This window comes from Hymenobacter daeguensis (assembly GCF_054780555.1).
Genome location: NZ_BAAGWC010000026.1, coordinates 1 through 57,671, shown reverse-complemented (window position 1 = coordinate 57,671; position 57,671 = coordinate 1). Strand labels below are relative to the sequence as shown.

Below are 57,671 nucleotides of genomic sequence, written 5' to 3'. Positions count from 1 at the left end.
GGCCCGGGAACGCCGCAAAGCCGTAGAATGGTTTAACCCGCCTGCCCGCCGCGAGTCGGCCAGGCAGTTCTTCGGCATTTTGCAAACTTAAGCCCCTTGCATGATGCCAACATGATAACGCGCCGGCCGGCGCGGCCCGCCGCACAACGGTGGCCGGGGCGGTACTTTCGTAAAAAAAACACGCTTTCCCTTGCACCTCACCTTCCCAAAGTTTCTGTTGCTGCTGGCGCTGCTGGCGGCTCCGTTTCTTACGTCGGCCCAGCGCCGCCCGGCCGGCCCCGTCAGGCGCCCAACCATCCCCCGGGTAGAGGCGGCGCGCCGCGCCGCCGCCCAGGCGGCGGCCCGCCAGAAGGCGCTGGCTGCCAGCGCCCCGGCCTTCACCAGGTACCTGCACTCGCCCTGGGTCGACAGCCTGATGCGCCAGCTCACGCCCGACCAGCGCGCCGCGCAGCTGTTCATGGTGGCTGCGTATTCCAACCGCAAGCGCATTGATGAGGACTCGATTTCGACGCTCATTCAGCAATACGGCATCGGCGGGCTGATATTCTTCCAGGGCGGCCCGGTGCGGCAGGCCAGGCTGCTGAACCGCTACCAGAGCCAGGCCAAAGTGCCGCTACTGGTGGCCCTCGATGGCGAATGGGGCGTGGGCATGCGCCTCGACAGCGTGGTGAAATTCCCCTACCAGATGAGCCTGGGCGGCGAAACCGACACGGCGCTGCTCTACGACATGGGCCGCGAAATTGCCCGGCAGTTCAAGCGGCTGGGCATGCACGTCAACTTCGCGCCGGTGGTCGATGTCAATAACAACCCCGCCAACCCCGTCATCGGCTTCCGCAGCTGGGGCGAAAACCCGGCGGCCGTGTCGCGCGACAGCCGCCAGTACATGCGCGGCATGCAGGATGCCGGCATTCTGGCCGTGGCCAAGCACTTCCCCGGCCACGGCGACGTGGACGCCGACTCCCACCTCTCGCTGCCCACCGTGCGCGTCGACCGCCGCCGGCTCGATACGCTGGAGCTGCCGCCCTTCCGCAGCCTGATGGCCGGCGGGCTGGGCGGTGTGATGGTGGCCCACCTCAACGTGCCGGCCATGGACACGGTGCTGGGCCCGAGCACGCTTTCGCGGCCCATCATCACGGGCGTGCTGCGGCAGGAAATGGGCTTCAAAGGCCTGATTTTCACCGATGCCATGAACATGCGCGGCGTCATCAGCAAGTTTCCGCCCGGCGAGGCCGACGTGCGCGCCATCATGGCCGGCAACGATATTCTGGAGTTCAGCAAGAACATTCCGCTGGCGCTGAAGATGGTGCGCGCCGCCGTCGACAGCGGCCGGATTTCGCAGAAGGAAATCGACGAGCACTGCCGCCGCGTGCTGGCCCTCAAGCAGTGGTCGGGCCTGAACCACTACCGCCCCATCGACCTCAATAACCTCTACGAAGACCTCAACGGCCCGCACGCCCAGTACCTCAGCCACCGCCTTACTGAGCTGAGCATCACGCTGCTGCGCAACCAGAAGAGCCTGCTGCCGCTGCAGCGCCTCGACACGCTGCGCATTGCCACGCTGGTGCTCGGAGGCGCCCCGCGCGACACCACCGACTTCCAGAAAGCCGTGGCCGACTACGCGCCGGCCGCGCATTTCCACATCGCCGCCACCGCCTCGCTCGATGAGCTGACGAAGCTGCGCGCCGCCCTCAAGCCCTACAACCTGATACTGGTTTCGCTGCAAAGCCTGGGCCGGCTGCCGGCCACCAGCTTCGGCATCACGCCGGAGGATAATATGCTGCTGCGCGAGCTGGCCGACCAGAAGCAGCAGCTGGTGCTCAGCGTTTTCGGCTCGGCCTACGCCGTGGCCCGGGTGCGCGACCTGGACCGCGCTTCGGCCGTCATCATGGCCTATCAGGAAAGCCCGAATGCCCAGAACCTGGCCGCGCAGGCCATTTTCGGCGGCATCGCGGCCACCGGCAAGCTGCCCGTGACGGTGAGCGACCGGTACCCGCGCGGCTTCGGCCTGCGCACGGCCGCTGGCTTCCGCCTGCGCTACGCCAACCCCGAAGACGTGAACATGGACGGCCGCCTCGAAGCCCGCGTGGATAGCCTCGTGGGCCGGGCGCTGGCGGCGCAGGCCTTTCCGGGGGCGCAGGTGCTCATTGCCCGACGCGGCACGGTGGTGCTCCGCAAAAGCTATGGCAACCAGACGTATGCGGGCTTCGCCCGCAATGAAGAATCAGGAATGAGGAATGAGGAATTGAAAAAGCAGCAGAAATCGGCTGGTAAAAATTCCTCATTCCTCATTCCTGATTCTTCATTAAACGGAGTGTCCACGCCTCGTCCGGTAAAAGACGATGACCTCTACGACCTGGCTTCGATGACCAAGCTCATGGCGGCTACGCCCGCGCTGTTGCGTTTGGAAGCCGAACACAAATTCAGCCCCGATAGCACGCTGGGTAATTATTTCCCCTTCCTGCGCGGCACCAACAAGGCCAATCTGAAAATGCGCGACGTGCTGGCCCACCAGGCCGGCCTGCAGGCCTGGATTCCGTTCTGGAAGGAGCTGACCAGGAAAAACGGCGACCTGCGCCGCCGCTATTTCCGGCCCGATTCGTCGGCGCGCTTCCCGCTGCCGGCGGCCCAGGGCCTGTGGGCCAGCAAGGATTTGCCGGCGCGCATCTACAAGGAAATCGGCGAGTCGCCGCTGAACGCGAAGCCGGGCTACGTGTACTCCGATTTGTCGTTCATCCTGTATCCGGCGCTGGTGCAGGCCCGCACCGGAATGCCGCTGGACGCCTATTTGCAGAAGGAAGTGTACCGGCCGCTGGGCGCCACCACGCTGGGCTTCCGGCCCACCAACCGCTTCCCGCTCAGCCGCATTGTGCCCACGGAAGTCGATTCGGCCTTTCGCCGCCAGCTGCTGCACGGCACGGTGCACGATGAAGGCGCGGCCCTGCTCGGCGGCCTCTCGGGCCACGCCGGCCTCTTTGGCGATGCCAACGACGTGGCCAAGCTCGCCCAAACCTACGCCTGGGGCGGGCGCTACGGCGGCCAGCAGGTGTTCGACAAAACCGTTCTGGCCGACTGGACCAGGTGCCAGTTCTGCCCCGACAACCGCCGCGCTCTGGCCTTCGACCGGCCCGCCACCAACCCCACGGTGAACTCGGCCAAATCGGCTTCGCAGCGCAGCTACGGGCACACCGGCTTCACGGGGACGTATTTCTGGGTGGAGCCGGAAAAGGATTTGGTGGTGGTGCTGCTCACCAACCGCGTGCATCCCACGCGGCGCAACAACAAGCTCACCGAGCTGAGCGTGCGCTCGTCGCTGCTGCAGCTGGCCATTGAGGCGGCGCGGTAGCACTGCTGCGAGGCTGGGAATAATGAGTTGCGGCTTGCTACCTTACGGTCCTACACGCATTCCCGCCCGATATGTTAGGACTAATGATGGCCGAGCCACTCCGCGTGGCTACGATTATTGAGCACGCCGCCAAGTGGCATTCCACCACCGAAATTGTGAGCCGGCTGCCCGAGGGCGGCATCCACCGCTACACCTATGCCGACGCTAACCGCCGGAGCAAGCAGCTGGCCCAGGCGCTGCTGAAACTCGGCGTTGAAAACGGCGACCGGGTGGGTACGCTGGCCTGGAACACGCACCGCCATTTCGAGCTGTATTTCGGGGTGGCGGGCATCGGGGCCGTGTGCCATACCATCAACCCGCGTCTGTTTCCCGAGCAGCTGGTCTACATCATCAACCACGCCGAGGACCGGCTGCTGTTTTTTGATTTGACCTTTCTGCCCCTCGTGGAACGGCTGGCGCCCGTGTGCCCAACCGTGGAAAAATGGGTGCTCCTGGCCGGGCCTGAACACCTGCCCGCGCACTCCGAGCTGCCCGGCCTGTGCAGCTATGAAGACCTGCTGGCCGCTGAAAACGCAGATTACGAATGGCCCAGCTTCGACGAAAATACGGCCTGCTCGCTCTGCTACACCTCCGGCACCACCGACCAGCCCAAGGGAGTGCTGTACTCGCACCGGTCCACGCTGCTGCACGCGCTGGCCATCTCGCTGCCCGATTCGCTCGGCTCGTCGGCTTTGGATGTGATAATGCCCGTGGTGCCCATGTTCCACGTCAACGCCTGGGGCCTGCCCTACGCGGCCCCGCTCACGGGCGCCAAGCTGGTGCTGCCCGGCGCGGGCATGGACAGCGCCAGCCTGTATGAATTGATGGAGAGTGAGGGCGTGACGTTCTCGGCCGGGGTGCCGACTATCTGGCTGGCGCTGCTGCAGTTTATGCGCGACGGCCAGCGGCAGTTCCGCACCCTGCGGCGCACGGTGGTGGGCGGTTCCAGCTGCCCGCCCGCGCTGATGAAGGCGTTCGAAGACGAGCTGCACGTGACCATCACCCACGCCTGGGGCATGACCGAAACCAGCCCCCTCGGCACCGCCAGCCGCCTCAAAGCCAGCCAGCTGGACTTGAGCAAGGACGAAAAAGCGGCCGAGCTGGCCAAGCAGGGCCGGGCCGTGTTTGGCGTCGACATGAAAATAGTGGGCGACGACGGCCAGGAGCTGCCGCACGACGGCGTGGCCTTCGGCGACCTGTTGGTGCGCGGGCCGTGGGTGGTGCGCGAGTACTTTCGCAGTTCCACGCCCGGCGAGCTCACGGCCGACGGCTGGTTCCGCACCGGCGACGTGGCCACCATCGACCCCGAGGGCTTTATGCAAATCACCGACCGCTCGAAGGACGTCATCAAGTCGGGCGGCGAGTGGATTTCCAGCATCGACCTCGAAAACCTGGCCGTGGCCCACCCCGCCGTGGCCGAGGCCGCCGTCATTGGCGTGCCCAGCGCTAAGTGGAGCGAGCGGCCCCTGCTGGTGGTGGTGCGCCGCCCGGGCATGGACGTTTCGCGGGAAGAGATGCTGGCCTTTTTCCGGGGCAAAGTGGCGAAGTTCTGGGAGCCTGATGCCGTGGAATTTGTGGATACGCTGCCGCACACGGCTACGGGCAAGCTGCTCAAGACGCAGCTGCGCAAGGACTTCGACGGGTATTCGGTGGCGTAGTGCCACCTGTCATCCTGAGCGCAGCGAAGGACCTTCTCATGCCTGATTACGATTCAGTTACTGTTAATCGTGCATCGGTGAGAAGGTCCTTCGCTGCGCTCAGGATAACAGGCGTCGGCTACTTGCCCAGCTCCTCGGCCCGGTCCCGGGCCGCGCCCGCGCCGGCCATCAGGCCTTCGCGCACCGCGCCGGCCCCGAAGGCTTTCAGCGCAGCTTCGGTGGTGCCGCCTTTGGAGGCCACTTTGGCAATCCAGTCCTGGCAGCTCAGGCCCGATTGGGAGTACAGCTCCACCGCACCGCGAAACGTCTGGCTCACCAGCAGCTCGGCTTCGGCGGGGGAGAAGCCCATTTGCGTGGCCGCATCCATGAGGGCGCCCATGCAGTAGTACACGTAGGCGGGGCCGCTGCCCGAGATGGCCGTGCTGGCATCGATGGCGCTTTCCTGCTCCACGTACACCGTTTTGCCGGTGGTGCTCAGCAGGTTCTGCACCTGCACCAGCTCGGCGCGGGTCACCTCATCGGTGCCGGTGAAGGCCGTCATGCCCATGCCAATCTGGGCCGGCAGGTTGGGCATGGCCCGGATGACTTTGGGGGTGCCCAGCGCCTCCCGAATGGTGGCAATGCGCACGCCCGCCATGATGCTGAGCACCAGCTGCTGCGGCTGCACCAGCCCTTTAAGGTTTTCAAACAGCGCCGCCGAATCCTGTGGTTTCACCGCCAGAATCAGGATGTTGGCCCCCGGCACACACTCGGCCGGCGAGCCCCACACCGTGCCGATTTCGTGCGCCGCCAGGGCCGCCACGCGCTCCGGCGAGCGGGCCAGCAGGCGCAAATCGAGCCGCGACGTAACGTGGGTACGGGCGAAGCTGCGGGCATAGGTCAGGCCCATGTTGCCGCCGCCGATGATGAGGATTTTCATAAGGAAAAGTTGTTCTTCAAAAAACAAAGAACGTCATCCATGCTGTCATCCTGAGCGCCGCGAAGGACCTTCTCTCGTCCGAACAGCTTTCGTTCAGGCGTGAGAAGGTCCTTCGCGGCGCTCAGGATGACAGGCGAAAAGCAGGCGGTTCACACCTTCAGCACCACGCCTTTCTTATACATCCAGCTCAGAATGAAATACCAGATGACGATGAGCGTGACCGCGCCCACCAGCGAGGCATTGCGCGGGTCCTGGAAGTGCGGCGCGATGCCCCACTCGTAGAGCCATTCCTTCAGCCCGCTGGTTTTGCCGCCGGGCAGCGCCAGCCTGAACAGCCCGAATGTGCGCGACAGCAGCGCCGAAAGGCAGAACACCAGAATGGCGTTGACGCCATACACCAGCGCCGGGCGCGTCCAGGCGCGGTAGCCCTGCACGTCGCAAAGCCAGTAGAGCGCGGCCAGGCCCGCCATGGCCAGCCCGCCGCAGTAGAGCACGTAGGGGCTGCTCCACAAGGCTTTGTTGATGGGAAACCACGGCGACCAGCACAGCCCGAGAATGACGAGCATCCCGGCCGCCACGAACAGCCAGGCCACTTTGGCGGCCGGCTCCTGGTCCTGGCGGCGCAGCCATTGGGCGGTGAGGCAGCCCAGCAGGCCGGTGCCCAGGGCCGGCAGGGTGCCGAGCAGGCCTTCGGGGTCCCAGGTTTTACTTTGTTTCCAGAGGTGGGCTTCGGTGAAGAGGGTGCGGTCGAGCCAGGCGCCGAGGTTGGTGGTGGGCTCCAGGTTGGCGGGGCCGAAGCCCGGCACGGGCACCAGCTGCATCAGCACCGCGTAGCCGATGAGGAAGCCGACAATCAGCCAGACCTGCGTGCGCCAGCTGGTTTTCAAAAAGATAAAGCTGCAGCCCAGAAACACCAGCGCAATGCGCTGCAGCACGCCCATGATGCGGACCACCGAGAAGTCGAATTTGGGATAGAGCGACAGCAGCAGGCCCAGCCCAAACAGTACGCCCGCCCGTTTCACCACCCGCAGCAGTACTGCGCCCTGCGGCCCACCTTTCTGCTTCGTGCCATCCAGGGCATACACCAGGCTCACGCCCACGATGAACAGGAAGAACGGAAAGATGAGGTCGGTGGGCGTGCAGCCGTTCCATTCGGCGTGCTCCAGCGGCGGGTAGATGTGACCCCAGTCGCCGGGATTGTTCACCAGAATCATGGCCATCACGGTGAGGCCCCGAAACACGTCGAGGCTGATGAGGCGGCCGGGCTGGGAGGCGTTCATTTAGTTAGGAGTTAGGAGTTAGGAGTTGTGTGGTTGTCATCCTGAGCGCAGCGAAGGACCTTATCCTGTTTGAAAAATTTGCAGTGGCTTTAAATAAACGACTTGCCGGTGAGAAGGTCCTTCGCGGCGCTCAGGATGACAACCGCACTCAACCCTTAAGCGAAACAACTCCTAACTAAAATCTTACCCCGGAAACGACACCTTGCCCATGCCCACGGCTGGCACCCGCTGCCGCCCCGCGCCGATGGCTACCGGCTGCCCGGCCACGGCCTCATTGGCCAGCACGGCAAACAGAATGGCTTCCTTGGCATCGCCCGGCACGCCCAGCGCATCGGTGCTGGCGAAGCGGGCCGTGGGCAGGTGCCGCTGCAAGGCGGCCAGCAGGGCCGGATTGTGCGCGCCGCCGCCGCTGGTGTACACGGCCGTGGGCGCGGGCCGGCCGGCAAACGCCACCTGCACAGCCCGCGCCACGCCCACGGCGCTCAGCTCCACCAGCGTTGCCAGCAGGTCTTCCAGGCTTAAATCGGTAGTGCTGCTGCGCTGCTGCGCGGCTTCCAGATAAGTTGGACCGAAAAGCTCCGGACCCGTGGTTTTGGGCAGGGGCGCGGCAAAAAACGGGTGGTCGAGCAGGGCCGCCAGCAGGGCTTCGTGCACGCGGCCGGCCAGGGCCAGGCGGCCGTCTTCGTCGTAGGCCAGCCCGGGGCGGTGGGCGCGGATGGTGGCGTCGAGCAGGGTGTTGCCGGGGCCGGTGTCGGTGCTAAAGGCGGTGGTGGCATCGCCGCCGGCGCGGGGCAGGTAGGTGAAATTGGCAATGCCGCCGAGGTTGAGCAGGAGCCGCTCCTCGTCGGGGCTGCTCAGGAGCAGGAAGTCGCCGTAGGCGGCCAGGGGCGCCCCTTCGCCGCCGGCCGCCACGTGTTTCTGCCGGAAGTCGCTGAGCGTGATGATGCCCGTGACTACGGCCACGTGGTCGCCGTCGCCGATTTGCAGCGTGGCGTTCAGACGGAAATCGGGGCGCTGGTGCTGGTGCTGCGGAGCGTGGTACACCGTCTGGCCGTGGCTGGCAATGAGGTCGATTTCGTCGGGCGCAATCTGCCACATTTTCAGGCAGTCCAGCACCGCCTGGGCGTGCAGCTTTCCCAGCCAAGCGTTGAGCAGCGTGAGGTATTCCAGGCTCACCTGCTCGCGGGCGAAGACGGTGCGGATGCGGGCCTTGGTGTCGTCAGCATACGGCACGGTATGAAACTGCTCCAGCACCAGCTGCGTGCCCGCGCCGTGCCCGCTCAGGCGGCACAGCGCCACGTCCAGCCCATCGAGCGAAGTGCCCGACATGAGGCCGATGATGCGGCGGCCGGGCTGGCGGGCGAGGTGGCAGAGGTGGGCGAGGTGGGCGTTCATGTATTAGGGTAGGAGGGTGTGGGGGTAGGAGGGGAGGAAGTTTGAGCGAATACAAAAGAACGTCAGGCTGAGCGCAGCCGAAGCCTGACGCTCTTTTGTACCTCCTGCCCTCACACCTGCTTACCCCACGCCCTAAATCAGTGGGTCGGCCGGAGTAGAAGCGTTGTTTTCGCGCTCTACACGGGGGTAGGGATAGAAATTGCGGTTGCGCTCCGCGCCGGTGGTGCCGGGGCCGGGGCGGTTGAAGCGGCGGCTGTCATCGAGGCGGAAGCCCTGGAAAGCCAGCTCAATGCTGCGGTTGCGCAGGATGTCGGTTAGCACATCGGCCACCGTGAGGGGGCCGGCGTAGGCGGGCAGCGCCGGGCCGGGCAGCGTGAGCAGCAGGCCCGTGCCGGTGGTGGCCGCCGCCGCCGTGCTGGTGCGAACCCTGTTCAGCTCGATGACGGCGTTGGGAACGTCATTTTTGCGGGCGTAGGCTTCGGCCCGAATCAGGACCATTTCATTGGGCAGATACACCGGGATGGGGGCGCTGTTGGCCGTGTAGAAACCGGTGCCCAGGTTTTGGGTGGGCAGCGGAGCCGGGCTGATGCGCAACAGAACGGGGATGCGCCGGTCGCCCGCTTCAGGCGCGAGGGCGCCGGTCAGGCCCAGGCTGGTGTTAAAAGGCTCGAACACGTTTTTGTTGCCGAAGGCCACCTCAAAAATCGGGTTGCGGGTGTTGTCATCGAAGTTGAAAACCGAGCGGCTGGTCAGGCTGACGCGGCCGGCGGCGGCCAGGGCCTTGTCGTAGTCGCCGGCTTGCAGGCTGTAGCGCGCAATCAGGGCCTGAATGGTGTTGGCCAGGTCGATGCCGGGCACAATCTTGGCGTTGAAATCGGCCGAAACCGGATTGGCGGCCAGCTGGGTGGCGGCCGTTTCGAGCTGGGCCACGGCGTTTTGCAGCAGCTGCACGCGCGGCACGAAGGGCGCGTTTTCCTGCACGGCCAGCGGGGCCTGCTCAAAAAACTGCGCCAGCGTGCCCAGCGCCAGCGCCCGGAAAATGCTGGCGTAGGCCACAATGCCGCTGCGGGTGCCCAGGTCGGTGGCGTTGTTGGCATTGGCCAGCACCAGGTCGGCGTTGGCCTTCACCAGGTTGGCCTGCGTCCAGAGGTTGCGCACCACGCCGTTGCTGTTGGTCACGTTGCCCGCGCCCAGGCTCACGTTGTACTCCTCGATATTGCCCACGTTGAGAATGGTCAGCTCCTTGGTGCTGAGCCCGCCGGCCGCCACCGAGTTGTAGATGACGCTCAGCAGGCCGCCCGTGCTGTAGCGGGCCTGCAGGCCGTTGCAGAGCGTAATCAGGCCATCGGAAGAAGTCACGACCTGCTGCTGGCTGGCCGAGCTGGGGTTCAGGTATTCCTTGTTGCAGCTGCCGAGCGAGAGGGCCAGCAACGCCGCGAGTATGGTATATTTTTTCATGGCAAAAGCTGGGGCTAGAACGAGGCCGAAAGTTTGAGCTGATAAGTGCGCGGAATGGGCACGTTGCCGAAGTCGATGGCGCGCAGCAGGTCGTTGGAGCCGCCGGCGCTGGTTTCGGGGTCGAAGCCGTTGTAGTTGTCCCACGAAATGAGGTTGCGGCCCACCAGCGACACATTCAAATTGCTGATAAACCGGCTGAACGTGGGCAGCGTGTAGCTCAGCGCGGCCTCGCGCAGCTTCACGAAGGAGCCGTCATCGACCCGGAATTCCTGGGTGTTGTAGATGGCGAAGATGTAGCCGCGCGGCAGCGTGCCGCGCAATTCCTGCTCGGCCAGGTCGCCGAGGCCCACGCCCTGGCGGGTGCGCTTGTCGGCGTTGAACACGTTGTTGCCCTGCACGGCATCGGCCAGCAGGTGCAGGCTCAGCTTCTTGTACGTCAGGTTGGTGCTGATGGAGCCGGTCCATTTCGGGTTCGGGTCGCCGATAATCAGGTTGGCGATGGCCGTGCCGGTGGCGTAGCTGGGCTGGCCGTTGCCGTCGCGGGCGGGGGTGAAGCCCGTAGCGCCCACGGGCTGGCCAATGGCGCGCTCGTCCTGCGGAAAGCCTTGGGGCGTGAGCAGCAGCCCGCCATCGGCGGTGCGGGCGTAGCCCGAGCCGTAGAACACGCCCGCCGGCTGCCCGGCCAGCAGGTATACCGGCGCGCCGGCCGCGTTGTCGATGGAAATGGCCTGGGTGCTGCCGTTCGAGCCGGGCAGGTCGAGCACTTTGTTGCGGTTGCGGTTGTAGATGGCCGTCACGTCCCAGGTGAAGTCAGTGGTTTTCACGGGCACCACCGTCAGCTGGATTTCCACGCCCCGGTTTTCCATGCGGCCCACGTTGTTGAAGATAGTGGCCCCGCCCGACGAGGGCGCGAGGTTGCGCGAGAGCAGCAGGTCGTCGATTTTCTGGTGGTACACCGTCACGCCCAGCCCGATGCGGTCCTTCAGGAAGCCCAAATCCACGCCGCCTTCCAGCTCCGAGTTGCGCTCCGGCTTCACGTCGGGGTTGGCCAGCTGGGTGCTGGGCGTGAGGGTGTTTTTGCCCAGAAAGCCCACCGGATTAAACTGGTAGAAACGGCCGTAGGTGGGCAGCGTCACCAGGTTGCCGGCTTCGCCGTAGCTGGCCCGCAGCTTCAGCGTGTTGAACGTGTTGGCATACGCTGCATCGCGCCAGAAGCCCAAATCCGATACCACCAGCGAGCCGCTGATTTTGGGATAAACCTGGTTGGTCTGGGCCGGCGAGAACTTCGTGGCCTGGTCGCGCCGGATGGCCCCGGTCACAAACGCCAGGTTGCGGAAGCCGATGGTGGCCTGCCCGTAGTAGCCGCTCAGCGAAAACCGGTCGAGGTTGTAGGCCGAGGTCACGGTGGTGTTCGAGGCCCCGCTCACGGTGGTGATGAACGGTGCCAGGTTCTGGCCCTGGGTGGCCGTGATTTCCTGCTGGCTGTACTGGTAGCTGTAGCCGGCGCGCAGGTTCAGCTTCAGGTCTTCGGTGAAGGAAACTTCGTAGCCGGCGTTGATGTCGGAGTTCAGCTGCACGGCCACGTTGTTGGCATTGGACGCGTAGCCGAACGGGTAGCGGGCCGCCGGCAGGCCGGCCGCCGCCTGGTAGGGGTAGGGCCGGATGTAGCCCTGGCCCACCTGCGAAAACGCATCCACGCCAATGACATAATCGAGCGAAAAGCCCTTGAACGGCGTGAGGTTCACCTGCACGTCGCTGATGGTCCGGTTCACGCCCTGCGTAAACTTCATGTCCTCGATGGTCGAGAGCGGGTTCACGCGGGTGGGCTCCACGGCCAGCAGGTTGCCGCTGGCATCGCGCTGGGTGATGTCGTAGATGTTGTTGGTGATGTTCACCGAGTTAATCGGGCTGTAGAACACGTTGCCGTTGGCCTTCTCGTTCGAAAAGCTGTTGACGTAGCTCAGCCCGGCCGATACCTTGGCCCAGTCGGTCAGGCGCTGGTCTACCCGCGCCCGCAGGTTGTAGCGCGTGAAATCGGTGCCCTTGATGATGCCTTGGTTTTTGAGGTAGCCCGCCGAGATGTAGTACTGCGTGCGGTCCGAGCCGCCGGCAATCGAAACGCTGTTGTCGGTGCCGTAGCCCTTCTGGAAAATCTGGTCGAAGTAGTTGTAGCGCGGCACGTCCACCAGGTTACTGGCCAGCGGCGTGGCCACGTTGGCGCGGGTGATGCTGGTGGTGGTGGTGCCGGGGTTGGCCGCAATCTGAGCCGCCGAAATCCCGCCAATGGTGTACAAACGCAGGCCAGCAAAGCCAAACTGCTTACCATACGTATTCACCGGCACCGATTTCCGCAACTCGTTCATCGTCACGCTGGTGCTCACGCTCACACGCGGCGCGCCCGTGGCCCCGCGCTTGGTGGTGATGAGCACCACGCCGTTGGCCGCCCGCGAGCCGTAGATGGCCGCCGCCGCCGCCCCGTTGATGACGTTGAGGCTGGCAATGTCGTTGGGGTTGAGGTCGGCCAGGCGGTTCTGGCCGGCGTTGGCCTGCCCGATGTCGTTGGCCAGCGCCAGCTGCGACACGTTGGTGCTGGCGTTGCTCACTATCACGCCGTCAATCACATACAGCGGGTCGGAGCTGCCCGCCAGCGTGTGAATGCCCCGCAGGCGCACCGACAGCGAGCCCGCCGGGTCGCCCGAGTTCTGGGTAATCTGCGCGCCCGGCACCTTGCCCTGCAGCGAGTTCAGCACTCCGCCCGAGCCGCTTTGCGTCAGCTCCGCGCCCTGCACCGTGCTGATGGCGTTGCCCAGCTCGCGCCGGTTCACGGTCACCGTCGAGCCCACCACCACAATCTCATCGAGCTTCTGCTGGGCTTCGGCCAGGGCCACGTCGGTGGTCACGGTGGCCTCGGTGCCCAGCCGCAGGGGCCGCGTTTCGGTCTTGTACCCCACCAGCGACACCGTGAGCGTGTAGCTGCCCGGCACCAGCGTAGCCCCCAGGCTATAAGCCCCGTCCGCATCGGACGTCGCCCCCACGGTAGTGCCGCCCAGCAGCACCGTCGCGCCCGGCAGGCCCTGCCCGGCGGCATCGGTCACCCGGCCGCGCAGGGTGTAGCGCTGGTCCTGGGCCTGGGCCAGCAGCGGCCCCGCCCACAGCAAGAACAGCAAGAGCCCGCTCAGGTACCGGGCCAAAGGATTTCGGTAAGAATGCAGCATACAGAAGAGGGGTTAGGGTGAGCGAAAATGGTGATGGTTTGGGCCGGTTGTTATGTGTTTTGTGCGAAAAGTATCTGTCATCCTGAGCGCAACGAAGGACCTTATCACGCTTGTGCCATTTCAATCCAGGCAAGCTATTAAGTCGTAATCAGGTCCTTCGCTGCGCTCAGGATGACAGGTGGGTCAGAACTCCCAGCGCACGAAGGCCTCGATGCCCTCGTATTCCGGCAGGCCCAGCTGGTCGTAGAGCTTGGCCGTGGTGCGGTTCCGCGCCTCGGCGCGCTGCCAGAACTCGCGCTGGTCGGCCCCGGGGAACAGCGGCCGGTCCTTCTGGCTTTGGTGCTTGAAGATGGCGCGGCGCTTGCGCGTGAGCTCCTGCGGCGAAAGGGGCACGGCCATCTCAATCTGGTCGATGTCCCATTCCTGCCAGGCGCCGCGGTAGAGCCACACCCAGCAGTCGTCGAGCCAGGCCGTGCCGGAGGCTTTGAGGCGGTGGATGCTTTCAAAAATGGCCGCCAGGCACACGCGGTGCGTGCCGTGCGGGTCCGAAAGGTCGCCGGCGGCGTAAATCTGCTGGGGCCGGATGCGGTTCAGCAGCTCCATCGTGATGCGGATATCCTCGTCGCCGAGCGGTTTTTTGCGCACCCGGCCGGTTTCGTAAAACGGCAGGTTCAGGAAGTGGGCGCGCTCGTCGGGGTCGAGGCCGGCGTAGCGCAGGGCACTTTTGGCCTCGCCGCTCCGGATAAGGCCCTTTATCTGCTGCACCTCGTCGCTGTCGACCTGGCCGGGCTGTTTCTTTTTGAGGAAATCGGCCACGCGGTGGTAGAGGTTGTCGGCGGGCTCGCCGCTGGAAAAGTGAAACGCCTGGTCGTAGTCGGCCACGAAATCGGCGAAGCGAATGGCCTCGTCATCGAACACGGCAATGTTGCCCGACGTCTGGTAGGCCACGTGCACCTCGTGACCCTGGTCCACGAGCCGCAGCAGGGTGCCGCCCATCGAAATCACGTCGTCGTCGGGGTGCGGGCTGAAGATGAGCACGCGCTTCGGAAACGGTTCGGCGCGCTCGGGCCGGTAGGTGTCGTCGGCGTGGGGCTTGCCGCCGGGCCAGCCCGTGATGGTGTGCTGCAGCTCGTTGAACACCCGGATGTTGATGTCGTAGGCCGGGCCCGACTGGGCCAGCAGCTCCGAGAGGCCGTTCTCGTTGTAGTCTTCCTCGGTGAGCTTGAGAATGGGTTTCGTGACGGTGCGGGCCAGCCAGGTCACGGCCTTGCGCACCAGGGCGGCGTCGTGCCAGCTGCAGGGCAGGTTGAGCAGCCAGGGCGTTTTGCGGGGCGTGAGCTCGGCCCCGGCGGCTTCGTCGAGCACCACCTGCACGGCGGGGTGGCGCTGCAGGTACGTAGCGGGCACGGTGTCGCTCACCTCGCCTTCCACCATGCGCTTCACCACGGCGGCCTTGCCCTCGCCCCAGGCCATGAGCACAATCCGACGGGCTTCGAGAATGGTGCCCACGCCCATCGTCAGGGCGCGGCGCGGCACGTTTTCCTCCCCGTAAAAATCCGAGGCCGCGTCGGTGCGCGTGACGTGGTCCAGGGTAATCATGCGGGTGCGGGAGGCCGGGCCGGAGCCGGGCTCGTTGAAGCCGATGTGCCCGGTGCGCCCGATGCCCAGCAGCTGCAAATCGATGCCGCCGGCCTCCCGAATCTGCTCCTCGTAGCGCTGGCAAAACGCGGCCACCTGCTCCGGCGGCACGGTGCCGTCGGGGATGTGCACGTTTTCGGGCCGGATGTCAACGTGGTCGAACAAATACTCCCGCATGAAGCGCACGTAGCTCTGCAGCGAGTCGGGCGCCATGGGGTAATACTCGTCCAGGTTGAAGCTGACCACGTTCTGAAAGCTCAGGCCGTCTTCGCGGTGCAGGCGCACCAGCTCCTCATACACGCGGGTAGGCGAGGAGCCGGTGGCGAGGCCCAGCACGCAGGTGCGGCCCTCGGCGGCGCGGGCGCGAATGAGCCCGGCAATCTGGCCGGCCACGGCGGCCGAGGCCAGCTCCGAATCGGAATAGATGCTGACGGGCAGGTGCGCCCCCGGCGTAGCGGGCAGGTGCGTGAATTCAGGAGTCATAGCAGGTGGGAGTAGGGGAAGCGGAGAATTGACCGAAAAGGTGAGCAGAAAATTGGCGAAAAACGACTGGTGACCAAAATATTTGCTGCATGATAATGGAATATCAATAAATTAACATAGATATTGCCTGAAGCCCAAGTCGTTTTTTTTCCCGCAAACGTTTGGGGCAATATTACCCGAATATTTCGCACATTTGACGCCCCAACTTCATTTTGTGCTCACGCAGCGCCTGAGCGGCCGCTGTCCCATTCGCTTTCTCTCACCAAACTTCCTTTCTCATGAAAAAAACGTACTGGCTATTTCTGTTTTTGCTGGTGCTGCTGGCACCTCCCGGCTGGGCCCAGGCCCTGCGCACGGTCAGCGGCATCGTCACCTCGGGCACCGACCAAAGCCCGCTGCCGGGCGTGACGGTGCTCGTGAAGGGCACCACCTCCGGCAGCACCTCCGGCTCCGACGGCCGCTACTCGGTGCAGGCCGCGCCGGGCGCCACGCTGGTGTTCAGCTTCATCGGCTACACGTCGCAGGAGCGGAAAGTGGATGCCGACGGGGCCGTGGATGTGGCCCTGAAGGAAAGCACTGCCGCGCTGGACGAAGTGGTGGTGACGGCGTACAACATTGCCCAGGACAAGCGCACGCTCGTGACGGCCGTGCAGGAAGTGAAGAGCAAGGACCTGATTGACTCGCGCCAGACCAACGTGGTGAATGCCTTGCAGGGCAAAATCGCGGGCGTGAACATCACCTCCTCGGGCGGAGCGCCGGGCGAGGGCGCGGCCATCGTCATCCGGGGCGGCAACTCGCTCGACGGCGACAACCAGCCGCTGTTCGTCATCGACGGGATGATTATGGACAACAGCTCGTTTCAGGAAAGCGCGGCGCCCGGCGCGGGCTCGCAGTTCAACGGTCTGCTGGGCCGCTCGGTGGGCGCCGCCAACCGCGCCGGCGACCTCAACCCCGAGGACATTGCCAGCATCACGGTGCTGAAGGGGCCGGCCGCCGCCGCCCTCTACGGCCTGCGCGCCGCCAACGGCGCGGTGGTCATCACCACCAAAAAAGGCACGGCCGGCCGCACCACGCTCAACGTGCGCAGCCAGGTGTCGGTGGATGAGGTGAACCGGCTGCCCAAAATGCAGGACCAGTACGGCCAGGGCTCCAACGGCGTGTTCGACGGCACCACGCGGGTGTCGTTCGGGCCGCGCTTCACGCCGGGCCAGCCGGTGTACGACAACCTCGGCAACTTCTACCGCAAGGGCTACACCTACCAGAACTTCCTGAACATGTCGGGCGGCTCGGACAAAGCCACGTTTTTCGTGTCGGCCTCCAACCTGCAGCAGAGCGGCGTGACGCCCCAGAGCAAGTACGACAAAAGCACGGTGCGCCTCTCGGGCACGGCCGAAATCTCGCCCCGGCTCAGCGTGAGCGGCTCGGCGCAGTACCTCACTTCGGGCGGCGAGCGGCCCATTCAGGGGCCGGGCCTGTTCGGGTCGTCGGGCGGCTACCTGCTCAGCCTGCTGAACTGGCCGCGCAACGACGATGCCCGCAACTACCTCAATCCCGACGGCTCGCGCCGCCGCCTGCTGGCCCTGGGCAACGGCACCGACGCCGACGCCGACAACCCCTACTTCACCGTGGAGCGCAACCCGCAGACCGACCGCACCAACCGCTTCGTGGGCAACGTGCAGCTGAGCTTCAAGGCGGCCAAGTGGCTGACCTTGAGCCATAACATCGGGACGGACCTATACACCTCGCGCAACACCTCGGTGCGCGCCGTGGGCACCTCGCAGGTAGGCAACCAGAACGGCGGCATTGCCGAAACCGTGGACCAGTTCCGGCTGATTACGGCCTCCACGCTGGCCACGTTCACCCACGATTTCAACTCCAACTTTGGCGGCACCTTCATCCTGGGCAATACCATTGAGGAAAACAAGGACCAGGCCGTGGACTACATCGGCCTGATTTTCCAGAACCCCGGCTTTGTGGGGCTGAACAACACCGTGAACCGCAGCGCCCTGCAGCGCGATACCAAGCGCCACCTCATCGGCAACTTCGCCCGCCTGAGCATCAGCGCCTTCAACCAGGTATTCGTGGAATTGCAGGCCCGCTACGACCAGTCCTCGACCCTGCCCCGGCCCGACGAGAACAAGATTTATGGCAAGGGTTTCCTCTACGGCTCGGCCGGCCTGGGCTACGAATTCACCAAAACGCTGGGCCTGGAGCAGAACAACATCCTGAACTACGGCAAGGTCCGCGCCTCGGTGGCCGAGGTGGGCAAGGACACGCAGCCCTACCGCGTGCTGGCCGCGCTGGCCCAGAACACCTACATCGGCGGCGGCTTTCGCAACGATTTCTTCGGCTCGAACCCTAACCTCAAGCCCGAGCGCACCCGCACCTACGAGGCCGGCATCAACCTACAGTTCCTGAAAAACCGGCTGAGCCTGGATTTCAACTACTACTACTCGCGCAGCAAGGACCAGATTATTGCGCCCCGCGTGAGTCAGGCGGCCGGTTTCATCCTGCAATACATCAACGGCGGCATCGTGACCAACGAAGGGCAGGAGGTTTCCCTCACCGGCTCGCCGGTGCGCGGCAAGAATTTCAGCTGGGACATCACGGCCAACTTCTACCACAACACCAACCGCGTGGAAGAGCTGCCGTACCCGCTCACCGTGGTGTTTCAGTCCGATGCCTTCATTACGGACGTGCACGAGGGCGGCGCTTTCCCCGGGCGGCCCATCACGGGCGTGGGCGCCACGGATTTCGTGCGCGTGACCGACCCCAACAGCCCATCCTTCGGCCAGGTGCTCATCGGGGCCAACGGCTACCCCAGCGTGAACACCAGCCTGCTCTACGCCGGCGACCGTGCCCCGCGCTTCACCACCCAACTCACCAACACGTTCACGTACAAAGGCCTGTCGCTGGCCGCGCTGTTCGATTTCCGGGTGGGCGGCAAGGTGATTAACGGCAACGACTGGTACCAGACCGGCGTGGGCACTTCGCAGCGCACCGCCGACCGCTACAACACGGTGACCTTCGACGGCGTGGTGGCCGTGAAAAACCCCGACGGCAGCACCAGCTACGTGGCCAACACCCGCGCCGTGGAGCTGACCCAGACCTACTACACCAGCATTCTGGGCCGGGTGGGCACGGCCTTTATCGAAGATGGCTCGTGGGCCCGCCTGCGCTACGCCACGCTCAGCTACGCGCTGCCCGCCAGCCTGCTGAGCCCCACCAAATTCATCAAGGGCGTGGAGCTGAGCGTGACCGGCCGCAACCTGGTGCTGCTCACTAACTACACCGGCGCCGACCCCGAAACCTCGGCGGCCGGCGCGGGCGTGCGCGGCGGCGGCTCCAACGGCTTCGACTTTGGCAACGTGCCCGCCACGCGGGGCGTGGACATGGCCGTGCGGGTCAATTTCTAACCCTGTCTTTCCAGCTGTATTATGAACCTGAAACGATATATCCTGAGCCTGGGCCTGCTCACTACGGCGGCGGCGCTCACCGCGTGCGAGAAGTTTCTCGACGTGAACGACAACCCCAACAACCCGGTGGTTTCGACGCCCAACTTCCTGCTGCCGGGCATCATTTCCAACGGCATTCAGACGCAGATGTTCACGGCGCTGCGCACGCCCTACATCACGCAGTACGTGGTGAGCCGCACGGCCAACAGCGGCGGCAACGACCAGTATTTCTTCACCAACGCGCAGAGCACGAACACGTTCAATTATTCCTACTTCCAGTCGGGCGGCAACATCCCGACCATGCAGAAGGCGGCCGAGGCCGAAGGCTCGGTGTACTACATCGGGGCTGGCAAGATTATGCAGGCCGTGATTCTGGCCCACGCCACCGATATGCTGGGCGACATTCCCTACTCCGAAGCTTACCAGGGCGGGGCCAACTTCACGCCCAAATACGACTCGCAGCAGCAGATTTATGCCACCATCAACCAGCTCTGCGACGAGGGCGTGGTGGAGATGAGCAAGCCCGCCAGCGCGCAGGTGCGCCCCTTCTACAGCACCTCGCCCAGCGAAAGCGGCGACATCCTCTACAAGGGCGACCCCGGCAAATGGGTGCGCCTGGCCTACGCCCTGAAAGCGCGCCAGGCCCAGCACCTCACCAAAAAGGGCAGCTACGACCCCCGCGCCGTGCTGGCGCTGTGCGACCGGGCCTTCACGTCGTCGGCCGATGATGCGCAAATCAACTTCCAGGTGGCCGTGGCCCCGCTCACGAACACGACCAACATTTTTGGCGTGACGCGGGCCAACTTCGGCACGGCCACGTTTTCGTCGAACATCATCAAGTACCTGAACGGGACCACCTTCCCCGGCGTGGTGGACCCCCGCTTTGGCGTACTCACGCCCACCACCAGCCTGGGCGTGAACCCCGGCGCGGGCACCAGCAGCACCGCCAACCTCACGCCCGGCTCCACCATCACCGACTTCTACGGCGGCTGGTATGCCCGCGACCTGGGCTACTTCGAGGCCATTACCTACCACGAAATCAAGTTCATCGAAGCCGAAGCCGCCTTCCTGGCCAACGACAAAACCCGCGCCCTGGCGGCCCTGCGCGAAGGCATTCGGGCGCACATGAAGAAAGTGGGCGGCGGGGGCTCGTACTCGCCGCCGGCCGTTACGTTCCCCGCCATTCTCGACGGGCAGATTGCGGCCTACCTGGCCAGCGCGGCCGTGCCCCAGACCGAGGCCACGCTCACGCTGCGCAGCATCATGGAGCAGAAATACATTGCCATGTTCCTGAACCCGGACTCGTGGTCGGACCTGCGCCGCTACGACTTCCGCGCCGACCTGTACGTGAACTTCCTCTACCCGACGGGGGCCAATACCGGCCTGGCCAGCCAGACCGACCCCCTGCGCCGCTACCCGCGCCGCCTGCTGCCCGGCGCCACCGAAGTCACGGTGAACCCCAACGCCGTGGCGGGCCTCTACGCCGAAGCCGGCGCCACCAGCGACAGCGACTACCTGACCAAGCCGCTGTGGTTTGACCGGCCGTAGGAGAACGTCATGCCGCAAATCGTCTGTCATCCTGAGCAGCGCGAAGGTCCTTCGCGCTGCTCAGGATGACAGATGAACGTGTTTATAATTCCTTTTGACTTCAATTCCTTCCCAATATGAAATTCTCCTTTAAACCCCTGCTGCTGGCGCTGCCCCTGCTGGGGGCGCTGCTGGGCGGCTGTAAGAAAGAGCTGGACGACTATTACCACGCGCCCGATGACGGCTCGGTTTCGGATGCGGGCTTTGCCGGGCTGGGGCTGCCGCGCGTGCCGCTGGGCACCCGCTATGCCCCCGGCGAAACCGTGCCGCTCTACGTGACCTTCAACGAGACGGACCAGCTGCGCGACATCACCGTGTTCCACGTCATCAACAAAACCGACTCGACCACGACCGGGACCTACCCGGCCAATGGCGTGTTCAATGCCGCCGGTGGGCTGCTGGCCCAGGCCGTGCCCTACGTGGTGCCGGCCGCTACCAACGGCGTGCCCGTGCGCGTGGACGTGACGCTGCGCTTCCAGAACGGGGCCACGCGCCTGCGCCGCTTCACCTACAACGTGGCCCAGCCCATCACCCTCAGGTTTGGCACCACGCCGGCCACCTACCGCAACACGCTGGCGGCCACGGCCCAGGCCGAGGGCGACATCATCGGCTACTCGCTTATCATCAATGAAACCGGCATCGGGGTGGTGCCCACGCCCCCGAACCTGCCCACGGCGGCCAACCCGCTGTTTAAGGCCGTGGACAGCCTCACCACGTTTTACCGCATCGGGACCGGCGCGCCGGTACGGGTGGGCGTGATTCGCAACCCCTCGAACGGCGCCGCCAACACCCGCACCGTGGACGTGACCATTCCGCGCGGAGCCCAGGGGCAGCAGCTCACCTACTCGTTCACGGCCTACGGCGCGGTGCAGGCCGTGACGGTGACGGCGCCGCCCATCGGCGTGGTGGCGGCCACGCCGCTGGCCACCCTGCGCACGGGCCGCATCAGCGGCGGCCCCAACGCCACCCCCGATTCCTTGGCTTTCAACCTGCGCACCGGCCTCATCGAGCCGGCCGCCAACCCGGCCACGACCAAGGATTTGTTCGTGAGCGGGCTGAGCGGCAACGTGGTCAACCTCTCGGCCGCCAACACCACGCGCTACACCAAAATCACGGCCCTGCAGCTGGATAGGGGCTTCTACACCAGCGCCACGGCCAATGCCGTGGCCACGGCCCTCTACACCAACGGCCTCACCGCCGGCCTCGTCAGCGCCGACCTGGGGGCCGTGGCCGCCGGCGACGTCTACGCCGTGCGCATTCGCGGGGCCGAGTTTGCGCTGCTGCGCATCCTCAGCGTGAAGCCCAGCAGCGCCGGCTCCAATGCCCGGGTGCGGTTTGAGTACAAGCTGCTATAGCCAGTGCCGAAAGCCGCCGCCGCATGCGGTTGGCCTATTACCAAGTGTGCCCACCTGGCTTACCGCATGCGGCGGGCCGGGTGGGCACACTTGGTAATAGCCCCGCCACGCGTTGCGATGCCCGTGGGAGGTGTGGCGAATAGCCCCGCCACGCGTTGCGGTGCCCGTGGGAGGTGTGGCGAAGGGCACCGCAACACGTGGAGACGGTTTTCGGCAGTCGTCCGCTACCGCCCCCCAAACAGTCGCCCGAAGAAGCCCTTCTTCTTCGCCGGCTTCTCTTTCACCTTCACTTTGATGAGCGGCGCGGCCTTGTCGGGGCTCTCGCCGCCGCTGGGCAGGGTGAAGCGCGGGTCGGGCTTGGCGGTGGCGGGGGCAGGTGGGGAGATGGCGGGGGCCGCCGCCACTGGTTTGGTGCCGCCGGGCAGCTGGCCCTGGGCAATTTCGGGCCCGGCCTGGCCGGTGCTGATGACGCGCATCGGCCGGCCTTCGTTGTGCAGGCGGTCCACGGCCGTCACGTAGTAGGCGTAGGCCTGGCCGGGCACGGCGGTGGTGTCCACGTAGGTAGCGGGGTAGCCGGGGGCGGGGCGGGGCAGGGCCAGGATGCGGCGCGGGTCGTTGGGCGAGCTGCGCTCGTTGGGGGCGAAGCGGTAGAGCACGTAGTAGGTGGCCGCGTCGCCGTCGGCGGCGGGCGGGCCGCTTTGCCAGCTCAGGGTCACCGTATTGTCGGTGCGGCGCAGCAGGAGGTTGGCCACGGGCAGGGGCGGGGTGCTGTCGAGCCAGGGCATGGCGGGCACCAGGGCGGGGTAGCGGAACAGGTCCTGGGTGAGCGAATCGGTGGTGTGCAGGGGGTTGCGCAGCACCGATTTGGCCGAGAAAAACACGCTGCCGTTCACTTCGCCCTCGTAGCTGCGGTTGGTGCGAATCTGGCGGGGCAGCTCGCGCGGGTTGCGCCAGGTGGTGTCGGAGCGGGTGCTTTCCAGCATCCGGTAGGTGCCGTGGCCGATGTAGAGGTGGCGGTCGAACTTGTTCTCGGCCCACCACTTCACCAGCACGGGGTAGGGGCAGAGGCGGAAATTGCTGCTCCAGTACAGCTGCGGCACGATGTAGTCAATCCAGCCCTTCTCCAGCCAGCCGCGCGTGTCGGCATACAGGTTGGAGTAGGAGGGCTGCCCGGCCCGCGTGTCGGAGCCCTGCGGAAAGTCCTTCGACTTGTTCATCCACACCCCAAACGGCGAGATGCCGAACTTCACCCAGCGCTTGGTGGCCTGAATGCTGTCGTGCAGGTCATGAATGAGAATGTCCACGTTGCGCCGCCGCCAGTCGGCCAGCTTCGGAATGCTGTCGGGGTTGAAGTCGCGGAAGGCGGCCTCGTCGTGAATGACCTTGCCCGGGTCGGGGTAGGGGTAGAAATAGTCGTCGAAGTGCACCGCGTCGATGTCGTAGCGCCGCACCACGTCCAGGATAACGCGGGTGATGTGCTCGCGCACCTCCGGCAGGCCGGGGTTGTAGAGCAGCTGCCCGCCGTAGCGCAAAAACCACTGCGGATGCTGGCGGTAGGGGTGGTTGGCCGCCAGCCGCCGCGTCACCGAGTCCATGGTGGCGCGGTAGGGGTTGAACCAGGCGTGAAACTCCATGCCGCGCCGGTGCGCCTCCGTGATGAGGAAGGGCAGGGGGTCCTGGCCGTCGGCGGGGGCTTTGCCCTGGGTGCCGGTCAGCCACTTGCTCCAGGGCTCCAGGTCCGACTTATAAAACGCATCCGACGCGGGCCGGATTTGCACGAACACGGCGTTGAGGCCGGCGCGCTGGCCGGCATCGAGCAGGCGGCGGTACTCGCGGCGGTACTGGTCGGGCGCTTCGCCGCGCTGGTTGGGCCAGTCGATGTTTTCGACGGTGGCAATCCACATGGCGCGCAGCTCGCGCTTGGGCGGCGGGGCATCTGCGGCCTCGGCCGCGTCGGGCGTGGTCTGGGCCCGGGTGGGATTTAGCCAGCCGCTGCCGCTCAGCAGCAACAGCAACAACAAAAGCCGGCCAGCGGCAAGAGAACGAAGCATCAAGGAAAAGGAACAGCACCGATAATTGCCGCAAATTACGGCGGGCCGGCCGGCCATGCCGCCGCCGCCGCCGCCGTGCGGCGTTTTTGGGGCCGGTTTCCGGGGGCATGATAGCGCGGTGCCGGGCCCGGACGCGGCCATTTTCCGCCCCTGAGCCAGCCACGCACGAAGCCGGACAGAAGAAGGCCATTTCTGCCTGATTATTCGTCGGATGCAGGGCAAAGTGAGTAATTTTACAAAAAAAGGGCCGCTTCGATACCCTGCAATCACAGTGAAGCACGGTGGCCTGCAACGTCCCATGACTGATTCCGCTACTTTAATTCCCCTCAACGAAGAGCTGCGCCTGCAGGCCCTGCGCCCGTACCAGCTCTTCAATACCATGCAGGACGAAACCTTTACGGAGCTCGTTCGCCTGGCGGCCAAGCTGTTCAACGTTCCCATCGGCATCATTGCCTTTGTGGAGGCCGAAGAAGTGCGCTTCGGGCTCAACCACGGCCTCGACCCCACCATGGACCGCGTGGACCGCTGGCAGACCCTGTGTTCGGTGGCCATGCTGGATGAAGGCATCAGCGTGTACGAAGACCTGCACAACCAGCCCTGCGACCTCATCGACTCGGCCCTCGTGCTGCGGCTCAACCTGGGCTTTTATGCCGGCACCACCCTGCGCACCGCCGAAGGCCACGCCATTGGGGTGCTCTGCGTGATTGACCACAAGGCCCGGCGCTTCAAGCAAGAAGAGGGCGACTTGCTGGAGCGCCTGGGCAAAGTGGTGATGAGCCTGCTCGACCTGCGCCTGCACCTGGTGCAGCAGCCCCTGTGGAACCAGGAGCTGTGGACGGCAGTGTACCAGCGCATCGAAAGCTCGATAACCCGGCTGGAAACCCTCTCCTCCCTGGCCAGCTGGGAAGATGAATACGACAGCGAAGCCGTAAAATCCTACCAGAAATCAACCCACGATGAGATGATTCGCGTCATCGAAGTCCTCATCGAGCAGATTCGGCTCCGGAATCCGAATGCCGGCTGAGGCTGGTTTTTAGCATTGAAAAAGGCCCGCAACACTGGTTTGCGGGCCTTTTTTCGTTTGGTGGGGGGCGGCGCCTGCCGCGCAAATCACGAGCCGGTGAGCTCGGTATCCGTCATCGGCTGGTCGGGGGTGTCGGGGCGGGCGGTTTTATCGGGGCCGCCTTCGAGGCCGTTGGTCTGGCTGGCATCGCCGTAGTCGCCCCGGATGCCGGCGCCGTCGCCCATGTTCTGCTGGGTGCTGCTGGGAATGGTGGTGCCGGTGCTGGCCTGCTCGTCGGGGGCTGTGTCGGGCGTGGCGTTCACGGTGGCCTCGTTTTCCGATTCCTGGTCGGGCGTCGAGGCGTCGGTGCCGGCGTAGTCGGGGCGGGGGTCGGTGGGGTTTTGCTCGGGCGTAGGCATGGGGTTGGGGAGGTAAGCTTCGGCCTGCCCCTGGCGGAGGCCGGGCCGAAATGAATGAAAAGGAAGAATCAGAAGCCGCCGCAGCGGCCGCTTTCTGCTGTACGGCCCGCCGGCGCGGTGGTTGGGCACGGCCAGATTGCGCGCCGTGTGCCATCTTGGGGCGGCGTTCGCCTTTCCCATTTGTTTAATCCTGGCGGCCGGCCTGGCTGCTGACGCTTTTTCCCCCATCGTGTCCGACTCCCTCACCGATTTCTACCACCAGAAAACCGATGCCGAGCTGCAGTTTTTTCTGGATAATCCCGGCTACTACCAGCCAGAACTGGTAGCCGAGGCCCGCCGCGAGCTGCGCCGCCGGGGCGTGTTGCCGAGTCCGCCCATCGTGGCCCCTGCGCCGGCCCCGGCCTACCAGCCCGCCCCCGAGGCCGCGCCCGCGCCCGGCCTGAAAACCGGCCCGGTGGTGCTGGGCGTGGCCGTGGTGCTGGCCCTGAGCCTAGGCGGCTTCTACTATGTGCAGCAGAAAAACAGCCCGGCTGCGCCCGCACCCGCTGCCGAAGCCCCGCCCGTGGCGGCCCGCAAAGGCCCGCCACAGCTCACCGAAGTGGCCACCTCCGCCATCCCGAACTACGACGTGGACGGCCTCGTGGAGCAGCAGCTCCGGCGGGTGCCGGCCGCCGAGCGCGCCGCTGCCAAAGCCGCCGGCCAGCCCCTGCGGCAGTACCGCGAGCTGGCCCGGCGCTTCTGGGCCGCCGAAACCCAGACCGAGTACCTGCTCAACCAGGCCCGGGAGGGCAAGGCCGGCCCCGTGTTTGCCGACCAGACCCTGGTGGCCCGCACCACTTGGAGCGCCTGGAACAAGGCTGCCGTTTACAAATACAAGTTCGGCCCCGCCATGCAGCGGCAGCTCGAATTGATGCTGGACGTGGCCAGCAGCCAGCAGCACCTGCTGGAAATGTACCCCGACCTGCTGCCCAACCGCCGCTTTGCCTCTGATAAAGAGGCCACCGCGCGCGGCGAGGACGTGCAGTACTGGATGCACGACCTGCTGCCGGTGTCGCCCGTCACCGGGCGGCCCTACAAGGCGAAGGCCGTCACGCTGCACATGTAATGTAGCGCGGACTTTTAGTCCGCGCGTTGAATCTCTGGTGGGGACGCGGACTAAAAGTCCGCGCTACGGCGCAACTGTTCCGAAACCACATTAACATCTGGCAAATTGGCCGGTTGGGCAAGCTGGCGCACTCCTTGCCGCGCCAGCCCGCAATGGAAGCTCCTACGCCCGACCCCGCCCCCGGCTCCACGGCCGCCCTCGCCGCCCGGCTTTTCGCCCAGAAGCCCGAAGCCGAGCTGCTGTACCTGGCCCAGAATGCCGCCCGCTACGGCCCCGCCGTGAGCGCCGCCGCCGTGGCCGAGCTGCGCCGCCGCGAGCTGCTGCCCGAGCCCGCCCGCCCGGCCCCGCCGCCCCCGCCCGAAACGGCCGAAACCTGGGGCCAGCTGTTCGGGCAGCTGGCGCGGGGCCTGTTCATTCCTTCGCGCCGCTTCCTCACCACCCCGCTGCTGATTGATACCTGCCTGCTCGTCTTCGGGCTGATGGTGCTCAGCGGCGTCTCGGCTTCCGACCCCACCGGCCGCGACCTCACCCACTGGGGCTCCAACCTCTCCGACCTCACGCTGCACGGCCAGCCCTGGCGGCTCGTTACCTGCCTGTTTGTGCACGCCGGCCTGTCGCACTTGCTGCTGAACATGTTCTCGCTCTGGCTGCTGGGCCTGCTGGTGGAAGACCGGGTGGGGCCGCTGCGCCTGGCGATGGTGTACCTGGCCAGCGGCATCGGCGGCAGCCTGGCCAGCCTGTGGTGGCACACCGGTGGCATCAACTCCGTGGGCGCGAGCGGGGCCATTTTCGGCCTCTACGGCCTGCTGCTGGTGCTGCTGGTGGGCAAAAAGCTGGTGCTTGACAAGTCGGACCGCCGGGCCATGCTGGGCCTGGTGCTGTATCTGGTGCTGAGCAATCTGATTTCCGGCATCAACGGCAACATCGACAATGCGGCCCATCTTGGCGGGCTGGCCACCGGCCTGCTGCTGGCCGGTCCGCTGGCGCTCATTGGGCTGAAAGGCGGCGAATTAGCTGCCACAAACAATGCGCCTGACCGTTCAGTATAGCGGATAACTACTGACCACTTCCCGCCCGCCCCATGCAAGCCCTTCAGCTCGATGCCATTCACCAGCCCGCCGTGCTGCGGGAGGTGCCCACCCCCACGCCCGGCCCCGGCGAAATCCTGGTCAGGCTCCACGCCGCCGCCCTCAACCACCGCGACGTCTTCATTCAGGAAGGCAAGTACGCCGGCATCCGGCTGCCCTGCACCCTCGGGGCCGATGGCGCCGGCGAAGTAGCCGCGCACGGTCCCGGTGTGCCCACGACTGCCCCGGCCGTGGGCGCGCGGGTGCTCATCTACCCCGGCCTGCGCTGGGGCGACAACCCCCGCGTTCAGGCCCGCGATTTCGTGGTGCTCGGCATGCCCGACCCCGGCACATTTGCCGAATACATCAGCCTGCCGGCCCAATACATCTTCCCGCTGCCGGCCCACCTCCGCTTCGAGCAGGGCGCGGCCTTGCCGCTGGCGGGCCTCACGGCCTACCGCGCCGCCTTCGCCCGCGCCCAGGTGCAGGCCGGCGAGCGGGTGCTGGTAACCGGCGTGGGCGGCGGCGTGGCCCTCACCGCCGTGCAGCTCTGCGCTGCCCGCGGGGCCGAAGTCTGGGTGACCTCCAGTTCCGACGAGAAAATTGCGCGCGCCCAAAGCCTGGGGGCCAAAGGCGGCATCAGCTACAGCGCCGACGGCTGGGTGAAAACCCTCACGCAGCAGGCCGGCGGGCCGTTCGATGTCGTTATCGACAGCGCGGCCGGGGCGGCTTTCGGGGCGCTGCTCGATGCCGCCGCGCCGGGTGGCCGCATCGTATTCTACGGCGGCACGCTGGGCAATATCCCCGACCTGCCGCCCGCCAAAGTATTCTGGAAGCAGCTCAGCATCCTGGGCTCCACCATGGGCTCACCGCAGGATTTTGCCGATATGCTGGCGCTGGTGAATGAGCAGCAGCTTGTGCCGGTGGTGGATGAAGTTTTCCCCCTGGCCGAGGGCGAAGCCGCCCTGCGCCGCCTCGAAGCCGGCGCGCAGTTCGGCAAAGTGGTGCTGAAAATCGGTTGAGAATAGCCAGGGCAAGGCCTCGCCAAAAGGCGGTAAAAGCCCGGCGTTTTTACCGCCTTTTTCAGGGCCTGAACAACGGGCAAAATGCTGGTTTTATGGAATGAAAAGCGGCTTTTCAAGGTTATTAAGATGCGCTGATAGCCGCATTAAAACCAGCCTTTTCGCCTTATGAAATCCGCCGCCGAATACCTTGCCAACCATGTTTTCGAAGCCCGCCGCCCGCGCCGCGAATTGCAGCCCGTTGTGGCCTACGCCGATGCGGTACAAGCCGTGGAGCAGGCGCTGGCCGATGCCGAGAAATACCGCTACCTGCTGATGCGCGCCCTGCGCCGCCACGACCACGATATGGCTGCCGCCGCGCCGGTCGCTACTCCCGCTGCTTCGTCTTTTTTCAGCGAGACTGCTCCGGTGCTGCCACTGTATCCCAGCCAGGAGCGCATGGCCGCATAATTCCGGACGATTCAAACAATAGCCTCGAATATCAATTCGGGGCTTTCTTTTTACAACAGCTTCTCCGCCAGGTGCGCCGCCAGCGCCGCAGCCTGCTGCCGCAGCTCCGGCACGGCCGTCGATTCGAAATAAGCCGGCCGGCGGCTGGGGCCGAGCGTGAACAAGCCCGGCGAAACCTGCCCATCGGCAGCCAGCAGTGCCCCATTGGCATCGGTGAGCATGCCCAGGTGCAGCGGGTCGGGGGTGAGGTGGCCGGCAGCGCGCAGGCCGACGACCAGCGGAGCGGCAATGCGGGCATAGTCCAGCAGCGGCCCCGCGCAGCTGATGACGTGGTCGGCGGTGTGCCAGCAGTTGGCCGTGTCGTGGGGGCGCACGCGCACCCGCAGCTGCGGGCCATCGGGCACGATTTCGCGCACCGTGCCGATGTGCAGCCGCACCAGCCCGGCCGCCGTGAGGGCCGCCACGGCCTCCGCATTCCGGGGCGGGCTGCGGTGCCGGGCCACCGACCACAAGCCCGCCAGCCGGTGCAGAAACCGCCGCTGCTCGGCCAGCGGCCATGCCGCCCAGATGCGGCCCAAGTCCGGCCGCAAAGCATCCAGCACCGCCCGCCAGCCAATGCCCTGGGCCGCCGCCCGCCGCAGGTGCTGCTTCACCCTCGACACCACCCCCAAAACCGTGGTTTCGTGGGCCAGCTCCGGGTAGAAGTTGGGGTATTGCTCCGCTGTGGCGCTGTGGGCCGCCGGCCAGCGGCCGTGCCGGGCCACCACGTCCACGGGGGCGCGGTGGCCGTCCTGGCGCAGGGCCAGCAGCACGTCCACCGCCGTCAGCCCCGAGCCGATGAGCAGCACCGATTCGTCGGGACCGATGCGGCGCAGGTTGCCGGTGGCCCAGGGGTCGGCGTGGTAGCCGGGGTGCTGCAGGTAGCGCGTGTCGGGCCCGGTGGGCGGCGGGGGCGGGAAGTTGCCCAGCGCCAGCACCACGTAATCACTCCGGATTTCCTGCCCGTCGGCCAGCTGCACGGCGCGGCCGCCATCGGGCAGGAGCGGCGCGGCTGTGGCCGTGGTCTGGTGCCAGTGCACGGCCCCGCTCGCCAGCTCCGCCGCCAGCGCTTCCTGCAGATACCGGCCATAGGCTGCGCGGGAGGCAAATTCCGGCACGCCGGCCGCGCTTTCGGGCTGGTGGCGCAGCCATTCGGCAAAGTGGCCGGGCTCGGTGGGGTAGAGGCTCAGGTTGCCAGGGCGCACGTTGAGCAGGTATTCGGGCCGGCGGGCGGTATAGGCCAGGCCGGGGCCGGGCGTTTCGCGGGGCTCGATGAGATGGATTGCGGCCTGCGCCAGGGCTGGCTGCCGCCGCAGCTGCAGCACCAGCGCCGTGCCCGCAAAGCCGCCGCCCACAACGGTAATAACGGGACGTAAGGGTGGAGGCACAGGCGAGCGGGTAATGGAATTTGATTAAACGTCAAAAGAACGTCGTGCCGAGCGCAGACGAGGCATCTCGCGTGTGGTGCTGACTCAATCGTTGAAACGGTTGTGGTTACGGCTGCAGTAGAGATGCTTCGACTCCGCTCGGCACAACGTTCAAGAGGTTTACATGTACCGGCCCGGCACCAGGTAGTTCTGCACGTAGTCCTGAATGCCGTCTTCGAGACGCGTAAACGGCTGGTCGTAGCCGATGCTTTTGAGCTTGCTCATGTCGGCCTCGGTGAAGTACTGGTACTTGTCGCGAATGTCCTCCGGCGTGTCCCTGAACTGGATATCGGCCGTGCGGCCCAGCGCGTTGAAGGTGTTCAGGGCCAGGTCGAGGAAGGTGCGGGCCGTGCCGCTGCCCAGATTGTAGATGCCGGAATGCGTGCGGTGGTTCAGCAGGAAGAAGCACACTTCCACCACGTCCTTCACGTACACGAAATCGCGCATCTGGCCGCCGTCGGTGTAGTTCGGGTTGTGCGATTTGAACAGCATCATCGAGCCCGACTGCTGAATCTGGTGGAAGGCGTGCAGGATGACCGAGGCCATGCGGCCCTTGTGGTACTCGTTGGGCCCGTACACGTTGAAGAACTTCAGCCCGGCCCAGAAATACGGCTTTTCTTCCTGTTGCAAGGCCCAGTTGTCGAAGTCGTTTTTCGAGTCGCCGTAGGGGTTCAGCGGGCGGTAGAGCGGGAACAGGGCCTCGTCCTGGTCGGTGTAGCCCAGGGTGCCGTCGCCATAGGTAGCGGCCGAGGAAGCGTACACCAGCGGCAGGTTGTAGCGCACGCAGGCCTGCCACATCCGCTTGGAATAGTTGAGGTTGAGCACATCGAACACGGCCGGGTCCATCTCCGTGGTATCGGTGCGCGCGCCTAGGTGAAAGATGAACTCAACCTGCTCGTGGTTGGCATCGAGCCAGTCGAAAAACGTTTCGCGGTCCACGTACTCGCGCAGCTTCTTGCCTTCGATGTTGGGCAGCTTTTTCTCGATGGAGAAATTATCGACGGCCACAATGTCGTTGAAATTGGCGGCGTTGAGGCGGGAAACAAGGCAGCTGGCAATGAAGCCGGCCGCGCCGGTGACTACTATCATGGGAAGCGGGGTTGGGATGCGGCAAAGGTAAACCGGCGCGCCGGCCCGTTTGCGGTACGCGCCGGCTCTACCTTTGCGCCATGCGTTTTCGATTGCTGCTTTTACCCCTGGCCCTGCTGCTGGGTTGCCAACCAAGCTCTGAGCAAAAAGCCACCACGCCGGTGCGCGACGGCCTCGGCCGCACCGTGCGCCTGCCCGTGCACCCGCGCCGCGTGCTGGCCCTGGCCCCCAGCATGACCGAAATCCTGTTTGCCGTGGCCGATACGGCCACCATCATCGCCCGCACGCCGCCCGACAATTTTCCCGCTGGCGTATTCCGCAAGCCCGTGGTGAACAGCTACCCGCTCGACCTCGAAAAGCTGGCCCTGCTCAAGCCCGACGTGGTGTTCACCGTCGAAGGCATCACCTCCGTCGATGATGCCCAGCGCCTGCAGCAGCTGGGCATTCCGGTGTATTACCAGCGCTACCGTACGGTGGAAGACGTGTTTAAGGGCATCGACGAAGTGGGCCGAATACTGGGCCGCGAGGCACAAGCCAAGCACCTCACGGATTCGCTGCGGCGCGAGCTGCAGGTACTGGTTCCGCCAGGCACTGCGGCCAGTCCGGCAACCAAAGTGCTGGCCATCACCTGGCTCGACCCCATCTACAGCTACGGCCAGAACACGCTGTTTACCGACGAAATCCGCCTCGCCGGCGGCCAGAACGCCATCACCGAAACCTTCCCGCAGCCCTACCCGGCCCTCACCCGCGAGTACGTACTCAAGCTGAACCCCGACGTACTGCTCGGCGGCAGCTTCGAGAAGCTGGACAGCACGTTTTTCAAGAATTACCCGGAGCTGAAGCGCATCAATGCGTATAAAAACCACCGCGTCTTTGCCATCACCGGCAACCTCATGGAGCGGCCCGGCCCGCGCGTGCTCGAATCGGTGCGCGAGTTGAAAGGGCTATTAATGAAGAATGAGAAATGAGGAATGAAGAATGCACGCTCCACTAATTCCTCATTCCCCATTTCTTATTCTTCATTGAAGAGCCGTCCTGTTTTTTGGTTGACGCTGGGCCTGCTGCTCATGCTGGCGCTGGTGGTGGTTGGCCTGCGCGTGGGCAGCTACGCCACATCGTATGGCTTCATCCTGAACGCTTTCCGGAACTACAACCCCGCCGACCCGGCCCAGCTGGTGCTGGTGCAATTGCGCCTGCCGCGCCTGCTGCTGGCGCTGCTGGCCGGCGCCAGCCTGGCCGTGAGCGGCTACCTGCTCCAAACCCTCGTCACCAACCCGCTGGCCGACCCTTACCTGCTGGGCACGGCCTCGGGGGCATCGCTGGGCGCTATTGCTTCTTATGTGTTGGTGCCCTCGCTCACGGTCATGGGCGTGTACCTGCCGCCGGTGGCGGCGCTGGCAGGGGCTTTCGCGGCCACGCTGCTGGTGGTGGCGCTGGGCACCCGGCGCGGCCGGATTCTGCCGGCGCCGCTGCTGCTGGCGGGCGTGGCGGTGGGGGCACTGGCGGCGGCCGTGGGCAGCCTGCTCACCTTCCTGGCCTCGCCCGAAGGCAGCCTGCGCAGCGTGGTGTTCTGGGCCTTCGGCAGCTTCGAGCGGGCGGGGTGGGACGTGCTGCCGTACCCGGCGGTGGCGCTGGCCGTCAGCCTGTTCGTGCTGGCTTTTTTGCAAAAAGACCTCAACCTGCTGCTGCTGGGCGAGGAGCGGGCCGCTGCCCTGGGCCTGCCGGTGGCGCGGCTGCGTTGGCTGCTGGTGCTACTGGCCGCCGGCCTCACGGGCGGCGTGGTGGCGCTGTGCGGGCCGGTGGGCTTTGTGGGCCTGCTGGTGCCGCACCTCACGCGGGGGCTGCTGGGCACCACGGGCTGGCTCAACGTGGTGGTGTGCGCGGTGCTGGGCGGCAGCTTTCTGCTGGCCTGCGACCTGCTGGCCCGCCTGCTCTACCCGCCGGCCGGGCTGCCGGTGGGCCTGGTCACGGCCCTGTTCGGGGTACCCTTCTTCGTATATTTGCTGCGAAGAAAGGGACTTGGCGACTTGGGCGCTTAGGGGCCTGGCTGCGCAGCGCGTGGGCTGGTCATCGCTAAAAACCAAGGCCCCAAGCCCCTAAGTACCCAAGTCCCCCCGAATGATATACATCAGCCGCCAGGAACATTTCAACGCCGCCCACAAGCTCTACAACCCCAAGTGGAGCGAGGAGCGCAACCGCGAAGTGTTCGGCCCCTGTGCCAATACCAACTGGCACGGCCACAACTACGACCTCATCGTGACGGTGAAGGGCGAGCCCGACCCCGAAACCGGCTTCGTGGTCGATTTGAAGGCGCTTTCCGACCTGCTGCGCACGCACATCACCGACCAGGTCGACCACAAGAACCTCAACCTCGACGTGCCCTTCATGGCCGGCCAGATGGCCAGCACCGAAAACCTGGCCATCGCCTTCTGGCAAATCATCGAGCGCGAGCTGCCCGCCATCACCAGTGCCCGGCTCCACTGCGTCAAGCTCTACGAAACCCCACGCAATTTCGTGGAATATTACGGCGGCTAACGCCTGCGGCTTAATGAAGAATGAGGAATGAGGAATGAAGAATTGCACTAGCAGTTTTCTCCAGCCTCATTCTTCATTCCTCATTCTTCATTCCTCATTCCTCATTCAACTATGAAATACTACCTCATTGCCGGCGAACGGTCGGGCGACTTTCATGCTTCCCACCTCATGCGTGAGCTGCGCCAGCAGGACGCCGACGCGCAGTTTCGCTACTGGGGCGGCGACATGATGCAGGCCGAGGGCGGCGAGCTGGTGCGCCACTACCAGGATTTGGCCATCATGGGCTTTCTGGAGGCGGCCACCAGCGTGCTCAAGTTTCGGGGCTACCTGAAGCAGTGCCAGGCCGATATCCTGACCTATAAGCCCGACGTGCTGATTCTGGTCGATTATGCCGGCTTCAACCTGCGCATGGCCCGGTTTGCCAAGGAGCACGGCATCAAGGTGTTCTACTACATATCGCCCAAAATCTGGGCCTGGAACCAGAGCCGCGTCGAGCAGGTGAAAGCTTACGTCGACAAGATGTTCGTGATTCTGCCCTTTGAGGAGGAGTTCTACCAGAAATTCGGCTACGCCGTGGATTACGCCGGCAACCCCACCGCCGACGCGGTGGCCGAGTTTCAGCCCACGCCCGACTTTTTCGAGCGCAACCGCCTCGACCGCACCAAGCCCATCATTGCCGTGCTGCCGGGCTCGCGCAAGCAGGAAATCGAGGAGATGCTGCACGAGATGATTGCCATTCTGCCCGGCTTTCAGGAGTACCAGTTCGTAGTGGCCGGCGTCAATAACCTCGACCCTAACTACTACAAGCACTTCCACCGCAATAACATCCGGTTCGTCTTCGACCAGACCTTCGACCTGCTGAGCCACGCCAAGGCGGCCCTGGTGACCAGCGGCACGGCCACCCTCGAAACGGCCCTGTTCGGCGTGCCCCAGATTGTGTGCTACCGCACCAGCGCCATCACCTACGCCATCGGCAAGATGGTCATCAAGGTGCCCTACATCTCGCTGGTGAACCTAGTGGTGGGCCGCGAAGTAGTGAAAGAGCTGATTCAGGGCGAGTTCAACGCCCGCAACCTACTCGACGAGCTGCGCACCCTGCTCACCGACGCCGACTACATGGCCCGCATCGAAGCCGGCTACGCCGAGCTGCGCCAGAAGCTGGGCCAGCAGCAAGCCGCTAAAAAGACGGCTGAGCTGATGGTAAACTACCTGCGTACCAGCTAAAAGCAGGGCCGGCCAGGCCTCCTTTCGGCTGCTGCCAAAACCAGAAGCTGCTCCACGAATACAGTTGGCCAGAGCCCCGGTGCGCAGCACCGGGGCTTTTTTATATTTATTCTTTTCAATATATTACCTCCTGTGTGGTAGCGCGGTAAGGAGCGGGGCACTAGTCGATAAAGGCAGGGAGTTCGGCGATGCGATAGCTGGCAGGCAGGGTTTTTTCTTAAATTTACAGCTTCACTTCAACTCCCTCTTTTTAATGACACAACGATACTCGCGCTGGCCCGCCACCCTCCGGTTAGCAGCATCCAACATGGTCGGTACCGGCCGGGGTCGGGTCGGCACGCTGCTGCTGGCGCTGGGCCTGACGCTCGGGGCCAGGGCTCAGCAGGCGTCCGCGCCGTTTTTTCAGGCAGATGCGGAAGCGCGCGGCGCGGCGGCGGTTTCGCCGCTATCGGCGGCGCTGTTTCATGCGCAGCCGCTCACGCTTGATGTAAACGGCCTGCGCACGGCCCTGGCCACCGCTCCGCCCGAAACCCGGGTCGGTGCCGCGCCGCTGGTGCTGGCCCTGCCGCTGCCCAACGGCAGCACCGGCCGCTTTGCCCTGCGCGAAGCCCCGGTGATGGCCCCCGAGCTGGCCGCCCGCTTCCCCGACATCAAAACCTACGCCGGCATTGGCCTCGACGACGCAGCCGCCTCGGTGCGCCTCGACCTTACGCCCCAGGGCTTCCACGCCCAGGTGCTCACGGGCAATGGCCAGAGCTTTTACATCGACCCGGTGACCCGGACCGATACCCGGCACTACCTGGCTTTTTATAAAACCGACATGAACCGGGCAGCGGCGGCAGCCGGCTCGGCTCCGAGCTGCGACTTTCAGCTGACCCCGGCCGACAAGGTGGCCGCACAGGCCCGCCTTGCCGCCCAGGCCAATGGGGGCAGAGCCCTGGCCACGGGCGCGCAGCTGCGTACTTATCGGCTGGCCCTGGCCAATACGCCCGAGTACGCCGTGTTTCACGGCAACACTGCCACGGCGGTCACGGCTGCCAAGGTAACCTCCGTCAACCGTGTGGTGGGCGTGTATGAAAAGGAGCTGGCCGTGCGCCTGGTGCTGGTAGCCAACAACAACCTGCTGGACTTTCTCAGCGGCACCGGCCCGCAGCCGCCGACGGCTTACACCAACTCGAACTCCAGCGCCCTGCTGACGCAGAACCAGAGCAACATCAACGCCCTCATTGGCACGGCCAACTACGACATCGGCCACGTATTCAGCACGGCTGGCGGCGGGCTGGCCGGCCTGGGCGTGGTGTGCGGCACCCGCAAAGCCCAGGGCGAAACCGGGACCAACTCGCCGGTGGGCGATGCTTTCGACATCGACTACGTAGCGCACGAAATGGGCCACCAGTTTGGCGGCAACCACCCCTTCAACGGCAACGGCGGCAGCTGCGCCGGCGGCAACCGCAACGCCACCACGGCGTGGGAGCCCGGCTCGGGCACGACCATTATGGCGTACGCCGGCATCTGCGGCACCGCCAACGACCTGCAGCCCCACTCGGATGCCACGTTCCACACGGGCAACTACCAGGAAATGCGGGCCTTCATTGATGGCACCACTTGCAGCACGGCTTCGGCTACCGGCAACACGTCGCCGGTGGTGACGGCGCCGGCCAGCGGCAAAACCCTGCCCATCAGCACGCCATTCAAGCTGACGGCTACCGCCACCGATGCCGAGAACGATGCCCTGACCTACATGTGGGAAGAGCTGGACCTCGGCCCGCAGCAGGCCCCGAACGATGCCCAGGTGGCCAACTCGAACGTGCCGCTGTTCCGCTCGTTTGTGCCCCTCACCACCGGGACGCGCTATTTCCCGCGCATTACCGACCTGGTGAACAACACGACGGTGCTTGGCGAGCGTCTGCCCACGGTAACCCGTGCGCTGAACCTGCGTTGCACGGTGCGCGACGAGCACAGCGGCACGGTTGGCGTGATTGGCGGGGTTGACTACAGCGCCACGGTGACGCTGAACACCACCAGCACGGCGGGACCGTTTGTGGTGCAGGCCCCCAACACGGCCGTAACCTGGGTAGGCGGTGCCGCCCAAACGGTGACCTGGGACGTGGCCAACACCACGGCGGCTCCGGTGAGCTGCGCCCTGGTCAACATCCGCCTCAGCCTCGATGGCGGCCTGACCTATCCCACCACGCTGGCTACCAACGTGCCCAACAACGGCTCGGCCATAGTGGTGGCTCCCAGCCCCACGGCCACCCAGAGCCAGGCCCGCATCATGGTAGAAGCGGCCGACAACTACTTCTTCGACATCTCGAATACCAACTTCACCATCACCCCGGCCGCCGTTGGGCCCACCATCACCAGCTTCACGCCGGGCGGCGGGCCGGTGGGCACGGTGGTCACCATTCTGGGCTCGAACTTTACGGGCACCACGGCGGTGGCCTTCAACGGCACCGCGGCGGCCAGCTTCACGGTGGTATCGGCCACGCAGATGACGGCCACGGTGGCCGCCGGTACCACTACCGGCACCATCACCATCACCACCCCAACGGGTACGGCTACTTCGGCCACGGCGTTTGTGGTGGGTGCGCCGCCCGTCATCACGAGCTTTACGCCCACTACCGGCCCGGCGGGCTCGGTGGTGGTCATCACCGGCACCAACTTCACGCTGGCTTCGCAGGTGACCTTCAACGGCACCAGCGCCCCCAATTACATCGTAAACTCGGCCACGCAGATTACGGTGACCGTGCCGGCGGGTGCTACCACGGGCGTGATTGGCGTGACCACGCCCACCGGCTCGGGCGTTTCGACCGGGGTGTTCACGGTGATTCCGGCTCCGGTTATTACGTCCTTCACGCCGGTATATGGCAACGTGGGCACGGTAGTGGTAATCACGGGCAACTACTTCACCGGCGCAACCGCCGTGGCGTTCAACGGCACCAATGCTCCTACGTTCATTGTAAACTCCAACACCCAGATTACGGTGACGGTGCCCGCCGGCGCCAGCACCGGCCCCATCACGGTAACCGGCTTGGGCGGCCCCGGCATTTCGACCACCAACTTCACCGTGCCCACCGTGGCCAATGACCTGTGCGCCGATGCCATTGCCATAAACTGCGGCAGCTCGGTAACCGGCACCCTGGTGGGGGCTACGTCTTTCGGAGACCCCACCGCCAGCTGCAACGGCATTGCCGTTGACGGGGCCGGCGTATTCTATACGCTGGTTGGCACGGGGGCCAGCATCACGCTCTCTACCTGCAACAGCGGCACCACGTTCGATACCAAGCTGTTTGTGTATTCGGGCGCCTGCGGCGTTTATACCTGCGTGACGGCCAACGACGACGTGACCTGCGCGGCCCGTCAGTATGCCTCGTCCGTAACCTTCAGCTCGGTGCTGGGCACCGTTTACCGCATCTATGTATCGGGCTACCAGGGCGCTGCCGGCACGTTTGTGCTGACGGCTGCCTGCGCGCCCACCGTTGCGAGCGTAAACCCGACCAGCGGCGCCGTGGGCACCGTGGTAACCATCACGGGGACTAACCTCACGGGCGCTACGTCGGTAACGCTGAATGGCGTGGCCATCACCGGCTTCACCGTGGTGAACGGCACCACCATCACCTTCACGGTGCCGGCCGGTGCCACCACGGGCCCGGTAGTGGTAACCACGCCCAGCGGGGCCAGCACGGGCACTACGTTCACCGTGACGACTCCCACGGCTACGGCCAATGCCAGCAAGAGCGAGTTCAGCGTGTGGCCCAACCCGGTGGCCGGCAAAGGCACGCTGCACGTAGCCCTGGCCGCCCCGGCCACCAAGGCCAGCGCCACGCTGCGCAACGTGCTGGGCCAGACGGTGGCTACCCGCACCTTCAGCGGCAGCACCACCGACCTGAGCATGGCCAGCCTGGCCAGCGGCACCTACCTCCTCACCGTGCAGATGGACGGCCGCACGCCGAGCATCCAGCGCGTGGTGGTGGAATAAGGTTGAAAATGGCCGGGAGCTTCCCGGCAGTGTAAAAAAAAGGCCCGCCAATTGGCGGGCCTTTTTTATGTGTCTGAGGCTGAGCCGGGTGCATGGCAAGGAAGCGGCATGGGCTCCGAAGCCAGGCCAGGCGTTGGGCTAGTACAGCGGCTCGCGCTCTTTGGTGTTGAGCTCGGGCACGGGCACGATGAGCGCGCGCAGCCAGGTGGGCCGGGCCGGTGGGGAGGTGGCCAGCCTGGCCTGCCACTCCTCGTCGGTGAGGCGGCTGGGGCTTTGGAACTCGTAGTAGCTGAACACCGGGCCCACGGCCACCACCGTCGTGCCGTTGATTTCGACCACCGTGTACAAGGCATCTACGGCGCCCACGGCTTCTTCCAGCACGTCGGCGTTGTGGGCATACACGTCGGCCACCACGCCCAGGTGCCGCTCGCGCTCAGACAGCCGGTCGGTTTTGAGAATGCTGAAAGTCAGGAACTCGGCCCAGCCGCCGATTTGCGCCATCTCAACCATGTCGGCTTTGCTCACTTGCTCATGACGCAGCTCCTGCTGGGCAATTTTGCGCACGGTTTCGAGCTTTTCGCGCAGCTCTTTGTTCAGGCCGCTCAGGTGCGGCGTATTGGCCTGGAGGCGGGTGAGGGCTTTGTCCTGGAAAGCCAGCAGGTCCAGCGCCGCATCCCAGAAGGGCAGGTTGGGCTCGACGTACGCCAGGATGATGGGCTCGGGCGGGCCGCCGCCGCCGCCACCGCCCATCTCGGCGGCCTGCGGCTGCTCGGCATACAGCAGCAGGTCGTGCTTCAGCTCGGCCCAGCCGCCGAGGGCCGTGCTCAGGTTGCGCTGCTGCCAGGCCGGCGTGCCGGCAAAGAGGGGCGTGCCGGCTTCCTTCGGAGCCGGCTGGCTGAGGCTCAGCAGCGTGTGCAGGGTTTTGGTGTAGAGGTTGCGGTCCCAGGCAGTGGTGCCGGCAAACTGCTTTTGCAGGCGACGCAAGGTGTCGGGGTAGGCCGGCCAGTGGCTGGCTTCGCGGTAGTGGTTCAGCAACACGTCCTGCGCGGTGCGGTTGCCGAAGGTGGCAAACACGTCCAGCCCCTTCGGAAACGGGCGCTTGGGGGCCGGGTCGGTCACCTCAATGAGGCGGGAAAGAATTTCGCCATCAAACGTGTAGCGGCCGGCGGTGAACAGCAGCTTGGGGCGGTCGAGGGCTATTTGGGCCAGCTTGCGGGTGCCTTTGGCCCGAATGCGGTCGGTGCCGGCGGCTACCAGCGCCGGGCGCAGGCGGGCCAGCACGGCGGGGTCGGCCAGTTCGTCAAGGGTTTTGCCGGCGTAGGCGGGGCTGGCCAGCAGCCGGAGCAGGTTGGTGAGCGAGCGGTTGTCCTCGTCGCCGGCCAGCACGTCGAGCACCTGGGTGAAATTCCGGAAGCCCTGCGCGGCGGCGGGGCTGGCGGCCAGTGCTTTGGCCAGGGCCACGGCCCGCAGCAGGCCGGCATCGGTATCGAGAAAAACCGGCGCCGTGTTCAGCCATTTCACCGTGCGGAAATAACGCCTGGTGGTATCGTTGCGGGTGTAAATGCCGCGGGGCTTCAGGGCCTGGTACTCAAACAGCGAGTCCTGCAGCAGCACCGAGCCCTTGTCGGCCGCCGCGTTGGCGCGCATTATTTCTTCCCGGGCCTCGGCGGCGTAGGCGGCCGGCACCTGGCCCACGCGGCCGGTCAGCAGGCTTTGGCCCACGGCGTAGTAGGCGGCGGCCCACTCGGCGGCGGCGCGGGCGGTGGGCTGCTGGCTCTGCTGGGCCAGGGTGCGGGCCTGGGCATTGCCCTGGCTCAAGAGCCTGGCCACCACGGGCATCAGGCGCTTTTCTTCTACGTCTTCGAGTATGCTGTTCAGGTACTTATGCAGCAGCTGCAGAAACAGGTCGGTGGTGACGAAGGCCGGCGTGAAGCTGTATTCGCCCTTGTCGTAGAGGTAAAACAGCTGCTCTTCCTTGGTGGGCACGATGGCGAAGTTGTTGCGGGCCAGCACCGTCCGCAGCGCCGCCGGCAGCTGAAACTCCCGCTGGTTGGTCACGAAGTCCGGGTTAATCATGGGGTAGCCGCCCTGCGGGGCCACGCGGCCGGCCAGCAGCTTGGTTTCGAGGGCCAGCACCTTCTGCTCAAACGCCAGTTCCTGCTGGTTGAGGGGCACCGGAATAATTTCCTCGGGCAGCGCATTCCCCACCGAATCTGCTTCCTGGCTCCACACCGGCTTGTACCAGTTGGTTTTGTCGAAATAGCGCCGCAGCGTGGCATTCATGAAGCAGTAGCCGTTGCGGGCATACAGCGTATTGCGCAGCAGCACCAGGTCGAGGTAGGGCTTGCCGGCCAGCTCCTGGTTGTAGTCGAAGGCCGGCAGCGGCTGCCGCTTGGGCAGCTCAACATCGTAGTCCTCCGGCTTCTCGAAATATTCCTTGATGTAGGGCCGGGCATACACCCTGGCCAGGGCGGTTTTGTCCGGGGTCGATTGCACCGGCACCTGCTCGCCAAAGCCGTTGTCGCGCAGCACGGTGCCGGGGTAGGCCGCTACCCGGTCGGCGAGGGCTTCGGCCGGGGGCGGCGACGCGGCGCGGCGTTGCCAGAAAAAGTAGGCCGTGCCCAGGGCCAGCACCAGCCCGGCGGCAATGAGCGGCAGTAGCAATTTGCGGTTCATGCGGAATATGAAGGAAGAAAGCAGGTCATAAAACAAAGTCCCCGTAAGCAGCGTCCAGCGTCCGTTGGCGGGAAGTGAACCCCTCCAGCGTCAGTCCAAAGCCCTGCCAATGGTAGCGCCCGATGCAGTAGTGCCCATCGGGCGCCTGCTCAAGGGTGCGAACATACGTCCGGCCGTCCGCTGCCGCCACCGTCCGGAAATACAGCAGCCGGTAGGTCAGCCGGGAGCCGCGCCAGCGCGGTTGCAGGCGGCCCGCCGAATCGAGCGAGTACACGAAAAGCCGCCGGTGCATGGCGCTGTCGAAGCGGGTGGGCTTGGTAGGACCGATGAGCAAATCTGCCTGCCCGTCGTTGTCCACGTCGCCCGCCCCGAAGGCGTAAATCGGAAACCGAAAGTCCACCGTCGAGAAGCCGCCGTTGGCCGTGGGCACCCATACCTGGGTTTGGCGGGCGTGGGGCAGGTAGCGCAGCCGAGCCGTGGCTGCGCCGGCCGGGCCCACCACGCGGGTCTGGCGCACAAAGAAGCCCGGCAAAGCATCGGGAGCAGCCGGGCCGTTGGGTTGAAGCAGCCAGCCTTTTTCAGTATCAGCCGGTATGAGCTGAACGTCAGGTGAGTAGCGCCGGATGCGGGCCGCCAGCGCCGCCTGGGCGCGGGCATCGGCTGGCCGGGGCACGGCCCGCACCAGCTGTAGCGGCCGCAGGTAAGTGGCCGCCACGCGCCCGTCGCGCAGGTCGAAATCGGCTTGTAGGGCGAGGTCGGTAGCGGCTCCGCGCTGGTCGAATACGAAGTTGCCAAGGCTGTAGAGAATGGGCCGGCCCCGGTAGTATTCCACCGTTTGCACGACGTGCGGATGGGTGCCCACCACGGCCGCCGCGCCGCAGTCGATGAGGGCCCGTGCCTGTTGGCGCTGCTGCTCCGTGGGCTGCCCGGTGTATTCGGTGCCCCAGTGCAGGTAGGCCAGCACGGCCCGCTTCGGAAACAGGGTTTTGTAGGCAGCCAGTCGCTGGCACAGCTGCGCGAAGCTGCGGCCGCACACGCAGCCCGCGCCCGCGCCGCCCACCCCAAACGCCGAATACGCCACTACGGCCACGCTGCTATCCGGGCCCAGCAGGGTGGGCCGACAGCCCGCCGCCGAGTCAGCCTGGTAGCCCAGGGCTCCCAGCCGCGCCGCCTGCACTGCTTGGTAGGTATCGCGCAGGCCTGGCAGGCGCTGGTCGAAGGTGTGGTTGTTGGCCAGCGAAACGTGCGTGAGCCCCAGCCGGCGCAGCCACCCGGCCCAGCGCGGAGCGGCCTGAAATACAAAGCGTTTGGCGGCCGGCTGCTGCCGGGTCGTCAGCGGGCACTCCAGGTTGCCCAGCACGTAGCGGCTGCTGCCCCACCAGCGGCGGGCGTAGCGGGCCAGCGCGGTGCTGTCGCGAGCCAGCGCGGCGGGCACGCCCCGGGCCAGCAATACGTCGCCCACCATGCTTACCCGCAGCAGGGGCCGGGGCGCCGGCTGGCAGGCCGCCAGCATTGCCCCCGCACCCACCAGAAGCATTCTCCGCAACCAAACGAGAAAAGGCATACCCGAAGCTGCCGGATAAAGCAGCCGGCGGCGAAGGTAGACCCGACTGGCCGGACGCGGCATAAAAAAAGCCCGCACAAGGCGGGCTTTCAATCAGTCGGGGTCGGGCATTACGCGGCCCGCATGTGGCGCAGCGGCGACTTCTCGAACTTGCTGCGGCAGTAGCTCAGGTTGATTTGCAGCGCGTCGGTGTTGTCATCCGAAGGCATCTCGAACATGGCATCGGTCATAATACTCTCGCAGATGGAGCGCAGGCCGCGCGCGCCGAGGCGGTACTCGTCGGCCTTCTCCACGATGTATTCCAGCGCGTCTTCGGTGAAGCTGAGCTCGATGTTTTCCATGCCAAACAGGCGCTTGTACTGGCGCACGAGCGAATTCTTGGGCTCGGTCAGAATCATGCGCAGCGTGGTGCGGTCCAGCGGGTTGAGGTGGGTGAGGACGGGCAAGCGGCCAATCAATTCGGGGATGAGGCCGAAGCTCTTGATGTCCTGGGCCGATACGTAGCGCAGGAAGTTCTGCGTGTCCACCTGCTCTTCCAGGTTGGTTTTGGCAAAGCCCATCGGCTTGGTGTTCAGGCGGCTCTTGATGATGCGGTCGATGCCCGAGAAGGCCCCGCCGCAGATGAAGAGGATGTTCTCGGTATTCACCGAAATCATCTTCTGCTCGGGGTGCTTGCGCCCGCCCTGGGGCGGCACGTTGATGTTGGTGCCTTCGAGGAGCTTCAGCAGCGCCTGCTGCACGCCCTCGCCGCTCACGTCGCGCGTGATGCTGGGGTTGTCGCTCTTGCGGGCAATCTTATCGATTTCGTCGATGTACACAATGCCGCGCTCGGCGGCTTCGAGGTTGTAGTCGGCCGCCTGCAGCAGGCGGGTGAGGATGCTTTCCACGTCTTCGCCCACGTAGCCGGCCTCGGTCAGCACGGTGGCGTCGGCGATGCAGAAGGGCACCTGCAGGATTTTGGCCAGCATGCGCGCCAGGAAGGTTTTGCCGGTGCCGGTTTCGCCCACCATGATGATGTTCGACTTCTCAATCTGCACCTCGTCGTCGGAGGGCTTCTGCATCAGGCGCTTGTAGTGGTTGTACACGGCCACGGCCATCACGCGCTTGGCTTCGTCCTGGCCCACCACGTACTGGTCAAGGTGCTCCTTGATGGCTTTGGGCTTGATGAGCGTGAACTTGGGCTGCTTGCCGGCATCCTGCGCCTTGGCTTCTTCGTCGAGAATGTGCTGGGCCTGGCCCACGCATTTCTCGCAGATATGGGCATTGATGCCCGAAATCATAACGGCAACTTCGCGCTTGCTCTTATTGCAAAAGGAACAGGATATTTCGGCCACGGAGAGAAGAATAGAGAGGGTGGGAGGGCACGCTTTTGGACAAGCGGGCTCAAAGATACGACATGCCCAACGTCAGGGACCAGAAAAATGGTGCCACCACACAAAACCGGAAATACCGCATTTGACGGATATTGCGTAGTTTTAAAAGCAGTGCCTGACACAAAGCAGCTGAGAGCGGATGTTGTTTGGGCCTACATCGAGTGCTTATGCTGAAGAAGCTGCTGTGGATGCTGATGCTCATCGGGGGCCTTTGGAGGCCCCGGCCGGGCAGCGCTCAAACCCTGGCGCTACGCGAATATACCATTGCCAACGGTTTGCCTCAGAGCCTGGTGTACTCTCTGTGCCAGGACGGGAGGGGCCGCTTGTGGGCCGGCACACAGGGCGGCGTGTGCGTGTTCGACGGCCAGCAGTTTCGGGTGTTCGACGGCCGCCGCAACCTCACCGACAACCACGTCCGCGCCGTAGCGGCCGCCCCCGATGGCGCCATCTGGCTGGGCCACGAGTACGGCGGCCTGGCCTGGCTGCGCAACGAGCGGGTGGGCCGGTGCCGCCTGCCCGGCGTCGCGTTGCCGCTGCACGCCCGGCACATCTGGCTGGCGGGGGGCGGGGCCGTGTGGGTGGCCACCGAAGGGCAGGGACTGCTCCGCCTGCGCTGCGGCACCTCCGATACCAGCCTGGTCCGCCTGGGCCGGGCGCAGGGCCTGCCGTCCGATAAGGTGAGCTTTGTGGCAGCCGGCCCGGCCGGGCAGTGCTGGGCCGGTACCGATGCCGGCCTGGCAGTGCTGAGTGCCGCCACGGGCCAGCCGCTGGCCGCGCCGCGCCAGGCGCTGCCGGCCGCCGTGCGAACGGGCGCCATCAACAGCTTCTGGCGCGTGAGCGACACCTTGTTTTGGGTGGCCACCGGCAACGGCCTGCTGCGCCTGAGCGGCAGCAGCCGGGCATGGCACGTCCGGCGGTTCGGCCCGGAGGACGGGTTGTGCAGCCCCGATGTGCGGCACGTACTGCAGGACCGGGCCGGCAGGGTGTGGGCCGCCACCAGCACCGGCCTGAGCCGGGCCACCGCCGGTGCCCGCTTTGCGTGCGTGGCGGCAGAAGGCAGCTTCGACAGCGACGTGGCGTCGGACCTGCTCGAAGACCGGGAAGGCAGCCTCTGGACCGTGCACGACAACGGCATTGCCCAGCACCTGCCCGATGAGCGGTTTGCCCAGTTCACCACGGCCCAGGGGCTGCCCAATAACGAAGTACATACCATTCTGAAAATCAGGCCCGGCGAATACTGGGTGGGCACCCCCAACGGCCTCACGGTGCTGCGGCCGGCTGCTCCGGCGGGCCAGCAGGCGCACCCGTTGGTGGTGCCGGGTTTCCGCCGGCAGCCGTTTGCGCGCTGCCTGTTTCGCGACAGCCGGGGCGATGTGTGGGTGGGCTTGTCCGAGGCCGGGGCGTTGCGCTATCAAGCTGCTAACGGCCGCTGGACGGCCTTCAATCAGCAGCCGGGGCTGAGAGGCCAGTCCGTGGCCAGCATTGCCGAGGACGGCCGGGGCCGCATCTGGCTGCTGACCCGGCAGGCGGGCCTGACGGTGTTCGACCCCGCCACCCAGGCCACGCAAACCTTCGACGCACAGCACGGCAGTTTGAAAACCAATGCGCTGTGGCAGATAAAGCGGGCGCGCAGCGGCCTGCTGTGGATAGGCACCGATGACCAGGGCCTCGTGCGGCTGGACCCCGCCACCGACACGTTTCGGCCCGTGGCCGGGCAGCCGGCCCGCCTCAGCATCGGCTCCATCAGCGAAGACCAGCAGGGGAACCTGTGGCTGGGCAGCATCGGCAGCGGCCTGCTGCGCTACGATGGCCGGCGGCTGCAGTCGTTTGGCCTGCAAACGGGGCTGCAATCCAACAACCCCTTCTTTGTGCAGTGCGACAGCCTGGGCCAGGTGTGGCTGGGCACCAACCTGGGGCTCGACTGCTTCGACATTCGCACGGGCCGGGCACGCAGCTACGGCCTGACCGAAGGGTTTCTGGGACAGGAAACCAACCAGAACGCCGTGCTGCCGGACCAGCGGGGCCAGCTGTGGGTGGGCACCATCAACGGCCTGATGCACTACGACCCGGCCCTGGCCCGGCCCAACCGCATTGCCCCGCGCACCGCCGTGGCTTGCCTGCGCATCTTTCTGAAAGACACGGCGCTGGCGGCCGGCCTCACCCTGCCGCACCAGCTCAACCACCTCACCTTCGATTACATTGGCGTGAGCCTGACCAACCCCGGCAAGGTGCGCTACCAGTACCGGCTGGCCGGCTTCGACGATGGCTGGGTGAGGCCGCTCAAATCAACATCGGCCACTTACACCAACCTGCCCCCTGGCGACTACACCTTTCAGGTGCGCGCCGCCAACAACGACGGCGTGTGGAATGCCCGGCCCGCCACGTATGCCTTCACCATCAGGCCGCCGTGGTGGCGCACCTGGTGGGCCTATGTGCTGTACGCCAGTGGCTTTGGCCTGGTGCTGTACGCGGTGCGGGCCTACACCCGCGCCCGCGAGCGGGAGCGGGCCGACCGCCAGCTCGAACACCAGGCGCTGGTACACCTGCAGGAGATGGACCGGGTGAAAACCGACTTCTTCACCAACGTCAGCCACGAGCTGCGCACGCCGCTCACCCTCATTCTGGGCCCGGCCGAGCTGCTGGCTTCTGACCCCGTGGACCCCGAAGTGCGCCAGCGCGGCGGGCTGGTGCTGCGCAACGCCCGCAAGCTGCTGAACCTCATCAACCAGCTGCTCGACCTGAGCAAGCTGGAAGCCGGCGCGCTGCGCCTGATGCCCACTGCCGGCGATGCTGCCGGAGCGGTGCGGCAACTGGTGGCGGCCTTTTCATCGTTGGCCGAGAGCCGGGGCATCGCCCTGCGCTGCGAAGCCCCGGCGGTCGTTCCGCTGGTTTTTGACCCCATCAAGCTGGATGAGATACTGACCAATCTGCTGGCCAACGCTCTGCGCTTTACGCCGGCTGGCGGTAGCGTCGCGGTTGGCGTGGCCGAGGCCGGGCCCACCGCCGACATGCCCGTGGGCAGCGTGGAGATAACCGTGCGCGATACCGGCACCGGCATCGACGCCGAGGACCTGCCGCACCTGTTCGACCGCTTCTACCAGGCCGATAAGGCGGCGGCCGATGGCCAGCGCGTGGGCACCGGCATTGGCCTGGCCCTGGTGCGCGAGCTGGCGGCGCTACACGGCGGCCGGGTGAGCGTGAGCAGCCTGCCCGGCCAGGGGGCCACGTTTACGGTGCAGCTGCCCCAGGGCCTGTTGCCCACGGCGCCGGCGCCGCTGGCGCCCGGCCCACAGGCGGCGCCCATCGGCAGCGAGCCGGTGCCGCCGGCGCCGGCGGCTGCCCCGGCCGGTGCCGAGGCCGATGTGGTGCTCATCATCGAAGACAACGAAGAGGTGCGCGAGTTTGTGCGGGCCACGCTGGAGCCGGCCGGCTACCGCCTGCTCCTGGCCGTGGACGGGGCCGCCGGGGTGGCCCTGGCGCGCACCGAAGTGCCCGACCTGGTGGTGAGCGACGTGATGATGCCCGGCCTTAACGGCTACCAGGTGTGCCAGCAGCTCAAAACCGACGTGGCCACCAGCCACATTCCGGTCGTGCTGCTCACGGCCAAATCGGGGCCCGAAGCCAAGCTGGAAGGCCTGGAAACCGGCGCCGATGCCTTCTTGGCCAAGCCCTTCGACCCGCGGGCGCTGCGGGCGCAGGTGCGCAACCTGCTGGCCCTGCGCCAGCGGGTGCAGACGCACTTTGCGCCCGCGCCTGCTGCCGCGAGCAGCGGGACCGGGGCGGCGGAGGCCACCTCCCCGCCCAGCGCCCCACCTGCCGCGCCCGCGCGCCTGCCCGATGAGCACGCGGCGGCCGTAGCGGGGCTGCCTTCGCTCGACCACGAGTTTTTGCAGCGGGTGAGCGAAACGGTGCTGAAGCACCTGGCCGATGAGGCGTTTGGCGTGGACCAGCTGGGCCACGACATTGGCCTGAGCCGCACGCAGGTGCACCGCAAGCTGAAAGCCCTCACCGGACAGGCCCCCGGCGACTACATTCGGGGGACGCGGCTGCACCGGGCGCGGGCGCTGCTGCGCAACCAGATTGGCACCGTGGCCGAGGTGGCCTACCAGGTGGGCTTTGGCAGTCCGGCGGCTTTTTCCACGGCCTTCTCCCGGCAGTTTGGCTACCCGCCCAGTGCCGCCAGCCGGCAAAGCGAGGACGCTGCCGAGGACAAAGCCAACGCGCTGGCCGAAGATAAATGCTAAAAAATACTGCCCCGAAAACCGCCGGTGAGTCCAGGTGCTCACCGGCTTTTTTGTGCGTAATCCGGTCAGATTTCGGGGTAATGGGACAAAAACGAAAGCGAATGCACCGTTTACGCAAGTGGTGCAACGTTCGCCAATGCATTCGCAACACCGGCAAACGGTAGTGGACAGGGGGGGAGGCGTGCTTTGACAATACCAATCGGGTATTGCTCAGTCTTCCTAACCAATCATGAAAAAATTCTATTCAATCCTGCTGCTCACGGGGCTGGCCCTAGGCCTGCCGCCAACGGCAGTGCGGGCCCAGCTCACCATCTCCGGGCCGGTGACGCTCTACATCGGGCCCGGCGGCCTCATGGCCATGCCCTCGTACCTGACCGTGGGCTCAGGGGCCACGCTCACCAACGAAGGCCAGCTCGACTTCGGCGGCGACCTCACCAACAACGGCACCGTGACCGTGCCCGTGACACCGGCCGCCCAGCTGCGGGCCATGGGCGTGGCCGGCCTGCAAACCCTCACCGGCTCGGCGGCCCTGCCCGTGCAGAACCTGACCGTGAACAACGCCGCCGGCATCGCCACGGCCACTCCGCTTAGTGTGGCCGGCACCATCACGCTCACCAACGGCCTCGTCGCCATTGGCAGCAGCACGCCCATCACCCTGCTCACCACCGCCACCGACCCCGTCGAAACCACCGGGGCCCGGCTGGTGGGGCCGGTGGTGATGGCTTCGCGCAGCGTGGGCGCGGCCTCGTTCGGGCCTTTTCTGGGCCTGACCATGCCCAGTGGCGGCGGCAACATCGGCAGCATCACCGTGACGCGCGTGACCGGCCCCACGGGCATTACCACGGTAGCCGGCCGCTCTTCGGTGGCCGTGTATTGGGACGTGACTTCCTCGGCCGGCGGCAACCCGAAGCGTAAAATGTATTTCAGCTGGCTGAGCGTGCTCGACAATGGCCGCGACATGACGAAGGCCACCTCCTGGCGCAGCACCGCGCCTTACACCACCTGGAGCCGTGCGGCCGGCCCCATGACCGACGTTTCGGGCAGCGACCCTCGGCAGTTCAATCCGCCCACTGCCACTACCGAGGACGTGCCGGGCCGCTTCACCATCTCCGACCTCAACACCCCGCTGCCGGTGGAGCTGACGGCTTTTGCGGCGCAGCGCGAGGGCGTGAATGCGCGCCTGGACTGGAACACGGCGTCGGAGAAAAACAACGACTACTTCGAGGTGGAGCGCAGCCGCGACGGGCTGGTATTTGAGCCGGCCGGCCGGGTGGCGGGCCAGGGCAGCAGCACGACAGCCCACGATTACACTTTGCTCGACCCCAAGGTGGCGCAGTATGGGGTGCCCACGCTGTATTACCGCCTGCGGCAGGTCGACAAGGACGGAGCCACCAGCTACTCGACGGTGCGCACGGTGGCGGTGGAAAGCCCGACGGCCCTACTGGTTAGCGCCTGGCCCAATCCGTCGGCGGGCGCGGGCCCGCACATCCGGATAGAGCAGCCCGGCGAGAATCCGCTCACGGCCACCCTCACCGATGCCACCGGCCGCCAGCTGGCCGTGTACCACACCACGGCCCGCTTCAGCGAGGGCCTGTTTGCCGCCGAAACGGCCGCCCTGGCCAGCGGTGTGTACCTGCTGCGCGTGACCACCACCGGCACCAGCCAGGTGCTGAAGCTGGTGCGCGAGTAAGCTAAACGCTTCCGAATTAGCATGCTCGCCCTGCCCGCCCGCCGCCTGGAACCCGCCGACCTGGTATGGGCTACCGCCCTGCTCGAAACTTCCTGTACGGAGCATCCGGTGCTGGCCTATTGCTGCGCCGGCCCCGACGCCCAAAGCAAGCGCCTGTGGCTGCTGGAGCAGCTGCTGCGGTTTGGCCTCCGCTTCGGCCGCGTGTACACCAACGCCGATGCCAGCGCGGTGGCCGTGTGGCTGGGGCCGGGCCACCCGGCCGCCACGCTGTGCCAGCTGCTGCGCACCGGCCTGCTGCCCGCCGCGCTCTGGCGCCTGGACTGGGGCGGGTTTCAGCGGCTGCGGCACTACCTGGTGGCCACGGCCTGGCTGCGGCGGCACAGCGTGGCGGCCACCACGCACTACTACCTGCTGGCGCTGGCCGTGCGGCCCAATGCCCGGGGGCGGGGGCTGGGCCGCCGCCTGCTCCAGGCCACGCTGGTGGCCATGCAGGCCACGCACGCGCCCTGCTACATCGATACCCAACACCCGGCCCAGCTGGGCTTTTTCCAGCGCCTGGGCTTCCGGCTGACGGGGCAATGCCCCACCGGCCACGAGGCGGCTGCCCCCACCAACTGGGGCCTGCTGCGCGAAGGCCGCGCCTGAGCGCCGGGTTAATCACAAAAATCAACATTCTGACTGCCAATACCATGAAAAACTTCTTCGCTTTCCTGCTGCTCATGGCCGCGCTGTTTCTGGCCCGCGCCAGCCGGGCCCAGATTGGCATAGGCACGGCTTCGCCCAATGCCAAAGCCGCCCTCGACATTCAAAGCCCGGCCAACAACACGGGCGTGCTCATTCCGCGCCTCACGGCGGCCCAGCGCACGGGCATCAGCTCGCCGCCCCAGGGCCTCATCGTGTACCAGACCGACGGCACGGCCGGCGGCGGCACCCAAACCGGCTTCTGGTACTACGCCGGCACCGGCGGCTGGGTGTTTCTCAGCCCCGGCGGCGACAACCTGGGCAACCACACCGCCACCCAGAACCTCAACCTGGGCACCAACCAGATTGTGGGCAACAGCAGCACGCGCGGCCTGAGCATTCTGGCCGATGGCGATGGCCACCTGGGCAAAACCACGTCGTGGACCAGCACCGCCGACGATGCGCTGCTGCGCTTCGGCGACAACGACTACGTGACGGTGGGGGAGGCCGGCAGCGACGACGCCATGCAGCTGCGGGCCAAAAGCTTCAGCTTTCTGCCCTCGCCGCTGGGCGGCTACAGCGGCAGTGTGGGCATTGGCACGGCGGCGCCGGCCAGTGCGCTGCACGTGTATTCGGCCACCAACCCCACGGTGCTGCGGGTGCACAGCAGCGCGGCCTTTGGCGCGGCCGGGCTCGACTTTTACTCCGACCCCGAAGGCTCGGCCTCGGAGTGGCGGCCGTCGTTTCTGCGCTCCATCGATGCCGGCAGCTTCACGGGCGGGCTGGCGTTCTACACCAACGGCACGGGCTCGGCCAACCGGACAAGCTCCCTGGAGGGCATGCGCCTCGTGAACGGCCGGCTCGGCATCGGCACCACCACGCCCGACTCGCGCCTCGACGTGGACGGCACCATTACGCTGTCGGGCGCGAACGCCAACGAGGTGAACCGTGCCCAGACGGGCACGGCCAACCTGGTGCCCATCTGCTACGGCAACGTGGACGATTCCGGTACCATCAGCGCAGCGGGCAGCACGGGCAATTTCACGGTAAGCAAGGTTGGCACGGGGACCTACGAAGTCACCATCACCGGCGAATCTTATTTCTACCCCAACTACACGACGATGGCCGTGCTCAACGGCTCGCCAAATTCTAGCAGCACAGGCGAAGTGATGGTAAACAGCATCAGCGGTTTGCGCCTGGTGGTCAACACGTTTAACTCGGCCGGAAGCCCGGCAGACCGGGGGTTCAACTTCGTGACTTACAAGCCTTAGGCTAGCGAATGGACACCTTCATTTATTCCTGATTCTCTTTTCAACATAGTTCTACGTCTCTCTTTCTTTCATCCTCATGCAAGTCGTTTTCCGCACTTTATTGCTGGCTACGTGCGTAGCCGCGCTGCCCCTCTCCCTGCAGGCCCAGACCCGCAAGCCGGCCCCCAAGCCCGCCGCCAAGCCGGCTGCCAAACCCGTTGTCAAGCCGGCTCCCAAGCCTGCGCCAGCCCCGGCCCCCGCGCCTGCTCCGGCCCCTGCGCCGCCGCCGGCCCCTGCCCGCGCTGCTGCCGCTGCCTCCCCCGGTGGGGCGTTCGAAGTGGGCACCAATGCCGTGAACCTGGGCATTGGGCTGGGCAGCCGCTACAGCTACGGCACGGGCTTTTTCGGTGGCAACTCGTCGGTGTCGCCGGCCATCAGCCTGTCGTATGAGCGCGGCATTATGCCGCTGGGGCCGGGCGTGCTGGGCGTGGGCGGCATTGTGGCCTACCAGGGCGCCAGCTACGACTTTGGCGGGGGCGACAAATGGAAGTACACCGACATCGTGGTGCAGGTGCGCGGCACCTTTCATTATCCTGTGAATGAGAAGTTTGACCCTTACGGCGGCATCGGCCTGGGCGTGCGCCACGCCGGGGTTTCCTTCTCGGGCAGCAGCCTCTACAGCTCCATCGGCTCGGCCAGCGGCACCGAGTTTCTGCCGGGCCTTTTCGTGGGCGGGCGCTACTACTTCACCGAAAGCATCGGGGGCTTCGCCGAGCTGGGCTACGACCAGACCTACCTCAAAATCGGTCTTTCGGCCAAGTTCTGATGACGCAGCGGGCGCTGAAGCACCGCTCATTCCCACCACGCCTTTCCCAGATTTTTCTTTATGAAAGTTGCTTTTCGCAGTCTGTTCCTGCTGGTAATGAGCGCCCTCGCTCACCAGGCCACCGCTCAGATAGGCATCGGCACTACTACGCCCGATGCCTCGGCCGCCCTCGACATCCGGGCCACCAACAAAGGTCTTCTCATTCCTCAAGTCACCTTAACTTCTCTCACCGATGGAACCACAATACCAACACCTGGAACTGGTCTTCTTGTCTTCAACCGTAACGCCGCAGTCAGCGGCGGGGTGGGTTTTTACTACAACGCCGGCACAGCCGCCGCGCCCAGCTGGACCCGCCTCAACACCGGCACGGCTCCGGCTGGCAGTGATTGGAGCCTGACCGGCAACGCCGCCACCGACTCTACCGCCAACTACCTGGGCACCACCGATGCCAAGCCCATTCGGCTGGGCGTGAACGGCCAGGAAAAAGCCCGCCTGCACACCAACGGTGCCTTCTGGCTGGGCGGCGCCCCTATCGGCCCGGCATCGTACCCCGACAACCACCTGCTGCTGGGCTACCAGGCCGGCAAAAAGCTGCCCGCCGGAGCCTATAACAACCAGTTTGTGGGCTACCAGGCCGGTTTGCAAACGACGGGTGATGACAATCAATTCACTGGTTTTCAGGCGGGTTACGCCAATACCACCGGCGAACAGAATTACTTCAGCGGCCTGCGGGCCGGCTTCGCCAACACGACGGCCAGCTATAACCACTTCGTGGGCTACCGGGCCGGCTACAACAACAGCACCGGCACCCTGAACACCTACGAGGGCTACCGCGCCGGCTACGCCAACACCACCGGCGTGGGCAACGTGGCCCTCGGCGACTCGGCCGGCTACGCCAGCGTTTCCACCAACGGCAACCTGTTTGTGGGCACCGGGGCTGGCAAGCGCACCACCGCCACCGGCACCTACACGCACAACCACATGGTGGGCTATCAGGCGGGCTACCGCAACACCACCGGCGCCAACAACCACTTCGAGGGGTTCCAGGCCGGCTACGCCAATACCACGGGCAACTACAACTATTTCAGCGGCTTCAACGCGGGCACCAACAGCACGAGCGATGGCAACCATTTCGTGGGCTATGCCGCGGGCTACCACAACGGGGCCGCCGGCCTCAACCACTTCGAGGGTTATAAGGCAGGCTTCAACAACACCACCGGCGAGGCCAACACGTTCATTGGCTACGATGCGGGGCTGGCCAACACCACCGGCGCGCAGAACACCTACATCGGCTTCCGGGCCGGGCAGCGCTACACCACGGGCGACAACAACTTCATCGTGGCCTTCTACGATGCCGGGCAACCCGCTACCAGCGGCGACAACAACCTGTTTGTGGGCCTGCGGGCGGGCTATAAAAACAACGCCAGCAACAACCACATGGTGGGCTACGAAGCCGGCAACAGCAACACCTCGGGCCAAACCAATCATTTTGAGGGCTACCACGCCGGCTACGCCAACACCACGGGCGTGAGCAACTATTTCTCCGGCTACGAAGCGGGAGCAAGCAACGTGGCGGCCAACTACAACCACTTCGTGGGCTTCGAGGCCGGCGCCAGCAACAACGCCAGCGGGGCAGGCTACAACCACTTCGAGGGCTACCTGGCCGGCACCAACAACACCAGCGGCCAGATAAACCAGGCCATCGGGGCCTACGCGGGCAGCAGCACCACCACCGGCGACCTCAACCTGTACGTGGGCTTCCGGGCGGGGCAGGGCAACGCCACCGGCGACGAAAACACCGTGTTCGGGGCCTACGACCTGAGCCAGCCCACGTCCGGCAGCGAGAACCGCAACGTGTTCGTCGGCCGCAACGCGGGCTTCAGCAACACCGCCAGCGACAACCACTTCGTGGGGTACAAGGCTGGGTATCAGAACACCAGCGGAGTCAACAACACGTTTGAAGGCAACCAGGCCGGCACCGCCAACACCACCGGCAGCCGCAACACCTTTCTCGGGCGGCTGGCTGGCAACAGCACCACCACCGGGTCCGACAACGTGTTTGTGGGGTACGCCACTGGCACGGCCAACGTCACGGGCACCGGCCTGACGGTGCTCGGGTCGGGGGCCGGGCCCTTCAACAGCGGTACCTACACCGCCCTGACCAATGCCACCACCATTGGCAGCAACGCGAAAGTAGCCGCCGACAACACCATGGTATTCGGCGATTCCAACGTCACGGACTGGCTGTTTGGCCGCATCCAGGTGACGGGCCTGGGCGTGGCCCTGCAGGTGGGCAGCAACAGCACCAACGGCAATGCCGCCTACCTCTCCCAGGGCGGCACCTGGACCAACGCCTCCGACGTCAACCTCAAGGAAAACATCCAGCCCGTGGAAGGCGCGCAGGTGCTCGGCCTCATTCGCCAGCTGCCCCTCTCGCGCTGGGCCTACAAGGGCACCCACGGCGAAACCCACCTCGGCCCCATGGCCCAGGATTTCTACCGCCTTTTCCACCTCGGCCTGAACGACACCAGCATCAGCACCATCGACCCGGCTGGCGTGGCCCTCGCGGGCGTGCAGGAGCTGGCCAGGCAGAACGACGCCCTGAAAACCGAAAACACCCAACTCCGCCAGCAGCTCCAGGCCCTGCAGGCCGGCCAGACGACCCTCGATGCCCGCCTCAGCGCGCTGGAGCAGGGTGCCCGCCCGGCCGCTGCTGCGCCGGTGGCGCGGGCTGCCCGCTAAGGTGTTATTTATCAAAGCTTTTATCATCAAACTGGATAACAAACGTTCCTTTTTTTGCCACTTCCCTTTCCGTATGAAAAACCTCCGCTACCTGCTGCTGCCAGCCCTGCTATCCGTGGCCGCCAGCTGCAAAAAAGACAACGAGAGCCCCTCTAAAACCGCCATGCTCACGGGCGTGACCTGGAAGGAAACTTCCCAGACCATGACCATCAACGGCGTGGCGGGCAACTACACACCCGCTGCGGCCGATGTCTCGACCTATCAATTTGGCTCCGATGGCAAACTCACCATCACAGAAGGCACCGCTGCACCGCAAACGGGCACCTGGGCTTTCACCAACAACGAGTCGCAGCTCACGCTGACGGGTGCGGGCAATCCGACCCAGACGTTCACGGTATTCACCCTGACGAGTGGCAGCCTGTCGTTCGGGCTGGACTACAACCAGGCCCAGGTCACGGCCGCGCTGGCTCCCTCTTCCACCGATGTGCTGCGCCTGCTGATTCTGGGCGCCGGCAGCTTCACCTTCCCGGCCAATACGCCCACGGTAACCCCCTCGCAGCTAACGAGCTTCCGCTACCAGACCAACCTGGTGCCCCGCTAGCGCCATTTTCCTTTCCCAGCCACCATTTGCTTCATGAAAACGCTTTTCAACCTTTCCCGCACGTTGGGCCTGTTGCTCGCTATCGGCAGCGTGTCGCTCACGGCTTGTAAGAAAGAATCCGACGATTCGGCCGCCGCTACCGGCGACGGCACCGTGACCTGGACCCACAACGGCACCACCTACACCGACACCTTCTCGGCGGGCGCCGTGGTGGACCCCGGCGATAAACTCTTCATCATCGCGGCTTCCAAAGACCGCAACAATGCCTTGTCGATACCGCTGCTGGGCATCAGCGCGAAGGGCACGGGCGTGTACGACCTGCCCAGAGGCTCGGCGCTCAACGACTGCTCCGTGGGTTCCATCACCCTGAACGGCACCACCCCCCAGGGCGTCATCTACAGCACGCTCTACGGCCCCAACGCCAGCAACGGCACCGTCACGGTGACCGAGTACGACAAGAATGCCCAGAAAATCAGCGGCACTTTCTCCTTCACGGCCGGGGCCATGCCCAACAGCGGCGCTACCGGCACCCAAACCGTGACCAACGGCAGCTTCAGCATTCACAGGTTTCGCTAAGCCCCGCCATTTTCTGCACCATGAAATTCTTTCGCTCGGTTGCCGGCGCATTGCTCGGCAGCGCATTGCTTTTAACAACCGCGTGCTCATCGGATAAAAAACCCGATGCGCAAACTCCGGCCACTGCTCCGGCCGCCGCTCCGGCTGCGGCAGCCGCCGCACCCGCACCCGCACCCGCACCCGCGCCGACCGAAACGCCGGCTGCCGCGCCGG

General features: G+C 65.5%; 37 protein-coding genes. 24 read left to right on the top strand and 13 right to left on the bottom strand.

Annotated features, from left to right (window positions below; genetic code table 11):
• Positions 1–190 precede the first annotated feature (190 nt).
• Positions 191–3,343, top strand: coding sequence for a glycoside hydrolase family 3 N-terminal domain-containing protein (locus ACYVHT_RS19600; protein ID WP_460556040.1), 3,153 nt, complete (start codon positions 191–193; stop codon positions 3,341–3,343).
• Positions 3,344–3,414: 71 nt separating this feature from the next.
• Complete coding sequence (locus tag ACYVHT_RS19595; RefSeq protein WP_460556037.1) at positions 3,415–5,040, top strand: 3-(methylthio)propionyl-CoA ligase; 1,626 nt, start codon at positions 3,415–3,417, stop codon at positions 5,038–5,040.
• 118 nt (positions 5,041–5,158) lie between these two features.
• Here the strand turns inward: ACYVHT_RS19595 and proC are convergent, their stop codons facing one another.
• The 6 genes from proC to nagB all read right to left on the bottom strand — a co-directional run bounded on the left by proC (position 5,159) and on the right by nagB (position 15,428).
• Complete coding sequence (gene proC / locus ACYVHT_RS19590) at positions 5,159–5,959, bottom strand: pyrroline-5-carboxylate reductase family protein (RefSeq protein WP_460556034.1); 801 nt, start codon at positions 5,957–5,959, stop codon at positions 5,159–5,161.
• A 149-nt stretch (positions 5,960–6,108) separates the two neighbouring features.
• The gene (locus ACYVHT_RS19585; protein ID WP_460556031.1) at positions 6,109–7,239 is read right to left on the bottom strand and encodes an acyltransferase family protein; all 1,131 of its coding nucleotides are present in this window, start codon (positions 7,237–7,239) and stop codon (positions 6,109–6,111) included.
• A 183-nt stretch (positions 7,240–7,422) separates the two neighbouring features.
• Complete coding sequence (locus ACYVHT_RS19580; RefSeq protein ID WP_460556028.1) at positions 7,423–8,634, bottom strand: anhydro-N-acetylmuramic acid kinase; 1,212 nt, start codon at positions 8,632–8,634, stop codon at positions 7,423–7,425.
• Positions 8,635–8,766: 132 nt separating this feature from the next.
• Positions 8,767–10,092, bottom strand: a complete 1,326-nt coding sequence (locus tag ACYVHT_RS19575; protein WP_460556025.1) for a RagB/SusD family nutrient uptake outer membrane protein — start codon at positions 10,090–10,092, stop codon at positions 8,767–8,769.
• A 14-nt stretch (positions 10,093–10,106) separates the two neighbouring features.
• Positions 10,107–13,307, bottom strand: coding sequence for a SusC/RagA family TonB-linked outer membrane protein (locus ACYVHT_RS19570; protein ID WP_460556022.1), 3,201 nt, complete (start codon positions 13,305–13,307; stop codon positions 10,107–10,109).
• 183 nt (positions 13,308–13,490) lie between these two features.
• The gene (nagB, locus tag ACYVHT_RS19565; protein WP_460556019.1) at positions 13,491–15,428 is read right to left on the bottom strand and encodes a glucosamine-6-phosphate deaminase; all 1,938 of its coding nucleotides are present in this window, start codon (positions 15,426–15,428) and stop codon (positions 13,491–13,493) included.
• Positions 15,429–15,706: 278 nt separating this feature from the next.
• On the opposite strand from nagB, the gene ACYVHT_RS19560 reads away from it, so the two are divergent.
• The 3 genes from ACYVHT_RS19560 (at position 15,707) to ACYVHT_RS19550 (ending at position 21,825) form a co-directional block, all read left to right on the top strand.
• A complete protein-coding gene (locus ACYVHT_RS19560; protein ID WP_460556016.1) occupies positions 15,707–18,844 on the top strand; it encodes a SusC/RagA family TonB-linked outer membrane protein in 3,138 nt (1,045 codons plus the stop codon).
• A 21-nt stretch (positions 18,845–18,865) separates the two neighbouring features.
• Complete coding sequence (locus ACYVHT_RS19555; RefSeq protein WP_460556013.1) at positions 18,866–20,431, top strand: RagB/SusD family nutrient uptake outer membrane protein; 1,566 nt, start codon at positions 18,866–18,868, stop codon at positions 20,429–20,431.
• 116 nt (positions 20,432–20,547) lie between these two features.
• Entirely contained in the window at positions 20,548–21,825 is a 1,278-nt protein-coding gene (locus tag ACYVHT_RS19550; protein ID WP_460556010.1) for a hypothetical protein, read from the top strand.
• A 224-nt stretch (positions 21,826–22,049) separates the two neighbouring features.
• On the opposite strand, the gene ACYVHT_RS19545 is transcribed toward ACYVHT_RS19550, so the two are convergent.
• The gene (locus ACYVHT_RS19545) at positions 22,050–23,876 is read right to left on the bottom strand and encodes a glycoside hydrolase family 10 protein (protein WP_460556007.1); all 1,827 of its coding nucleotides are present in this window, start codon (positions 23,874–23,876) and stop codon (positions 22,050–22,052) included.
• Between the two features lie 298 nt (positions 23,877–24,174).
• Here ACYVHT_RS19545 and ACYVHT_RS19540 point away from each other — a divergent pair, with 298 nt between their 5' ends.
• Positions 24,175–24,900: a GAF domain-containing protein gene (locus tag ACYVHT_RS19540; protein ID WP_460556004.1), complete on the top strand. Its 726-nt coding sequence runs from the start codon at positions 24,175–24,177 to the stop codon at positions 24,898–24,900.
• Between the two features lie 86 nt (positions 24,901–24,986).
• Here the strand turns inward: ACYVHT_RS19540 and ACYVHT_RS19535 are convergent, their stop codons facing one another.
• Positions 24,987–25,298, bottom strand: coding sequence for a hypothetical protein (locus tag ACYVHT_RS19535; RefSeq protein ID WP_460556001.1), 312 nt, complete (start codon positions 25,296–25,298; stop codon positions 24,987–24,989).
• Between the two features lie 229 nt (positions 25,299–25,527).
• Here ACYVHT_RS19535 and ACYVHT_RS19530 point away from each other — a divergent pair, with 229 nt between their 5' ends.
• The 4 genes from ACYVHT_RS19530 to ACYVHT_RS19515 all read left to right on the top strand — a co-directional run bounded on the left by ACYVHT_RS19530 (position 25,528) and on the right by ACYVHT_RS19515 (position 28,942).
• Positions 25,528–26,403, top strand: a complete 876-nt coding sequence (locus ACYVHT_RS19530) for a hypothetical protein (protein WP_460555998.1) — start codon at positions 25,528–25,530, stop codon at positions 26,401–26,403.
• A gap of 152 nt (positions 26,404–26,555) precedes the next feature.
• Entirely contained in the window at positions 26,556–27,452 is an 897-nt protein-coding gene (locus ACYVHT_RS19525; RefSeq protein ID WP_460555995.1) for a rhomboid family intramembrane serine protease, read from the top strand.
• A gap of 32 nt (positions 27,453–27,484) precedes the next feature.
• A complete protein-coding gene (locus tag ACYVHT_RS19520) occupies positions 27,485–28,492 on the top strand; it encodes an MDR/zinc-dependent alcohol dehydrogenase-like family protein (RefSeq protein WP_460555992.1) in 1,008 nt (335 codons plus the stop codon).
• Between the two features lie 168 nt (positions 28,493–28,660).
• Positions 28,661–28,942, top strand: a complete 282-nt coding sequence (locus ACYVHT_RS19515) for a hypothetical protein (RefSeq protein WP_460555989.1) — start codon at positions 28,661–28,663, stop codon at positions 28,940–28,942.
• 50 nt (positions 28,943–28,992) lie between these two features.
• On the opposite strand, the gene ACYVHT_RS19510 is transcribed toward ACYVHT_RS19515, so the two are convergent.
• On the bottom strand, positions 28,993–30,369 hold the full coding sequence (locus ACYVHT_RS19510) for an FAD/NAD(P)-binding protein (RefSeq protein WP_460555986.1): 1,377 nt from the start codon (positions 30,367–30,369) through the stop codon (positions 28,993–28,995).
• A 159-nt stretch (positions 30,370–30,528) separates the two neighbouring features.
• Positions 30,529–31,497, bottom strand: a complete 969-nt coding sequence (gene rfaD / locus ACYVHT_RS19505) for an ADP-glyceromanno-heptose 6-epimerase (protein ID WP_460555983.1) — start codon at positions 31,495–31,497, stop codon at positions 30,529–30,531.
• Positions 31,498–31,577: 80 nt separating this feature from the next.
• Between rfaD and ACYVHT_RS19500 the strand changes: the two genes are divergently transcribed.
• From ACYVHT_RS19500 to ACYVHT_RS19480, 5 genes are all read left to right on the top strand, one after another.
• Complete coding sequence (locus ACYVHT_RS19500) at positions 31,578–32,465, top strand: ABC transporter substrate-binding protein (protein WP_460555980.1); 888 nt, start codon at positions 31,578–31,580, stop codon at positions 32,463–32,465.
• 54 nt (positions 32,466–32,519) lie between these two features.
• Positions 32,520–33,536 carry a FecCD family ABC transporter permease gene (locus ACYVHT_RS19495; RefSeq protein ID WP_460555977.1) on the top strand — a complete coding sequence of 339 codons (1,017 nt, stop codon included), beginning with the start codon at positions 32,520–32,522 and terminating at the stop codon, positions 33,534–33,536.
• A gap of 79 nt (positions 33,537–33,615) precedes the next feature.
• Complete coding sequence (locus ACYVHT_RS19490) at positions 33,616–34,032, top strand: 6-pyruvoyl trahydropterin synthase family protein (protein WP_460555974.1); 417 nt, start codon at positions 33,616–33,618, stop codon at positions 34,030–34,032.
• Between the two features lie 111 nt (positions 34,033–34,143).
• Entirely contained in the window at positions 34,144–35,256 is a 1,113-nt protein-coding gene (gene lpxB / locus ACYVHT_RS19485; RefSeq protein ID WP_460555971.1) for a lipid-A-disaccharide synthase, read from the top strand.
• Between the two features lie 253 nt (positions 35,257–35,509).
• Positions 35,510–39,235, top strand: coding sequence for an IPT/TIG domain-containing protein (locus ACYVHT_RS19480; RefSeq protein ID WP_460555968.1), 3,726 nt, complete (start codon positions 35,510–35,512; stop codon positions 39,233–39,235).
• A gap of 138 nt (positions 39,236–39,373) precedes the next feature.
• Here the strand turns inward: ACYVHT_RS19480 and ACYVHT_RS19475 are convergent, their stop codons facing one another.
• The 3 genes from ACYVHT_RS19475 to clpX form a co-directional block, all read right to left on the bottom strand.
• Positions 39,374–41,911 (bottom strand): DUF3160 domain-containing protein, encoded by a 2,538-nt coding sequence (locus ACYVHT_RS19475; RefSeq protein ID WP_460555965.1) that lies wholly within the window; start codon positions 41,909–41,911, stop codon positions 39,374–39,376.
• A gap of 25 nt (positions 41,912–41,936) precedes the next feature.
• Entirely contained in the window at positions 41,937–43,448 is a 1,512-nt protein-coding gene (locus tag ACYVHT_RS19470) for a CapA family protein (RefSeq protein ID WP_460556046.1), read from the bottom strand.
• 137 nt (positions 43,449–43,585) lie between these two features.
• Entirely contained in the window at positions 43,586–44,809 is a 1,224-nt protein-coding gene (gene clpX / locus ACYVHT_RS19465) for an ATP-dependent Clp protease ATP-binding subunit ClpX (protein WP_460555962.1), read from the bottom strand.
• Positions 44,810–45,015: 206 nt separating this feature from the next.
• Here clpX and ACYVHT_RS19460 point away from each other — a divergent pair, with 206 nt between their 5' ends.
• The 9 genes from ACYVHT_RS19460 to ACYVHT_RS19420 all read left to right on the top strand — a co-directional run.
• Complete coding sequence (locus ACYVHT_RS19460; RefSeq protein ID WP_460555959.1) at positions 45,016–49,092, top strand: hybrid sensor histidine kinase/response regulator transcription factor; 4,077 nt, start codon at positions 45,016–45,018, stop codon at positions 49,090–49,092.
• Between the two features lie 229 nt (positions 49,093–49,321).
• Positions 49,322–50,782 carry a T9SS type A sorting domain-containing protein gene (locus ACYVHT_RS19455; RefSeq protein WP_460555956.1) on the top strand — a complete coding sequence of 487 codons (1,461 nt, stop codon included), beginning with the start codon at positions 49,322–49,324 and terminating at the stop codon, positions 50,780–50,782.
• 21 nt (positions 50,783–50,803) lie between these two features.
• Entirely contained in the window at positions 50,804–51,427 is a 624-nt protein-coding gene (locus tag ACYVHT_RS19450) for a GNAT family N-acetyltransferase (RefSeq protein ID WP_460555953.1), read from the top strand.
• A 44-nt stretch (positions 51,428–51,471) separates the two neighbouring features.
• Complete coding sequence (locus ACYVHT_RS19445; RefSeq protein WP_460555950.1) at positions 51,472–52,734, top strand: hypothetical protein; 1,263 nt, start codon at positions 51,472–51,474, stop codon at positions 52,732–52,734.
• Between the two features lie 76 nt (positions 52,735–52,810).
• The gene (locus tag ACYVHT_RS19440) at positions 52,811–53,539 is read left to right on the top strand and encodes a hypothetical protein (RefSeq protein WP_460555947.1); all 729 of its coding nucleotides are present in this window, start codon (positions 52,811–52,813) and stop codon (positions 53,537–53,539) included.
• A gap of 60 nt (positions 53,540–53,599) precedes the next feature.
• Positions 53,600–56,281 (top strand): tail fiber domain-containing protein, encoded by a 2,682-nt coding sequence (locus tag ACYVHT_RS19435; protein ID WP_460555944.1) that lies wholly within the window; start codon positions 53,600–53,602, stop codon positions 56,279–56,281.
• 73 nt (positions 56,282–56,354) lie between these two features.
• Positions 56,355–56,882 carry a lipocalin family protein gene (locus tag ACYVHT_RS19430; RefSeq protein WP_460555941.1) on the top strand — a complete coding sequence of 176 codons (528 nt, stop codon included), beginning with the start codon at positions 56,355–56,357 and terminating at the stop codon, positions 56,880–56,882.
• 33 nt (positions 56,883–56,915) lie between these two features.
• A complete protein-coding gene (locus ACYVHT_RS19425; protein WP_460555938.1) occupies positions 56,916–57,458 on the top strand; it encodes a Riean_0653 family protein in 543 nt (180 codons plus the stop codon).
• A gap of 20 nt (positions 57,459–57,478) precedes the next feature.
• Positions 57,479–57,671: hypothetical protein (locus ACYVHT_RS19420; protein WP_460555935.1), on the top strand; the 193-nt coding region annotated here is incomplete at its 3' end.

Excerpts from the sequence above, each read along its gene's own strand:
- ACYVHT_RS19595 (WP_460556037.1), top strand. The coding sequence starts at position 3,415 with ATGTTAGGACTAATGATGGCCGAGCCACTCCGCGTGGCTACGATTATT.
- proC (WP_460556034.1), bottom strand. The coding sequence starts at position 5,959 with ATGAAAATCCTCATCATCGGCGGCGGCAACATGGGCCTGACCTATGCC.
- ACYVHT_RS19585 (WP_460556031.1), bottom strand. The coding sequence starts at position 7,239 with ATGAACGCCTCCCAGCCCGGCCGCCTCATCAGCCTCGACGTGTTTCGG.
- ACYVHT_RS19580 (WP_460556028.1), bottom strand. The coding sequence starts at position 8,634 with ATGAACGCCCACCTCGCCCACCTCTGCCACCTCGCCCGCCAGCCCGGC.
- ACYVHT_RS19575 (WP_460556025.1), bottom strand. The coding sequence starts at position 10,092 with ATGAAAAAATATACCATACTCGCGGCGTTGCTGGCCCTCTCGCTCGGC.
- ACYVHT_RS19570 (WP_460556022.1), bottom strand. The coding sequence starts at position 13,307 with ATGCTGCATTCTTACCGAAATCCTTTGGCCCGGTACCTGAGCGGGCTC.
- nagB (WP_460556019.1), bottom strand. The coding sequence starts at position 15,428 with ATGACTCCTGAATTCACGCACCTGCCCGCTACGCCGGGGGCGCACCTG.
- ACYVHT_RS19560 (WP_460556016.1), top strand. The coding sequence starts at position 15,707 with ATGAAAAAAACGTACTGGCTATTTCTGTTTTTGCTGGTGCTGCTGGCA.
- ACYVHT_RS19555 (WP_460556013.1), top strand. The coding sequence starts at position 18,866 with ATGAACCTGAAACGATATATCCTGAGCCTGGGCCTGCTCACTACGGCG.
- ACYVHT_RS19550 (WP_460556010.1), top strand. The coding sequence starts at position 20,548 with ATGAAATTCTCCTTTAAACCCCTGCTGCTGGCGCTGCCCCTGCTGGGG.
- ACYVHT_RS19545 (WP_460556007.1), bottom strand. The coding sequence starts at position 23,876 with ATGCTTCGTTCTCTTGCCGCTGGCCGGCTTTTGTTGTTGCTGTTGCTG.
- ACYVHT_RS19540 (WP_460556004.1), top strand. The coding sequence starts at position 24,175 with ATGACTGATTCCGCTACTTTAATTCCCCTCAACGAAGAGCTGCGCCTG.
- ACYVHT_RS19535 (WP_460556001.1), bottom strand. The coding sequence starts at position 25,298 with ATGCCTACGCCCGAGCAAAACCCCACCGACCCCCGCCCCGACTACGCC.
- ACYVHT_RS19525 (WP_460555995.1), top strand. The coding sequence starts at position 26,556 with ATGGAAGCTCCTACGCCCGACCCCGCCCCCGGCTCCACGGCCGCCCTC.
- ACYVHT_RS19520 (WP_460555992.1), top strand. The coding sequence starts at position 27,485 with ATGCAAGCCCTTCAGCTCGATGCCATTCACCAGCCCGCCGTGCTGCGG.
- ACYVHT_RS19515 (WP_460555989.1), top strand. The coding sequence starts at position 28,661 with ATGAAATCCGCCGCCGAATACCTTGCCAACCATGTTTTCGAAGCCCGC.
- rfaD (WP_460555983.1), bottom strand. The coding sequence starts at position 31,497 with ATGATAGTAGTCACCGGCGCGGCCGGCTTCATTGCCAGCTGCCTTGTT.
- ACYVHT_RS19500 (WP_460555980.1), top strand. The coding sequence starts at position 31,578 with ATGCGTTTTCGATTGCTGCTTTTACCCCTGGCCCTGCTGCTGGGTTGC.
- ACYVHT_RS19490 (WP_460555974.1), top strand. The coding sequence starts at position 33,616 with ATGATATACATCAGCCGCCAGGAACATTTCAACGCCGCCCACAAGCTC.
- lpxB (WP_460555971.1), top strand. The coding sequence starts at position 34,144 with ATGAAATACTACCTCATTGCCGGCGAACGGTCGGGCGACTTTCATGCT.
- ACYVHT_RS19480 (WP_460555968.1), top strand. The coding sequence starts at position 35,510 with ATGACACAACGATACTCGCGCTGGCCCGCCACCCTCCGGTTAGCAGCA.
- ACYVHT_RS19475 (WP_460555965.1), bottom strand. The coding sequence starts at position 41,911 with ATGAACCGCAAATTGCTACTGCCGCTCATTGCCGCCGGGCTGGTGCTG.
- ACYVHT_RS19470 (WP_460556046.1), bottom strand. The coding sequence starts at position 43,448 with ATGCTTCTGGTGGGTGCGGGGGCAATGCTGGCGGCCTGCCAGCCGGCG.
- ACYVHT_RS19460 (WP_460555959.1), top strand. The coding sequence starts at position 45,016 with ATGCTGAAGAAGCTGCTGTGGATGCTGATGCTCATCGGGGGCCTTTGG.
- ACYVHT_RS19455 (WP_460555956.1), top strand. The coding sequence starts at position 49,322 with ATGAAAAAATTCTATTCAATCCTGCTGCTCACGGGGCTGGCCCTAGGC.
- ACYVHT_RS19450 (WP_460555953.1), top strand. The coding sequence starts at position 50,804 with ATGCTCGCCCTGCCCGCCCGCCGCCTGGAACCCGCCGACCTGGTATGG.
- ACYVHT_RS19445 (WP_460555950.1), top strand. The coding sequence starts at position 51,472 with ATGAAAAACTTCTTCGCTTTCCTGCTGCTCATGGCCGCGCTGTTTCTG.
- ACYVHT_RS19440 (WP_460555947.1), top strand. The coding sequence starts at position 52,811 with ATGCAAGTCGTTTTCCGCACTTTATTGCTGGCTACGTGCGTAGCCGCG.
- ACYVHT_RS19435 (WP_460555944.1), top strand. The coding sequence starts at position 53,600 with ATGAAAGTTGCTTTTCGCAGTCTGTTCCTGCTGGTAATGAGCGCCCTC.
- ACYVHT_RS19430 (WP_460555941.1), top strand. The coding sequence starts at position 56,355 with ATGAAAAACCTCCGCTACCTGCTGCTGCCAGCCCTGCTATCCGTGGCC.
- ACYVHT_RS19425 (WP_460555938.1), top strand. The coding sequence starts at position 56,916 with ATGAAAACGCTTTTCAACCTTTCCCGCACGTTGGGCCTGTTGCTCGCT.